Here is a 57,671-nt window from a genome sequence, read left to right as displayed (position 1 = left end):
AGCGCATTTTTGCCAAGATTGGTACAGCAGAGGTAGCAACTGACCCTATGCCACCGAGTGTTGCTGACAATTTTATTATTTTAAAACCGCGCAGCGAATGGCCCGACCCGGACAAAAGCAAGGCGCAAGTTGTGGCAGAACTTGAAGCATTGGTAACACCTATCCCCGGCAACCGCTACGAGTTTTTGCAGCCCATTCAAATGCGTTTTAATGAGTTGCTCGCCGGTGTGCGCGCTGAATTGGCGATCAAAGTATTTGGCGATGATTTTGAACAACTGGTTGCGGTTGGCGAAGCAATTGAAAATGCCATCGTCAGTATTCCCGGTGCGGCAGATGTATCACTCGAACAAGCCACCGGCCTTCCTGTGCTCAGCCTGCAACCGCGATTGGAAACCATGGCGCGTTACGGTGTGACCTTGGAGCAATTACAAGACACCATTGCCACCGCCTTTGGTGGGCAAGTCGCGGCGCAATTTTACGAGGGCGATAGACGCAGCAATATCGTTGTGCGTTTGCCGGAGCAATTGCGCAGCGATATGGACAGCATGGCCAATTTGCCAATCGCCTTGGCGAATCAGGATTATGTGCCACTGGGTGAGTTGGTCGATTTTGAACAGACTATTGGTTACAACCAAATCTACCGTGAAAATGGCAAACGTCGCATCGTGGTAACCGCTAACGTGCGCGGTCAGGATCTGGGTTCGTTTGTCGAACAGGTGCGTAACACTATCGAGGAAGAGGTCGAACTTCCTGCGGGTTACTGGATCGAATACGGTGGCACCTATCAACAATTACAATCCGCATCAAAGCGTTTGTCGTTAGTCGTACCGGTCACACTGGTGTTGATTCTCGCACTGCTAGTAATGGCATTAGGTTCATGGAAAGATGCGCTGATTATTTTTTCCGGCGTGCCACTCGCATTGACTGGAGGATTATTAGCACTGTTACTGCGCGATATTCCTTTCTCGATTTCAGCCGCCGTCGGGTTTATTGCCCTCTCGGGTATTGCGGTATTAAATGGATTGGTAATGGTGTCGTTTATTCGCGACCTGCGCCAGCAAGGCCATGGCTTGGATGATGCCATTATCCAGGGCGCCATCACGCGCTTGCGCCCGGTATTGATGACCGCATTAGTCGCCGGTTTGGGTTTTGTGCCCATGGCATTTAATACTGGCATAGGCTCGGAAGTACAACGGCCATTAGCGACTGTGGTTATTGGCGGGATACTGTCATCAACCTTGTTAACGCTGCTCGTACTGCCAGCTCTTTATCGTTTACTGCATCGGGAGTCATCGTCACCGAACAATAATGCAAACAGCAATCTGCAACCGACCAACTAATCTTTTTTGAAATGTAAGGAATTTATTGTGAAATATTTACTGCTAGTTTGTTTAACCTTTGCCAGTAGTCTTGCATTGGCACACGGTATGTCCGCTGAGGATCAGGCACGGATTTTAAATGCGGGTTATGTGGAATACCTGCGGTTGGGCGCTACCCACATGCTGAGTGGTTACGATCATTTATTGTTTTTGTTCGGGGTGATGTTTTTTCTAACCCGTTTCAAAGACATTCTTGTTTTGATCACGGCATTCACTATTGGTCATTCGATTACTCTGGTGTTTGCGACCCTCGCGGGAATCACCGCCAATTATTATTTGATTGATGCCGTGATCGCACTTACCGTGTGTTACAAGGCGTTTGATAACCTCGATGGTTTTAAAAAATACCTGCAAACCCGCTCGCCCAGTTTGATCTGGATGGTCTTTATCTTTGGGCTAATTCACGGCTTCGGTCTTTCTACCCGTTTGCAACAGTTGCCACTAGGCAACGAAGGGCTAGTGCTCAAAATCCTGTCATTCAACCTCGGCGTTGAGCTTGGGCAAATTGTTGCGCTGAGTATCGTGTTTGTACTGTTGACCATATGGCGTAAAACCGAATCCTTCCAGAAATTCAGTGCAGCCGCTAACGTATTGCTGATGTTTCTGGGTGGCTTGTTACTGTTGATGCAATTACACGGGTACCAACATTCGCAATACCCGGACGACTTTCCACTCAATGCTGACGATCACTCGCATATCCATGAAGATATGGCGAAGTCGGAATCACCACTTTCAGGCTATAAAAAACCTTTGAATCTCGGCGCGGAGCCAGATGCAAGCGAAACACATACACCTGAAATGCACACGCATGACGGCGAAGATTATCACTCACACTAAGCGTTATTTTTAATCACAGAGGAAAACAGCAATGAAAAAATTAGCAGCACTATTATTGGCAAGTGTATTAGGCACAACACAATTGGCCGTTGCACATGATGATCATGAACACTCCTACATCACCGAACCAGCAGCGTTAGTAGTTGCCCAAAAAACACTAACGCAATTAACCGAAAAAGATGCTGGTCTTGGCTTTGGAAAACTGCCTGCCAGCTGGGCTCAAGTTCCGGCTAAAAATGTAAAGCTGCATAAAAATGGCGATGGCTACTACATAGTTGCAGCCACCAATGATGCAGAAGGAAAAACCTTATACGTACTTTTATCGTCTGAAGATGGGGCTGTGTACGATGCCAATTTCACCGGCGAATTTCAAAAACTAAAGTAAGCCTACTGCGCGCCAACTAAATTATCATGCGGAATAAAGTCCGCATGGTAATTTCTTATCCAATACCGCAACGGAAAATAACCATGTCCTGGATACTTACCAAGTACCTGATCACCGCTGCCGTTGTGGTGTTAATTTCCGAAATAGCCAAGCGCAGCGATAAGCTAGGCGGTTTAGTCGCCGCCTTACCGATGGTGACGATTCTCGCACTCATCTGGCTTTATGTTGAAAACCAATCCACAGAAAAAATCGCCAACCACGCCTGGTACACCTTCTGGTATGCAGTACCCACTCTACCCATGTTCCTTGCCTTTCCCTGGCTGTTACCACGCATCGGATTTTGGCCGACACTCGCGGCCTCGATTGCTATCACTGTGGTGTGTTTTACGTTGTTTGCGTTGCTGGTAAAACGGTTTGGGATTGAGCTAGTGTAAGTAGTACTTCCGTAGTAATTGGGGTGAGCGACATCGCGGTATCCGCTAGTTTCGTGAAATGAACAATCAAATTCCAAAATCGAAAAATATTCCTCGCTCTTTTTTAGCTTTCCAATATATGTGTGCTGCAGCCCGTAAGGGCTGTTTTTTTGGTTGTGTTTACCCGTTGATGAATCAGCGCAACAAAAGTAGCGGTATCGTTGCGCGCGCCAAAATACTAGTTGTTGTACTGCCCACCAAAAGCTGGCGAATACGCGAATGACCATAGGCACCCATCGCCAGCAAATGCATATTCTGCTTGGAACAATAATCGAGAATGGTATCTTCAACATCGCCCGGCATTATATTGCTGGCCACCTGAAAACCTGCCGAATGGAGTTGCTTCTCCGCCCAACCCAAGTGTTCGATGACTTCTTCGGTTTTCTGGCTGGCCATCAACAAGTGGCATTCCAAACCTTTCAATAACGGACTGTTGGCGATCATCTCCACGCATTTACGGCTGGTTGCGCTGCCGTCGTAAGCGATAAGAAAACGCTCGGGGTTAACAAATTGCCGGGGCGTTACCAGAATTGGGCGACTCAGGGTGCGCACTACGTTTTCAATATGGCTTCCCACATGTGATGCGGCATTTTCTGAGCTTTCACCTTGGCGCCCCATGATCAGCAGGCGCGTTTTGTCTTCCAGTTCTTTAACGCTTTCCGTTAGATCCCCATGGCGTTGGCAGCAGTGCGGTTTTTCAATACCCGCATCGCGTGCGCGTTGCTTGGCGGCATCGAGCAAGTGCTGTCCATGCTCACGACCCAACTTACCCCGAACCTCATCCAATTCAGCCAAGGCTTCCAGCAGGTGCTCGCGGCTACCTAAGCCAATGTTGCCGGAAAGATCCACCGGTGCCGGGTATTGCTGGTGATCCAGTACATGCAGGAATTTGAGTGTGGCGTCCATCCGCTGACTGGACCAAATGGCATAGTCGCAGACCGCAACAGCAGCTTGGGAATCATCAATACAAGCGATTACATGTGTCATGGTGTTACCCTCGTAATTGGTCGTTATTGTTGTGCAGGATTAGTGACCCATGATGCGGTCGAGCGCATCGGGTTTATCATGGACACCAAAGTTATCGACGATAGTGGCGCTGGCTTCGTTCAAACCAATCACTTCCACCTCAGTGCCTTCCCGACGGAATTTAATCACCACCTTATCCAGCGCGGACACAGCAGTGATGTCCCAAAAATGCGCGTGGGTGAGATCGATCACCACCTTATCCAGGGCTTCTTTGAAATCAAAATAATCGACAAATTTGTCTGCTGAGCGAAAAAAAACCTGACCCAAAACGTTGTAGGTACGTTGTGTTTCATCGTCATTCAGATTGGATTCGACGGCCATGTAATGGCTGACTTTGTTGGCAAAAAATAGCGATGCCAACAGTACCCCGACAAATACGCCGTATGCCAGGTTGTGGGTGGCGACCACGACCACGACAGTGGTGATCATGACTATGTTGGTAGAAAGTGGGTGACTTTTTAGATTGGTAATCGACGACCAACTGAAGGTGCCAATGGATACCATGATCATTACTGCAACCAGTGCCGCCATGGGAATAATGGAAATCAAATCCGAAAGGAATACCACCATGATCAGGAGGAACACACCGGCGCTCAGAGTGGACAGGCGTGTGCGACCACCGGACTTCACGTTAATAATGGACTGGCCAATCATCGCACAACCCGCCATACCGCCTAATAAACCAGAGGCTATATTAGCGACACCTTGACCCTTACATTCGCGGTTTTTATTGCTTTTGGTATCGGTCAGATCGTCCACGATGGTGGCGGTCATCATGGATTCCAGCAGACCTACCACTGCCAAAGGCAATGAGTAAGGCAGGATAATCCACAGGGTTTCCAGATTCAGCGGCACATCAGGCCAGAGGAATATCGGTAGAGTGTCAGGCAACTGACCCATATCACCCACGGTGCGAATATCCAATTTCAGGAACACAGCAATCAGGGTTAACGTAATAATGCACACCAGGGGTGATGGCAGAATTTTGCCTATACGCGGAATGTAGGGAAACAGGTAAATAATACCTAACCCTAGTGCCGTCATGGCATACACGTGCCAGGTTACATCGGTCAGCTCGGGCAGTTGTGCCATAAAAATGAGGATCGCCAGCGCATTGACGAACCCGGTCACCACCGAGCGCGAAACAAAGCCCATCAAGTCTCCGAGGCGCAAATACCCCGCAATAATCTGTATTACGCCCGTCAGTAACGTGGCCGCAAGCAAATACTCCAGGCCGTGGGTTTTCACCAGCGTAATCATCAACAGCGCCATAGCGCCGGTCGCTGCCGAGATCATACCGGGACGACCGCCCACAAACGCAATGACTACTGCGATACAAAACGACGCATAGAGGCCGACTTTAGGATCAACACCCGCAATGATCGAAAACGCAATCGCCTCAGGGATCAGCGCCAGCGCCACCACGATACCGGCGAGCAAATCCCCGCGCAGGTTGGAAAACCAGGTTTGTTTCAATTTTTTCAGCATGGGATACATCCAAATTCCAAATAAAAATACGCACATGCACGAAACCCCAGCGCCAGAAAAATAGGACGCTTGGCGCACTGCACGCTATTAACACAACACAAATTGATGGAAAAACAATAGAAAACGCCTGACACAGGCGATCATGCCTGCTCAAAGCGATGCGGGAGAGGAGTAAACCTTATGGCGGAGTTAAACCGCTACGATCTGAAGTCATGGTTACAAAGAATCTTTTACGGCGAAAAGAATGCGCACCTTACCAGCCTGAAAAAGCAGTGACAACAAAAAATACTACCTCGTCTGAACCGCTGGCCAGTTGTTATTAATCGAAACTTGCCATCATATTCGTTTATCCGTATATTTGGATTTCCATATGTACAGGGTTAAACCATCATGTCCTACAAACTCCCCGTTCTCTTTGTTTGCACCGGCAATTCCGCTCGCTCCCAAATCGCAGAGGCTTTGCTTCGCCATACGGATAGCCAGAACTTTGAAGTGGCCAGTGCCGGGACCAATCCCAAACCGATCAACCCCAAGGCGTTGGAGGTACTGGAAAAAGCCGGGGTTTCGACCGACGGGCTTTACAGTAAATCGCTGGAGACGCTTGCTGACCGACGCTTCGATGTCGTGATTACCCTGTGTGACAAGGCCGCCCAAGAGTGCCAATTGCTGGAAAATCCTGCTGAGATATTGGCCTGGAACTTTGAAGATCCTTCGGCAAGCAGCGATCCCAAAGCCTTCGAACATATCCTGCAAGCGATTCACGAACGCATTAAGTTATTTGTGCTGGTAAAAACCAAACGGAACTAAGTTATGCCCTTGACCCCGGATCAATTCAGTAAATGCCTTGCGGATGAAACCCGTGCGCGCATTGCCCTGCTAGTCGCGGGTGAGAAAGAGCTTTGCGTGTGTGAGCTGACCTGCGCTCTGGATGAAATCCAGCCCAAAATCTCCCGCCATTTGGCGCAACTGCGCACGGGTGGTGTGTTGGCAGATCGCCGTCAGGGCCAATGGGTGTATTACCGCTTACACCCGGATCTCCCCACTTGGGCGGTCAAGACTTTGAAGCTGATGCGCGAGGCGCACAGTGAGTGGCTCGCGCCCAATGTGAGCCGCTTGTGTGGCATGGAAGATCGTCCCCAGCGTTGCTGCTAACCCCGTTCCCAGACCGGTATACCGGAGGCGATCCTATGAAAATTTTATTCCTCTGCACCCACAACAGTTGCCGCAGCATTCTCAGTGAAGCGCTGTTTAACCATATAGCACCCAAAGGCTGGACGGCCTACAGCGCAGGCAGTTTCCCCAGCGGTGAAGTAAATCCACTAACCCTTGAGGCATTGGTTCGCGCCGGGGTATCCACCGCTGGCTTGCGCAGCAAATCATCCGATGAATTCGAACATCTGGAACCGGACATCGTGATTACCGTTTGCGATAAAGCCGCTGGTGAGGCCTGCCCACTGTATCTCGGGCGTGCGGTACGCGCGCATTGGGGGCTGAATGATCCCTCTGAGCTTGCACGAGGTGATACCGCACTTGATGCCGACCAGGTTGCTGCTGCCTTTGACGAGTGCATGGCAATCATTCGGCAGCGGATTAATACGATGTTGGCCTTACCGCTGGAGGTGCTTGCCCTTAATCGGGATCAACTCCAAGCCGCGTTAAATGGCATTGGTGAATTGTAATTTTTCGATGCGACAGTAACCCCCTGACTTTTGCTGTGGTGAATTGACGATGACTGATGTGACCTTACCCAATCTCAATACAGATTTGATGGATATTCCCGAGTCCCTGCCTTTCGGTCAGGAAAAGATGTCCACCCACAAACCGCGCATTTTGTTGCTCTATGGCTCTAATCGCACACGTTCGTTTAGCCGTTTGTTGGTGGAGGAAGCTGAGCGTCTATTGCAACACCTGGGCGCGGAAACGCGAGTATTTAACCCCAGTGGATTACCAATGCCTGATGACGCACCGGATACCCATCCCAAGGTGCAGGAGTTGCGCGAGTTGGTGCTCTGGTCGGAAGGACAGGTCTGGTGCTCACCCGAACGCCACGGTGCAATGAGTGGCGTATTTAAAGCGCAAATTGACTGGATTCCTCTCACAATGGGCGCGGTTCGTCCCACGCAAGGGAAAACCCTGGCCGTCATGCAAGTCTGTGGCGGCTCGCAATCGTTTAACGTGGTGAATCAACTGCGTGTGCTGGGCCGCTGGATGCGCATGTTCACCATTCCCAATCAATCGTCCGTTGCCAAAGCCTTTCAAGAATTCGATGAACAAGATCGCATGAAACCCTCCGCCTATTACGACCGCGTAGTTGATGTCATGGAAGAATTGGTGAAATTTACTTTGCTGTTGCGTGATCGCAGCGATTATTTGGTAGACCGCTATTCCGAGCGTGTTGAATCAGCGGAAGCCTTGAGCAAACGAGTGAATCAATCGGCCATTTAAATCAGCGCCGTTAACACAAGTCAGGAAAATGAGATGGGTTTATTCGAACGTTACTTATCACTCTGGGTTGCTCTTGCCATTGTCGCTGGCGTGGTGCTGGGTAATTATTTTCCCGCCGCCTTTGCGCAGATCGCCGCGCTGGAATTTGCCCATGTGAATTTCGTCGTCGCCATTTTAATTTGGGTAATGATTTACCCGATGATGGTGCAGATTGATTTCAGCGCAATCAAAAATATCGGCCAGCGCCCACAGGGATTGATCTTAACCGTCGTTATCAACTGGTTAATAAAACCCTTCACTATGGCCGCCTTGGGTTGGTTATTTTTTAAAGTACTTTTTGTTGACTGGGTTGATCCACAAACGGCACAAGAATATATCGCGGGCATGATATTGCTCGGCGTTGCACCCTGTACCGCGATGGTATTTGTGTGGAGCCAACTCACCAAGGGCGATCCCAATTACACATTGGTGCAAGTGTCAGTTAATGATGTGATTATGATTTTTGCCTACGCGCCTATCTGTGCATTTTTATTAGGCGTCAGCGATATTCATGTGCCTTGGGAAACGCTGATTATTTCTGTTGTGCTTTATGTTCTCTTGCCGCTAATTGCAGGCGTGCTGACTCGTCGTTGGTTGGAATCCAAATCCGGCATCAACGCCAGCCAGCAATTGCAACAATTCCTTGCCGCCTGTAAACCCTGGTCGGTGATTGGTTTACTCGCCACCGTGGTGCTCTTATTTGCATTTCAAGCGCAGACGATTCTGACCAAACCTCAAGCCATCTTTTTAATTGCTATTCCACTTCTGATTCAGACCTACGGCATTTTTGTGATCAGCTTTGTAGCCGCCAAGGCGATGAAACTGCCATACAACATCGCCGCTCCCGCTTGCATGATCGGTACTTCAAACTTTTTTGAGTTGGCAGTGGCTGTGGCCATTTCACTATTTGGTTTGCACTCGGGTGCAGCGCTGGCCACGGTGGTGGGTGTTCTGGTTGAAGTGCCGGTAATGTTATCTCTGGTCGCGTTTTGTAATCGCACGCAACACTGGTTTGATCGATCCTAAATTTAATTTTTATTGTTATCTATTTTTAAGGAAACCTTATGTCACTAGCTCATCCCTTCACGCCGCTTATGATTAACGATGAAGTGGGACAATTATTGTTTACGCCGTGCCCCGGCACCAAAGAGGTGGGTTTACAGCAGTCGCTGGAGCAGTTAGCCGCTGCGGGTGCAAGCGCGATTCTCACGCTTATGCCCCAAGAGGAAATGCAACGCAATGCGGTGATTGATTTACCCGAACTCTGTGCAAAGTTGGGGTTGGAATGGTTTCACTTACCAATTGAGGATGATCATGCACCTGAACAACTTTTTCAGGATGCATGGAAGAATGCGAGAGAGAAAATTCATGCATTGGTCAATGCCGGAAAAACCATTGCTATTCACTGCAAAGGTGGCTCTGGCCGCACAGGTCTGGTCGCAGCGCAAATTTTATTAGAGCGCGGCATTCCACTTAATGAGGTTATCGCACGTGTTCGCGCGATTCGCCCCAATGCACTACAGGTTCCTGCGCATCAGGAATATATTGCCAAGCTCGCACAACAAATCTCTATTTAATGACGTGAATAAAGGATTGGATTATGAAAAAAATCAAAGTCGGTATTAACGGTTTTGGCCGTATTGGTCGTTTGGCATTGCGCGCATCCTGGCATTGGCCAGAGTTTGAGTTTGTGCAAATCAATGACCCTGCTGCTGATGCGGAAACGTATGCGCATTTGCTGAAATTTGATTCGGTACAGGGTACCTGGCCGGAAGCGGTTAGTGCAGAAAATGGTGCGCTGATTATTAACGGAAAATCGATTCGCATCACCACCAACAAGGCCATTGCCGACACCGACTGGTCGGGTTGTGATCTGGTGATTGAAGCCAGTGGAAAGATGAAAACCGTTGCTGTATTGCAAGCTTATCTTGACCAAGGCGTTAAGCGCGTTGTCGTGAGCGCACCAGTAAAAGAAACCGGCGCACTGAATATTGTGATGGGTGTAAACCAGCATCTGTTTAATCCCGCCGAGCATCGCATCGTCACCGCTGCATCCTGCACCACCAATTGCTTGGCACCAGTTGTGAAAGTGATTCACGAAAAGTTGGGTATCAAACACGGTTCAATTACGACTATTCACAATCTCACCAACACCCAATCCATTTTGGATCAACCGCATAAAGATTTGCGCCGTGCACGCGCATCCGGTTCCAATTTAATTCCGACCACAACCGGATCGGCGACAGCGATTGCCGAAATATTTCCGGAATTGCGCGGCCGTTTGAATGGTCATGCGGTACGAGTTCCCTTGGCTAATGCGTCACTGACGGATTGTGTCTTTGAAGTTGAACGCGCAACCACGGTTGAAGAAGTGAATGGCTTGCTGAAAGCCGCCAGTGAAAACGAACTGCTGAATATTCTGGGCTATGAAGAGCGCCCCCTGGTGTCCACCGATTACTGTGGTGATCCGCGCTCGTCAATTGTGGATGCTTTATCCACCATGGTGATTAACGGCACCCAGGTAAAAATCTATGCCTGGTACGACAACGAGTGGGGTTATTCCAACCGCACGGTTGAATTGGCAAAACTGGTCGGCCTTGCGGACGCAGGAGCATAAACATGGCAACTACCGGGGCTGGCAAGCTGAGCGCAGAGATAAAACAATACTTTGTTGTCACCGGCAATTATTGGGCATTTACCTTAACCGACGGCGCTCTGCGTATGTTGGTGGTGTTGCACTTTCACCAATTGGGTTATAGCCCGCTGCAAATTGCTGCCCTGTTTTTGTTTTATGAAATTTTTGGAGTAGTGACCAATTTAGTGGGCGGTTATCTCGGTGCCCGCATCGGCCTTAACCGCACCATGAATATCGGCCTCGCACTGCAAGTTATCGCACTGTTGATGCTGGCGGTGCCCACGATCATGCTCAGTCCGATTTGGGTCATGGGCGCACAGGCGCTCTCGGGTATCGCCAAAGACCTCAACAAAATGAGTGCAAAAAGCTCGATCAAATTATTGGTACCGGACGATCAACAGGGCAAATTATTTAAATGGGTTGCGCTGCTGACCGGCTCCAAAAACGCGTTGAAAGGTGTTGGCTTTTTTCTCGGTGGCGCATTGTTGGCACTGATGGGATTTACCAATGCCGTGATCGCGATGGCCGCTGTCCTGGGTGTGATTTGGCTGGCAAGTTTACTTCTCCTGAAAAAAGATTTGGGCAAAGCCAAAAACAAACCCAAGTTCAGTGAATTGTTTTCCAAAAGCCGTGCAATCAATATTTTGTCGGCAGCGCGCCTGTTTTTATTCGGCGCGCGCGATGTGTGGTTCGTAGTGGCCTTGCCGGTGTTTTTAAGCAGCCAGCTCGGTTGGGATTTTTGGTGGGTGGGCGGTTTTCTGGCGGCCTGGGTGATTGGGTACGGCATTGTGCAATCTATCGCCCCGCTGATTATCGGCAAGGCACAAGGTAAGGTTCCCGGTGGTGGTCACGCCTTCCTATGGGCACTCATCCTGACGGGTATTCCTGCGGCTATTGCACTGGGCATGAGTTCCACTAGCTTGCCGGTCACTCAGGTATTGATTGGTGGTTTGTTGGTATTCGGAGCCGTGTTTGCGATCAATTCATCGCTGCACAGTTATTTGATTGTGAATTACGCGAAGTCCGATGGCGTTTCACTGGATGTCGGTTTTTACTATATGGCAAATGCCTTGGGGCGGTTGATAGGTACGCTATTGTCTGGCTGGGTTTATCAGGTTGCCGGGCTGGAAGCATGTTTGTGGGTATCGACCGGTTTTATTGCGTTGGCAGCGTTAATTTCATTGGCGTTACCAAAACAGGTTGCACCGACGTAATTTTTCTCTGTGATAAGTCGAAAAAAAAGCCCGACTATTTTTGCAAATAGTCGGGCTTTTTAAATTCCGGATTTACTCTGCTTTTGCAAGCAACTTCAAATACTCTTCTGCGGTTTTCATATCATCGGTCTTGAGGGTTTTTCCCTCAGGGCCTTTACCAATCAACGTAACTTGTTTTGCTGGCTCGCCATGCTCCTGAAATTGTTTCAAGGCTTCAGAATCGGTTTTAAATACCCACACACGGCCATCTTTTTCAAAGGTGACGAAACCTGGTTTATCGTAAGGGCCAGCGAATACAGACATTGAAACAAACGCAGTCAACGCGGCAATTGCTAATGATTTTTTCATGAAATTATCCTCGCAGTGTTTAATTTTACCGGGAACAATTTCAACAGCGGCAGGTTACGGTTTATGACAGCTGTAACATTTCCGTTAAGATTTAGCCAAATAATGCTGGATTTCCTCCGCTGTAGTTCGCGCTGTCCGCCCTACACCAATAAGCGTGGCAGAGGCCAATCCCGTCCACTCGCCGTAACCGACTAACCACAGGCGTGGTTCGTGTACTGAGCGGGTACCCTCCACATCAACTTTGCCTTCAGGATTGATTACGCCCAATGATTGCAGATGGGAAAGTGCGGGGCGAAATCCGGTACACCAGATCATGGCATCCACCGATGTCTCGGAACCATCGCCCCAGATAACACCGGTCGCTGTGAGCTGTTTGAACGGCCGCACGGAATGCAGTACGCCGCGTTCGCGCGCCTCTTTAACGGGCGGCACCATGACCACATCGCCCAAACCACCCACGGGTTGATCAACCTCTCGTCCTTCAAGATGCGCTTTCCAGCGATCCGTAGCGCGCTGAAATAACACGCGCCCATCCACATCATCCGGTAAAAACAGCGGTTCACTGGAAGTAACCCAAGTGCTATCAGCCAGGCGCGACACTTCTGCAAGAATTTGTGCACCGGAATTGCCGCCGCCTACGACCAGCACTTTTTTATCCCGGAAAGGTATTGGGGATTGGTAGTGAGCCGAGTGGAGCTGAAGCCCCTGGAATAAATCGATACCGGGATAAGGTGGTATGAACGGATTTCGCCAGGTACCGGTGGCACTGACCACAACACGCGCATGCCAGGTCTGGTGTTGGCTGACAACTTCCAGATGATCGCCAAGGTTATTCACGGCAGTGACCAACACCGGACGCTGCACCGGAAATTCGTACCGGGATTCATAGTTGGCCAGATACCGGATAACTTGATCGCGGCTTGGGTAAGTTTCCTGCGTGGGTGGCATTTGCCATCCCGATAGCGAACTCCAACTGGACGGAGAGAAGAGACGCAAGCTATCCCAGCCATGCTGCCAGGCGCCACCAGGAGACGCTTCTGCGTCCAGAATAACAAAGGAGTAATCAGTACGGCGCAGATAGTAGGCCACTGAAAGTGCGGCTTGACCGCCGCCGATAATAACTACATCAACCATTGTTTCCATTACAACGAAGATCCTTTATCCAAACTCATCGAGAAGCATTAGCGCTATGCCCGTAATTTCAAGGACAGGATAGCGCTAATTTAACCAAGCCATTCATTTGAATTATTTGATCATATTATTGCGAGTTTTAACCCAACTAATACCGAAGCCTCCCAGTGCGATCAGGCCAACAATTATCTGTGAGATAAATGTCTCCAGTGTTGGATAAAGTCCGAGCCATTCGACACGTGGGATCGTAATGAGCGTCACGCCTATCCACCCTGCCTCTTGCAAAGCTGACACGCCCTTACCAATTAACACTACTGCAAGCACGACCACCAAAATGGATGTAAAAGAGAAGAAGGTTCCCAGAGGTATACGTGCGCTTGTGCGCAGCAATACCCATGCAATTACTATCAATAACAATAAGGCTGTGAAAAAACCGGCCACCAATGCGCCGCTATTCCCATCCGCTGCCAGTGCGGAATAAAACAACACAGTCTCAAACACTTCTCGATACACCGCGATAAACGCCAGCGCGAACAGTGCCCATGCTGAACGTTGCGACACTGCCGCTGACAATTTTCCTTTCAAATAATCTTGCCATCTGCCAGCACTGCTCTTCTGGTGCATCCACAATCCAACGCTAAGCAAAACGACTGCGGCGAGTACTGACCCAATTCCCTCGGTCACTTCACGGCTAGCACCGCTAATGCCTATTAGATAAGTTGCCACCACCCACGTCAGTACGCCAGCAAGCAAGGCACTTATCCACCCTCTATGGACATGGCGTAACACTTCAGGCCTGTCCGTCTTTTTCAAGAATGTAATCATGCCGATCACAATCAACAACGCTTCGATACCTTCGCGTAAGAGAATCGTGAGCGCACCAACAAAGGTTGTCGTGGGGTCAGCCTTGGCTTCTTGCATCAGCCCATCGACTTGCACAAAAAGTTGTTCCAGTTGAACCGCTGCCGCCTCAGCTTGTTCAATAGTTCCTTGTGAGACTGCCGAACGATAGGTGAGCATCGCGGTTTCCACGGCAATCAACAAAGATCCGTTGCGGGTATTTACTATCGGCTCAAGCGGCTCAAATCCATCCAGGTATGCTGACAAGCTCAAACGCGTCGCGAGATTTCGATCTCCTGCGCGTGCAGCGGCCAAACTTTCCGCAAGACGCAATCGGGCTAATGCCAAACCAACCGGTTTATTTGTTTCTACAACACCGGGATGGCTTCGTAAGTAGGCAGTGACGGAGCGAGCGTCACTTTCTTGTATTGTTTCGGCCAATGCCGCTTCGGTGATTGTTGTTAGCAGGTTCATATCAGCCAAGAGGCCCTTTATTTGTTCTTCACTATTCCAAAGATGTTTGCCTAGTTCGCGCATGGATTCATCGTAGGAAAGCGTACCTATATAGAATGCGAGCGCCCATCGATCTTCTTCAGGTAGAGCTTTAAAACTTACCATTGATGTGCCTTCCACGCCTTGGGAAATCACCTGATACAAAGCCATCACGCTTCGCGTGCGTGCACGTTCTGGATCTGTAAATGCAATCGGTTTGGGCTCCAGGTTTTCAGCGAGCGGGCCGTCACCGTTGCCGTTCACACCATGGCATGTAGCACATTGCGCTGCATACAGAGTCTGTCCGCGCGCAAGGTCGGGTACAGTTCGTGGAGCGACTGGAAACGGATAGGCAGTTATCAAGGATGCGTTTGCCTGGTGTGCAAGCCGGGAAACTTCAATGCTTGCCTCTTTACGCAGGACAGCGGCGCGCAACTCGGCAATTTTTTCGGCAATAGTGGGTTTGGATGCATGCTTCGGGAGCGATTGTAATAACGTGCCTGCATTCTCCGTAAAATCCAGCATCTCAGCGTATTCCGCCTCGCTGATGATGACACCATCGGCGACAGCTCCACTGTAATCGACTGCAACATAATCAAGCAGTTGCCATAGCTGCCTTGCATCTCCCGATGCAGCGGTTTGTGCAAGTACAGCGCTTGACATAAGAAACCATACTGCAACAACACTGGTGATCCGTGTAAGGAAATTATTTTGACTATTCACTTTTATTTTTTGCCTCTACGTTTAAGGATCCGATGGCGAATATATCAGCTCGCCGGGATGCCATTCTTTATTTTTAAAACTTCATTCGCTGAATTCGTACTGCGTTCAAAATAGCTAACAACGCCACGCCAACATCCGCAAAAACCGCTTCCCACATCGTGGCTAAACCACCGGCACCTAATATCAAGACGATGGCTTTTACACCGAAGGCGAGTGAAATGTTTTGCCACACAATGCGTTTGGTTTGTTTACCGATGGCGATGGCAGTGGGAATTTTGCCGGGTTTATCATCTTGAATAACAACGTCGGCTGTTTCGATTGTTGCATCGCTGCCAAGACCGCCCATCGCTATACCGACATCGCTCAGGGCAACGACCGGTGCATCATTAACACCATCACCGACGAAAGCAACAGTTTCATTGCGCGCTTTGATTTCTTTTACCTTGTTAACTTTATCTTCTGGTAGCAGATCGCCAAAGGCATTGGTAATACCTAATTTCTGTGCAACAAATTGCACCACAGAACTTTTGTCACCGCTAAGCATAGTAATGTTGATGCCCAGTTTTTTCAGTGTATCGATCGTTAATTGCGCGTCCTCTTTAATGCTGTCGGCGATGGTGATGTAGCCTGCAAATTTATGATCGTAGGCAATAGCGATGACGGTATACACAATGGTGGCGGGATCAATATCGTAGGCGACGGCGTATTTATCGAGCAGCCTGAAATTACCTACCAGTAACGCTTTGCCATTCACGTCGGCTTTCAATCCATGACCCGATATTTCTTCAACATTATTTAATGTAATGCTGCTATCGATATCGCCTACATATTGATGAATAGCGGTCGCTACCGGATGCGTACTTTGGCTTTCGAGCGCATTGACCAATTTCAGGATCTCATCGCGATTGACCTCGGGCTTGAGGTTGACCTCTTGTACTTTAAAAACACCTTCCGTCATGGTGCCGGTTTTATCCATCACCACGTTTTGAATGGTAGAAATCGTGTCTAAAAAATTACTGCCTTTGAATAAAATACCGTTTCGACTGGCGGCGCCTATGCCGCCAAAATAGCCTAGGGGAATGCTAATAACCAATGCGCAGGGACAGGAGATCACCAGGAATATTAACGCACGATATAGCCACTCACTGAATACATAGGTCTCCACAAATACGTATGGCACCACACAAATCGCAACGGCCAACGCAACTACAATCGGTGTGTATATTTTGGCGAATTTTCGGATAAATAATTCGGTAGGCGCTTTTTGCGCAGCAGCGTTTTGTACTAATTCTAAAATTCGGGACAGTTTGCTGTCGGTATAGGCAGTGGTCACTTTTACTTGTGACACTGCATTGAGATTAATCATGCCCGCCAAAACACTATCGCCTTTGGTTTTCGTGTCGGGTTTGCTCTCGCCGGTCAGAGCGGCGGTATTAAATGAGGCGGTCTCGGATAGGAGTTCACCATCCAATCCCAATTTCTCACCTGCTTTGAGTTGGATAATATCGCCAATGCTGACAATCTCTGCCTTCAGGGTCATTGCTTGATTATTTCGCAACACGGTTACTTCGTCGGGGCGTTGATCGAGCAGTGTTTTAATATTGGTTTTTGCTCTTTTCACGGCGAGGGTCTGGAACACTTCACCGACAGAATAAAACAACATCACGGCAACACCTTCCGGATATTCGCCAATGGCAAAGGCGCCGATGGTAGCAATGCTCATCAATAAGAATTCAGAAAACACTTCGCCCTTGGTGATGCTCTCGACCGCTTCTTTCAACACCGGCAGGCCAACCGGCAAATAGGCTGCAACGTACCAGGCAATGCGTACCCAACCAGTAAACCAGGTTTGCGGGAAGTAATTATCCAGAATGAGTGCTGTGAGCAACGCAATGAAACTGACAGCGGCCGGCAAAAACAGTTTGACGTTATTGTCACTGCTAACGGCATGGTCATGGCCATCATCGTCGGTGTGCTGGTCGTGATCGTCAGTTGCGCAGCAAGTATCTTTTACAGGTTTGTTTTTTATCAGCGCATCAGCTTGATAATTTATTTTTTCTTCTTCCGTACAGCACAGCTGCTTTCCCTGTGCATCATAGTTATGTATATGTTTCATAGCGTTCCCTTTTCTTTAAAATGGACATTAAATTTTGGGTATCTGCATATTGATTTTGAATAAAAGCGAGTTCACAGAAATCTCATAAATACATAAGCATTAAAAAACTTCGTTCGGCTTCTTTTTATAGCTCGTTCTGATGATCAATGGCTGTTGATACAGGTCATTGACCACAACTGAAAAATATCCTTTGCGCCGGGTATTCGGTTGGTAGTGCAAGTGACACGGTGAGTAATCAGCGTTCGCAGTTTTTAACAAAACACCTTGCGTATCGAATATCTGAAGCTGCAATTGTCCGCAGGCAATATGCGGCCTTTTTTGTGTTGGCCAAACGCCACTGCTTAATGTCAGCGCGCCGTCGTTGAAGCTGACCTTCGCGTTACTTAATTCAAGGTTGTGCTGACGCAGCGCGTTATCGTCAAACACGACGCCAGATGTATCAGGTGCGGCTGTTTGGCAAGCGTTGAGTAACACAGCAAATAAAACCGCAATGAATATTCGAGGCAGAACGAGTGCTATCCGGACGTGATAAAAAAACGCGGTAAGTGTTTTCATAATTCCAGTCTCCTGGCGAAGGCGCGCCTTTGGTTTTTCGGTGCGCCGGAATAAAACGGTCACCTGCGCTGTGCGGGTGACCGTTCGAGTTAACTCCCGTTATGCTTGTCGCGATAGGCCATACGGTATAAGCCTGGCAACACCAGAAGGGTCAGTATTGTAGATGAAAGAATTCCTCCTATAACGACCGTTGCAAGCGGACGCTGAACCTCGGCACCGGTGCCGGTATTGAGGGCCATCGGGAGAAATCCCAATGCTGCCACCAATGCCACCATCAGAATGGGCCTCAGGCGCAACATCGCTCCTTCACGGATAGCGGCCTCAAGCGGCAAGCCTTCTTTCAGGCTATCGCGAAACGCCGACACCATCATCACCCCGGTTAATACCGCGACACCCGAGAGGGTGATAAAACCAACTCCGGCTGTAATGGATAACGGGATGTCTCGCAACCACAGGAAGATAACGCCGCCCGTCAATGCCAGGGGCACACCACTGAATACCAGCAGGGCGTCTTTGGCGGATCCGAAGGTCATCATCAGGAGCGCAAAAATCATCAGCAACGTTAATGGCACGAGCAAGGTCAGGCGTTTGGATGCCGACTGCAATTGCTCAAAGGTCCCACCATAATCCAGCCAATAGCCCGGTGGCAGTTTCACCTGTTGCTCAATCTTCTCCTGCACTTCCGCTACAAATCCCCCAAGATCGCGGCCGCTCACATTAGCAGTGACAACCAGCCGGCGTTTGCCATTTTCACGGCTGATTTGGTTAGCGCCAGGTGCGAGATTGAGTTTGGCTACTTCCCCCAAAGGGACATACCCGCCATCTGGTAAAGGGATCGGAAGGTAAGATAAGGCGGTAAGGTCATTGCGCTGCTTTTCTGGCAATCTTACGACGATGGCAAAACGCTGGTCGCCTTCAAAGATTTGACCAGCTTCTTCGCCACCGGTCGCCGCTGCCACCGTATCCTGCAAATCCGCCATATTGATGCCATAACGCAGTAACAGGTCTCGATCAGCATCGATGGACAGCATGGGTAGCCCCTCTGCTTGCTCCATATTCACATCGTCCGCGCCATCGATACCATTGAGCACTGCGGTAATTTTGTTCCCGGCAGCACGAAGCTGTTCCAGATCGTCGCCATACACTTTCACGCCCAGATCAGACCGCACACCGGAAATTAATTCGTTCACCCGCATCTGGATAGGTTGGCTCACTTCGTAGCCATTACCCGGCACCTTCTCCAGTGTCTCTTCGATAGCTTCGAGAATATCTTCTTTGGTTATGTCGGGATCCGGCCAGTCCTTCCGGTCTTTCAACATAACGTAACCATCTGAAATATTGGGCCCCATTGGATCACTTGCTACTTCGGCTGTACCCACACGAGAGAAGACCGTTTTAATCTCGGGCATCGCCATCAGGGCCTTTTCAACCTGGAATTGCATATCAAGGGATTGGGTAAGGCTCGTGCCTGGAATACGTATGGCCTGCACCGCGATATCGCCTTCGTCCAAATTTGGGGTGAATTCGGTCCCCATTCGCGAGGCTAAAAAGCCCGACCCAATGACAAATACGATGGCACCTACGAGGATCGGCACGCGGCGCTTAAGCGCAAAATCGAGGGTCGGGACGTAGGCCGCTTTGGATTTGGCAATAATCCTATTTTCTTTTTCTTCAATCCTGCCCGTCATACACAGTGCAAGTGCGGCTGGTACGAACGTCAGGGATAGAATTAGCGCGGCCAGCAACGCCATGATCACCGTAAACGCCATGGGTATGAACATTTTCCCCTCTACGCCTGTGAGCGCGAGGATAGGAATGTTCACCAGAATAACCACCAGCACACTGATTAAACTGGGCGTAAATACTTCACGGGTTGCGCGAAACACAGTCTCCAACCGTTCTTCCAGGTTGAGGAGACGGTTCACCGCATGCTGTCGTTGTGCGAGTCGCAATAAGCAGTTTTCGACAATGATCACAGCGCCGTCAACGATCAAACCAAAATCCAGTGCCCCTAAGCTCATGAGGTTCGCGCTGACTTTGGTTTGCACCATGCCGGTCATTAACATCAACATCGACAGGGGGATGACCAAGGCCGTTAGCAGCGCAGCGCGAACATTCCCAAGCATCACCAGCAACACAACGACCACCAGGATCGCGCCTTCCAGAAGATTTTTCTGCACCGTAGAAATGGTCTTTTCGACGAGTGAGGTACGGTCATATACCGCATCAGCCGTAACACCTTTGGGTAAGGTGCGGTTGATTTCCTCAAGCTTGGCGGCAACAGCGTGCGACACCGTCCGGCTGTTTTCACCCACCAACATCACCGCAGTACCCAGCACCGTTTCTTCGCCATCGCGGGTAGCTGCCCCCGTGCGCAGTTCCTTACCAAGCCCTATGGTTGCAACATCGCCAATGGTGATGGGTGTACCGTCCCGTCGGACAACGATGACTTTTTTGATGGCCGCCATATCAGAGAGCTGCCCAGGCGCGCGGATCAGGTACTGCTCACCGTTTTTCTCGATGTAGCCCGCCCCGATATTGGTATTGTTTTTCTCCAGCGCCTCAACCAGGTCATCGAACACAATGCCGTAAGCCAACATCAGCCCCGGATCTGGCGTGACATGAATTTGCTTCTCAAATCCACCAATCGTGTTCACTTCTGTGACGCCAGGAACCAGACGCAATTGAGGTCGTATTATCCAATCCTGCAAGGTGCGCAACGCCATCGCATCGTACGGTTCCCCATTCGGCTGACGCGAGTTGGGATCGGCGTGCACCGAATAATGGAAGATTTCCCCGAGGCCAGTCGCCACCGGTCCCATTTCAGGCTCGATGCCATCCGGCAGCTGACTTTTGGCTTGCTGCAAACGCTCATTGAGAATATTGCGCGCAAAGTAAATGTCGGTCCCATCCTCAAATACCACTGTTACCTGAGACAAGGCATAGCGTGATAAGGACCGGGTGCTTTCGACATGTGGCAGGCCTGCAATCGCGACCTCAACCAGATAGGTAATACGTTGCTCAACTTCAAGCGGGGAATAGCCCGGCGCCTGGGTATTGATCTGGACTTGCACATTCGTAATATCTGGAACTGCATCAATCGGCAGGCGGTTGTAATTCCAGATGCCAGCTGCGGCAAAGGCACCGACTAAAAAGATTACAAGCCATCGACGCGCGATGGAAAATTGGATCAAGGCATCAACCATGGCAGTGTCCCCACAATCGACAACAAGATGTCCGACGGAAGCTGCAACGTCGTTTAGTGTTCATCTTCGCTCTCCTTGCGCAGATCCGCCTTGAGGATGAAACTGTTTTTGGTGGCATATACATCACCCACCGCTAATCCGGAAACGATCTCGGTATGGACACTGTCGGTGCGTCCGGTCTGGACCGGTCGCGGCCCAAATTCCTTCGCTTGTTGGACAAACACCACGGTTTCCCCATCAAGTGTCTGCAATGCTTCATTGCGCACCGCGACAGCGGCTCCCGCCTCTGCAAGCGTTACTTCAGCACTGACAAAATGACCGGCGAACCACTGACCATCTGCGTTATCAAGAGATACTCGCACTGTTGTCGATTGATTTAACGGATTAGCGTGAGCGCCGACGTAGATCACTGATCCTTCCCCGGAGATGCCACGCTGCGGTTGCGTTACCCGGACCGATTGGCCCGATTTAACCTGGGCGATATCGCGGGGAAATAAAGCCAGGTCCACCCACACAGTGGAAGAGTCGGTGATGGTGAAAAGGGGTGCATCAGACGTTTGTTGGCCCACAGCGCCCTGACGCTCCGTGATAACACCACCAATCGTTGCGGTCACCGAATACAGCTTGAGGCTTTCGTTGCTTTCAATGGTTGCCAGGACATCACCAGCGGCGACCCGATCACCTTGCTTGCGAGCCAATTGGCGTATAACGCCGGGGAAACGTGCGTTTACCTGCTGCACGCCTTCAGCACTTGGCGAAATAACGCCGTAGAGCGGCAGCGTTTCCCTGATAGCAACTGGACCCGCTTCAGCGAGTTCGATACCGGCGTTGCGCAACTGCTCGCTCGACAACGTGAGTTTGCCTTCTTCGCCGTGCTCCTCTTCGCCATGTTCCTCTTCACCGTGCTCGTGCTTATCACCGTCTGCATGTTCTTTCTCATCTTCACCATGTTCATGAGCATCTTCATCATGCTCATGCTTGGCAGGTTTGGCTGTCTTCTGGGTTGTCTTGGTGTCAGGCGCAGCGTGTTTGTCATCATCGGCCGCATTGGCCAAGTAGATGTCGGTTACAAACATGGCGACCAGTACGGCGAGGATAAATCCGACAGCGAGCGCAGGATTCAGCTTCTTTTGCTTACGTGTTTTCATTGAGTAACCTCATTGTTTTTATCATTCAGGGCGACGCCGGTGAGCCGTTCCAATTCGATACGGGTTTGCTGCACGCGTTCGGCCGCATCAATAACGGCCAGTTGCGCATCGAGTAATTCGCTTTGGGCGAGGGTCAGTTCAAGGTAGCTGTAACGGCCCAGTTCAAAACCGTCCGCCGTACCCTTGAGTGCGCGACGCAACACCGGAATCACTTCATTGCGCAAAATGCCGAGTTCACTACTAGCCTGTTGTTGCTCATCCACAAGACCGGCTAACTCAGCCTCCAGACGGACGCGGGCACTATCGTGAGCTTGTTGGGCTCCTGCCTGTTGGGCCGTCGCAGTAGCAACTGCCCCCGAGGCGCGCTGTCCCGAGCCAAGCGGTACACTCAAACCAACCACTGCTGCGGAATCGCCGCTGTCCTCAAACCTGCGTACCCCGGCGCTCCATTCAATATCACCACGGCGATTTGAACGGGCTTCGCGCAACTGCGCGCTAAGCACATCGATCTCGCTCGCGAGCAATAAAAGATCCGGGTTATTCGCTAATCGGGATTGGAGCTCAGACAAAGGCAAAGATGGAGATGATGCGTACAAATCGCCTTGTACCGTTTGGAAGTCCGGCGTGGAATCTGCCCAATACGCGGATAACAACAGGCGTTCGCGTCGTACAGCCTGTTCGGCCTGCCGTAACGCGATGTTCGTACGGGCGAGACCAGCTTGCGCGCGTAATACTTCAGTCTCGGCTAATCGACCTGCCTGAACCTGTCGCCGCATGGATGTGAGCATGTCTCGCGCAATGCGGTCCGCTTCAATATGTAACGCAAGCTGTTCCTGCGCCGCTACCAGGGCAAGAAATTGACGTGTTACTCCCGACAATACGTCGAGTGTCAGAACCCGTTGCTCGGTTTGCAATTGTTGTTGGCGGGCGGTAACAAGGCCTAACCGCACATCGCGTTTAGCGCCCAGTTCAATCACGGACGACACCGCGATGGTGAGTTCTGCCGCATCGATCCCGCTCGATTCGCCAGAACCTGCGACGTTTTCAAGCTCAGCGCCGACACGATATTCCGGTCGTAGCCCAGCGGTTTGTTGCTCTCCCGCTAACGCGTCAGTTTTGAAACGGTAGGCAGATAATTGCGGATTGTGTTCGACTGTCGCGCGAATGGCATCGTCCAGTCGGAGTGGTGTCGTTGGCGTTGCCAGTCCGGCCGGGACATGGCATAGCACTGCAATCGCTGAACCCGCGATCACTTTTTCAAAAAAATGCATGGTAACTACTCCAGCCAATATCATGGATCCGACGGCGATATGGTCAGATCCTTGGAGCCCGTTATCAGGGCGACAAAAGTGGGTTAGGCTGGAATGGCAGGCGGAGCACGGAGTAGAGGCAGCACACCGACAATGTGCCGTGTGCGTAGGGAGGGAATGGATTGAATCGTAAAGGTTGTTCCGCGTTCCCGCAGAACAATAATCACTGCCAAAAAGACAGGTAGGAAAAGATCAAGTTTAAAGGTTTTGACAAGTATCGATTGGGGCTGCTCGATATCGATATCTTGATGGGCTTCCCCGTCCTCATGAACGGCGTGTCCTTCCAACATATCAACGTGCAAGGATATTGGAGGTTCCTTGCCATCGAAACAAAAATGCCCATGCACACCGCTCCAGCTCATAACGAGCCAGAGGAGCAACGATATAAAAGCATATGATCGATAACGTAACACGGGTTTCACAGCATTGGCATCCTGGTCATGCGGAAGGAACACTTCCGCCCTCACAACAAAAGCTTAACAGTAAATCATTCACCCCGGTCACTCTGACGGGTATTTTGCGAAGACTGGCACGGCTTATCGCAGCAGGGTGCAGGCGGTGGCGCCTCGTGCTCCCGTAACTCGCGTTTCGCATCCGTGAGAATCATCCAGACTCCGCGCAGGATGAGCATGACGATCAAACTACCAATGATAATGTCCGGCCACCGGGAGCTAACCCATGCTACAAGTGCTCCGCTTAAGATTACACCCAGGTTTGCCAGAACGTCGTTGGTAGAAAAGATCCAACTGGCCCGCATATTCACATCGCCATGTCGGTGTTTCTGGATCAACAATAGGCACGTGATATTCGCGGCTAGAGCCAGCAAACCCATGCCTATCATGAGTTGGGAAGCGGGTTCACTACCAAAGGCGACACGCCGGATAATGTCGATCAGGATGAGCACGGCCAGCAACAATTGAAAATAGCCACTGACCAGCGCGGCTCTCGCTTTGGCAGTTATGGCTCGGCCCACCGCATACAGACCGATGCCATAGACAATCGCATCGGCCAACATATCAAGAGAATCGGCAATCAAGCCGGTGGACTGGGCAAACCAGCCAACCCCCAGTTCCAATGCAAACATGGCGGCGTTAATTCCCAACAACCAATACAAGACGGTCTTTTGCTCACCGTCCTTCAATTCCACTTCACAGCCGCAATCACTCATAACCATGTCCTCGTCTGTGTTAAATTCGATAGCTGGACTATAAACTCTATAGCTACTAGAGAGTCAAGCGAGGTATTCACATGAAAATTGGTACCCTGGCAAAACAGACGGGCGTGCCTGTCCAAACGATCCGATTTTATGAGCAGGAAGGATTGGTCTCAGTTCCGCAACGAACGGAAGGTAACTATCGACTGTACGATACGGATTCATTGCGGCAGTTGGGATTTATCAAACAGTGCCGGAATCTGGGACTCACGCTCGGTGAAATACGTGAATTAATAAGGTATCAGGCAACGCCTGAGAAAGCGTGTGAAGAGATCAACCATATCGTCGATACGCATGTACAGGAAGTCGATGCGCGCATTGCCGAACTCACCGCGTTACGGGCACAGCTCGTGGGTCTGCGTACCCAATGCAATGACAATCGGGCCGTTAAAGACTGCGGGATTTTACAGGCGCTCACCAAGGTGGAATAACGCTCGTATCGTTGAAGGATGACGAACAGCGGGCGCCAAGGTGTCATTGGCACCACCAATGATGCAGAAGTAAACCTTGTACGTGTTTTTATCATCTGAAGATGGCGCTGTGTACGATGCTAATTTCACCTACAAATTTAAAAACTTGGAATAAGGCGTCGTGCACTGACAAATTGCCATGTCTAATAAAACCAGCATCGCAATTCATTCTTAATATAGCCTTGTCGCTCTCATCTAAGGCGATTGCGCAATACCAGCGATAATTGGACAATCCGTGCGCTCATTACCGTGACAATTAGCGACCAGTCCCTAGATAACATCCAGCGAAGGCGCCAGCGCCAGTTTTGTCGAATACGACCGTGCGGCTAGTTCCAGCGCTTCGGAATCTTTAATCAAAATACCGTGCTGCGCCGCCACATCCGTATCCGCAATGCTGAGACGTCTCGTCCATTTCCTATACCTATGGTTTTCCAGCGTTAATGACAGCGTTACCTTTCAAATCCCTTTTGCGGGTGCGCAATAACCGATAAGCCACCGGCAGCACAAACAGCGACAGCAATGGTGCCGTAAGCATCCCGCCCACCATCGGTGCGGCAATCCGGCTCATGATTTCCGACCCCGTACCACTGCCTAAAAATATCGGCATCAAGCCCGCAACAATTACTGTCACCGTCATCATCTTGGGGCGTATTCGCAACACGGCACCTTCCTGAATGGCATCGAGTAAATCCTCTTGCGTTGTTGTGCCTGCTTCAATACGCCGCTGCCATGCCTGTTTCAGGTAGAGCAACATAATCACCCCGAATTCGGCGGACACTCCGGCCAGTGCAATAAACCCGACGGCTGTTGCAACCGAGAGCTCGTAATCCATTAAATATAAAAGCCAAATGCCTCCGGTTAACGCAAAAGGTAAGGTGCCCATGATTAACAGGGCTTCATCCAGGCGGGAAAATGTCAGGAATAACAGCACCAGAACAATAACGAGCGTTGCCGGGACTATCCATCGCAGGCGGGCATTGGCGCGTTCCATAAATTCAAACTGGCCGGCGTAGCTAATGCTGGTGCCCGGTAGTAAAGTCACCTCTTGGTTAATGGTTTGTTGCAGATCCCTCACCGTCGAACCCAAGTCGCGGTCGCGCACATCAATGTAAACCACACTGGTGGGACGGGCATTTTCGCTCTTGAGCATACTGGGGCCATCGGTAACTTTGATGGTGGCAATCGTACCCAATGTGATTTGGCTGCCGAGTGGCGTAATGATGGGTAGGTTTTGCAGCTTGCCAATGCTGTCACGCCAATCGCGCGGATAGCGCAGGTTGATAGGGAAACGTGCACGTCCATCTACGACTTCACCAATATTGTCGCCGCCAATTAGACTGCTTACTACGGACTGCGCCTGAGTGATGCTCAGACCATAACGTGCGAGTGCAGCGCGGTCGAACTGGATATCAAGATAGCGCCCACCACCCAAGCGCTCGGCAACTGCCGAGGAGATACCGGGGACGGTTTTGGCAACTTGCGCAACCTGTTGGGCGACATGGTCTATATCGGCCAGGTTCTGGCCTGCAACCTTGACGCCGATGGGGCTTTTGATCCCGGTGGCCAGCATATCGATGCGGTTGCGGATGGGCGGAATCCAGATATTGGATAGCCCCGGTATTTTGACCCGTGCATCCAGTTCAGCCATGAGTTTTTCGGGAGTCATGCCGAGGCGCCACTGATCACGGGGCTTAAACTGGATGGTAGTTTCAAACATCTCCAGCGGGGCCGGATCAGTAGCGCTGTCACTGCGGCCAGCCTTGCCAAACACGCGCTCCACTTCCGGGACAGTTTTAATCAGCCGATCTGTTTGTTGCAGCAAGCGGCTGGCCTGTTGGGCACTTAACCCCGGCAAGGCACTGGGCATGTACAGTAAATCCCCTTCGTCCAGCGGCGGCAGGAATTCACTGCCCAGCTGGCTCAGTGGCCAGGCGGTGCTCAGTAATACCGCCAATGCAAAACCCAGTGTCGTTTTCGGGTGACGCAAAACTCCGGTCAACAGTGGACGATAACTCCGGATCAGCCAGCGATTGATGGGGTTTTGATGTTCCGCCGGAATCCGGCCACGAATCCAGTAGCCCATCAGCACCGGAATTAGCGTCACCGACAGGCCAGCTGCTGCTGCCATCGCATAGGTTTTGGTAAAAGCGAGTGGGCCAAAGAGCCGACCTTCCTGTGCTTCCAGCGTAAATACCGGAATAAACGAGAGAGTGACAATGAGCAGCGAGAAAAACAGCGCTGGCCCAACCTCGGCGGCCGCTTGGGTCAATACCTGCCAGCGTTTCTCACCGATAAGTTCTTGCTCGGGATGTTGCTGCTGCCATCGCTCCACATGTTTGTGGGCGTTTTCAATCATCACGATGGCCGCATCCACCATCGCCCCGATAGCAATCGCAATACCGCCGAGCGACATGATGTTGGCGTTAATCCCTTGATGACGCATAACAACAAAGGCGATCAATACACCAAGTGGTAAGGCGACAATCGCTACCACCGCAGAGCGCCAATGCCAGAGGAATAAGGCGCAGACCAGTGCCACCACTAAAAACTCTTCCAGAAGCTTGTGGGTCAGGTTGGCGACAGCACGGTCGATCAGCAAACTGCGGTCATAGGTGGTGGTGATCTCAACCCCGGAGGGTAAGCTGCTTTGGAGTTGCGCCAATTTTTCCTTAACTGCTGCGATAGTGGCGCGGGCATTTCCGCCCGAGCGCATCACCACAATACCGCCAGTCACTTCGCCTTCACCGTCCAGTTCCGCAATGCCCCGGCGCATTTCCGGCCCGAGCTGGATGTGGGCAACATCGGCCAGGGTAACGGGAATGTTATCGACTAACTTCAGTGGTATGGATTTGAAATCATCGAGCGTGTGCAGATAACCACTGGCACGGATCATTAGTTCGGCTTCACCCAGCTCAAGAACACCACCTCCGGTTTCCTGGTTGGCCTGTTTTACAGCGGTAGTCACCGCTTCATGGGACAGGTTATGGGCTGCCAGGCGGATTGGATCGAGCACTACTTGGTATTGCTTGACCATACCGCCGATAGCGGCGACTTCGGCCACATCCGGCAATGGTGCCAACTCAAAACGCAGGAACCAGTCCTGCAGTGCTCGCAGTTGGGCAATATCGTGCTGACCCGTCTTATCGACCAAGGCGTATTGGAATATCCAGCCCACGCCGGTGGCATCCGGCCCTAATGCCGGTTTGGCGCTGGCCGGTAGCTGCGCCTGCATTTGGCTCAAGGACTCCAACACGCGGGAGCGTGCCCAGTACAGATCGGTACCATCCTCAAACAAGACATACACAAAGCTATCGCCGTACATCGAATAACCGCGCACGGTTTTAGCGCCGGGTACCGAGAGCATTTTGCTGGCCAGCGGGTAAGTCACCTGATTTTCCACCAGCTCGGGCGCTTGCCCTGGGAAACTGGTGCGGATAATGACTTGCACATCTGAGAGGTCGGGTAAGGCGTCAATCGGTGTGGTTTTGACGGCCCAAATGCCCCAGCCAGTGAGCAGCAGTGAGGCCAACAGCACCAATACGCGGTGCGCAACAGACCAATGAATCAAACGGCTAATCATGGTCATATCCTCCCGCTGTTTTTGGTGCTATCCCCAAAAAGGAGGCTTCGGAATCGAGCAGGAACTGGCCGCTGACTACTACCTCCTGATCCTCCTCCAAACCTTCGCGGATGAGGGTCTGGTTACCTATCTCGCGGCCGGTGACAACCTCCACCGGGCGAAACTTGCTACCGGCTTCAGCCAGCATCACCAACACCCGTTTGCCCGTGCGGATGACTGCTTCTGTGGGCACAAACAATCCGGTTTCTTTAGTGGATGATTGCAGCAGCACACGTCCACTGGTGCCGGGTTTCAGGCGCGCTTCGGGGTTGTCCAACAGGATACGGGCAGTCAGGGTGCGGGAGCTGTCATTGAGTGAGGGCAACAGGTATTCCAGTGTGCCGGTCAAAGCTGGCTCAGCGGGATTGGCGGAATGGAAAATAGCCTTGTCACCTGGATGCAAGCCAGTTGCTCGCGCTTCAGGAATGGCAGCATCCAGCCACAGGCTATCCAGGTTGTTAATTTTTGCCAGAGTAGCGCCGCTGACCAGCGCCATACCGGTTTTAACATCCAGCATATCCAACACACCCGAGATGGGCGAAGTGATAGTTACACGGGTCTCCGGTTGGCGGGTTTTTTCCACCTTGGCAATCAGGGCATCGGGCATCCCGAGTAATTGCAGGCGTGCGCGCAATGTCGCTAACAAATGCGGGTTCTGTCCAACCGGCTGGGAGAGCAGTTCATTTTGGGCATCCAGCCATTCGGGTATCTGAAATTCGGCAAGCGGCTGACCGGCGCTGACATGATCGCCCACCGCTAGCGGCCAGGCTTTTTCCACAAAACCCGCCGCGCGCAATTGCAATATCGCCTGGTTGCGCTGGTTAAATTGCAGTTGCCCGACCACTTCCAGCTCGTGGGCTATTGGCAGGCGTTGCACTCTGGTTTTGCGCATTCCCAGGTTTTGTACCAAACCCGCGGCAACCGTTAATGCGGGAGCAGCTTCATCCGCTGCCGCGTATTTGGGTACCAATTCCATATCCATGAAGGGTGATGGACCCGGTTTATCAAAATGCTGGTCGGGGACCATAGGGTCATACCAGTAGAGCACCTTAGGTTCCTGTTTGGCCGCATCAGCAGCATCCTTTTGCGGCGGTGGTATAGGGGTGGATTTATGCAGGTGCTGCCAACCAACACCTAGCGCAATGCCGAGTAGCAACGTGCCTAGCCCAACGGCTGCAAGCAGACGTACAGAGAGATTATTCATTTAGGTGATTCCCGAGAGACGATAAAAAACGTCTCGCCTAAACACCCGGCATCTTTACCGGTTTAAGCGAGGTGTAATCGTATTAACTCAGGAGGCGTTCGGAGGTCGCCAGATACCGGCGGGATTGAAGACAGCAATATTCAGCGGACGAGTTTTAGTGTGTGCAGTCAAATTTGAAAGAGAGAAAAACGACGCGGGTGTATAGAGATATACCTGCACGGGTGTTTTACAGAGATGACAGGATTTGGCGGTTTCACAGGGATTTATTGCATCATCGTCATCTGCATCGGGGCAGCAAGGCATAGCTTCACTATCACCCGATTCATCCATCACCATGGTCATTTCTTCAGGGCACGGTGAGGCAGACAGCAGAATTTCTGCCGCGACTTGCAGGGGCATCACGAAACTCAGCAGTAAGACGAATAGCAATGAACAGTGGCGCATGGTTTAAGCATAGCTCAATGCAGGCGATAGAAAAATACGTCACCCAAGATTAAGGTGTGTAAGTTCTTAAAATTCACTCACCCGAGTCTATTGATCGTTGATAGAGATTTTTTCCCGTTTCAACCTCAGGGCATTTCCAATCACCGATGCAGAGCTGAGGCTCATTGCCAGTGCGGCAATCATTGGCGACAACAACCAGCCCGTCCAGGGAAAAAGTATTCCGGCAGCAATCGGAATTCCCAAACCATTGTACAAGAATGCAAACATCAGGTTCTGTTTCATATTGGTCACGGTCGCCTCCGATAAAAAGCGCGCGACCGCAATACCGCGTAGATCACCTTTCACCAAAGTAACTTGTGCGCTGTTCATCGCTACGTCAGTACCCGTGCCCATGGCAATACCCACATCGGCTTTGGCCAAGGCGGGTGCATCATTGATTCCATCGCCCGCCATGGCAACAACCTTGCCCTCGGCTTGCAAGCGTTCAACCAAACGCAATTTATCCTCTGGTTTCACTTCACCGTAGACTTCATCGATACCCAGGCGCGCCGCCACGGCTTTGGCTGTTGTAAGGCCATCACCCGTCGCCATAATAATGCGCAAACCAGCGGCTTTTAGCGTTGCCAAGGCTTCCGGTGTACTGGCCTTGACGGGGTCAGACACCGCAAGCAGACCCGCGAGCTGCCCATCCACTGCCAGGTACATAACACTGGCACCTTCACTGCGTAAGGTTTCGGCTTCGGGCACCAGCGGTGCGACAACTACACCCTGTTGCTCCATCAGCACCGTGTTTCCCAGCGCCAGCTTGCGCCCTGAAACTGTTCCGTACACACCGATGCCGGAACCTGACTCAAATTGTTCAACTTTTTCCAATGAGAGATTGCGCTCGCGCGCCGCCCGGACAATGGCATCGGCCAGCGGATGTTCGCTTCCTTGATCAAGGCTTGCGGCAAGGCGCAACACATCGTCTTCACTAAATCCCTGCGTAGGTACCGCACGATCAAATGCAGGCCGCCCTTCAGTCAAGGTTCCCGTTTTATCGATAATGAGTGTATCTATCTTGCGGAAGTTTTCGATGGCGGCTGCGTCCCGAAACAGTACACCTTGGGTGGCACCACGCCCGGTGGCCACCATGATCGACATAGGTGTAGCCAGCCCTAGTGCGCAAGGGCAAGCAATAATCAGTACGGCTACCGCGTTAATTAATCCGAATACCCAACGCGGTTCAGGGCCGAACAGACCCCAGGCAAAAAAGGTCAGCACGGCAATCGCGACCACCGCAACGACAAAATAACCGGCGACCGAATCCGCCATGCGTTGCATCGGCGCTTTGGAGCGCTGCGCTTGCGCCACCATCTGAACAATCTGCGCCAACATGGTAGCCGACCCTACGCGCTCAGATTCAATGGTGAGTGCACCATTGGTATTCAGTGTTGCGCCAATCACTTTATCACCCGTGCGTTTCATCACTGGCAGCGGCTCGCCGGTCAGCATGGATTCATCCACAGCGCTGCTGCCTTCCACAACGACACCATCCACGGGTACTTTTTCGCCGGGGCGAACACGCAACTTGTCACCGACATGGACATGCGTGAGTGGCACATCCTCTTCAGTGTTATCGTCGCGAATGCGTCGTGCTGTTTTTGGTGCTAACCCCAGCAAGGATTTGATCGCCGCTGAGGTCTGCGAACGCGCCTTTAATTCCAATAGTTGTCCTAGCAGCGTCAATGAAATAATGACGGCTGCCGCCTCGAAATAAACGGAGACCCGTCCCATCGATACGAAGGATTCGGGGAATACGTTGGGGGCCAATGTTGCTACAAGGCTGTAAACAAATGCAGCGCCTGTACCCAAGCTAATCAACGTCCACATGTTGGGGCTGCGATTGATGATTGACTGCCAGCCGCGCACAAAAAAAGGCGCTCCAGCCCACAAAATGATAGGCAATGTCAGAATCAATTCGATCCAGGTTTGAGTAGATACATCAAACAAATGAAGTTGATGACCGACCATGGCAAGAACAGTGACAATGACAGTCAGCGGCAATGTCCACCAAAACCGGCGAGTGAAATCACGCAACTCCGGATTTTCGTCTTCATCGAGTTCGGGCAACAATGGCTCTAAAGTCATACCGCATTTAGGGCAATTACCCGGTTGCTCCTGACGTATTTCAGGATGCATTGGGCAGGTGTAGATAGCGCCAGTGATCGCTTCAGAAGCGGGTTGCACCGCATTCTTCGCCTGCTGAGGTTGCGGCGTAGCAACTTGCGAATGTGCATGACTCCCGCTGTGCTGTTCCGATGTTTTAGTTATGTATTTTTCTGCCGTGGCGATGAACGTCGTTTGGCAACGTCCACTGCAAAAGTAGTACATGTGTCCCTCGTGCTCACACCGATGCGATGATTGTTCAGTAACAGACATTCCACAAACAGGATCTTTGAGAACTTCTGAATCCGGTTTATTTGATTGATGCGAATGAGCGTGGTTATGTTCCATGGGTTCCCTCGTGATGCGGTGCATTATCAAGTTGCCTGCTAAGAAAGCGCCTTCCAACTCAGTGTTGGGTTCGGCGATCATTCATAAATTTTATGTGAATTAACATTCGTAACCGCTATCGTGAAAACTATTGGATCGGTATGGCTGTGCTTTGTCGCGCGCGGTTTTGCCACAACTTTACCAACTCCAATATCAACAAGGGGATAGTGCTAATTACGAGTAGCAAGACGCAATCCTCTAGCGATAAGAATGTGGTTTTCAAAAACAATCCCAAGGTGGCGTTGTGGTGCGCCCACACCTGTAAACCAATCACCAGAAATACCACAACCGCCAAGATTAGATTGGTGCGCAAAGGAATTCGCCACAGTGCCTTGGTTTCACTGCGGGCACCAAAGGCACGCAACAATTCTGCAAAAACGAGCGTGGTAAAGGCTTTGGTGCGTGCCAGTTCTTCACTGCCAGTTTGTAAGCTATAAAAGTAAACCGCAAAGGCGACTCCCGCAGTCAGCAGCCCCGTCAAAAACATCGTCCCGAGAAAATTATTCGCCGCAATATGTTCATCGCGCGGGCGTGGACGTTGCTTCATAACATCCGGGTCAATGGCGTCTGTAGCGAGACACAGTGCCGGTAGACCATCGGTAACCAGGTTAATCCAGAGTAGATGTATAGGTAAGAGTGGTGCTGGTAAACCCATAATAACGCACAGAGTCATTAATAAAAGTTCACCGGTATTACCGGCTAATAGATACTGCAAAGTTTTGCGAATATTGCTGTAAATGCCACGCCCTTCTTCAACTGCCGCCACTATGGTGGCGAAGTTATCGTCAGTGATGACCATATCCGCAGCTTGTTTGGTGACTTCGGTACCGGAGCGCCCCATCGCGATGCCGATATCGGCACCTTCAATGGCGGGCGCGTCGTTTACGCCGTCGCCAGTCATGGCAACCACCGCGCCATTCGCTTTCCATGCGCGAACTATGCGTAGCTTGTGCGCAGCAGTGACGCGCGCATAAACGGCGATGGTTGAGGCGCGCCGCGCTAACTCATCTTCACTTATACCATCTAACTCGGGTCCTGCGACCACAACGTCAGTATCTGTCGCAATGCCAAGATCGCGGGCTATAGCGAGCGCCGTGTGCGGATGATCGCCCGTGATCATGACCACGCGGATACCCGCCGATACACATTTGGCCACGGCGACTTTTGCCTCGGCACGCGGTGGGTCGACCATGCCGCTCAAGCCGACAAACACCAAATCCTGTTCTATCGCGGCTGCACTTAAATCGGCGGGCAACTGCTGCCCTAAGTCGCGATAAGCTGAACCGAGTACACGCAAGGCTTGTTGCCCCAGGACAGTATTTTGCTCCTGGATGCGCGCGCGGTCGGCGTCCGTCAGTGGCAGCACTCCTCTGGCGGTATAAAACCGAGTGCAGGCTTGCAGGAGCACATCGGGCGCGCCATTGACCATCGCGCGCAAATTACCGTCTTCCAAGCGGCGAATAACGCAGCTGCGCTTGCGATCCGAATCAAAGGGAATTTCATGTTGTTTGGGAAGGCGCTGCTCAAAGCTGGATGGTTCACGACCGGCTTGTTCGCTAAACACTTTATGAGCCGCCGCCAGTAACGCACCTTCTGTGGGGTCGCCAATCACTTGCCAGTGGCCATCTTCCTCCACTAAATGCGCGTTATTACAGCCGATTAATAGCGTCGCAAGCTCCTGCAAGGCGGCAGTGTCGGGAACATTTACCGGGTTGTTGTTAAGCAAAATCTCACCCTTAGGTGCATAACCTTCGCCGGTTACCGTAAAGCTTTGCTCCGCTACACATAAAGCACGCACTGTCATTTGGCCGACCGTTAGCGTGCCGGTTTTATCAGTACAAATGACGGAGGTAGAACCCAGGATTTCTACTGCCGGTAGTTTGCGGATGAGCGCACTGCGGCGCGACATGCGCATAACACCCAGCGCCAGCGCCACTGTCACGATGGTCGGCAAACCTTCGGGAACAGCTGCAACCGCGAGACTGACAGCAGACATCACCAGTTCCAGTGGCGGGCTGCCACGCCACCAGCCGAGCATAAATAAGAGCGTGACTATCGCCAGCGAAAACCACACCAATATGCGCCCAAACGAATCCAGCTTTTGTTGTAAAGGCGTACCTTCGCTGCTGCTGGCATCTTCAATTAAGCGCGCAATTTGGCCCAACTCGGTGTTCATCGCCGTAGCGACTACAAGCGCAGTGGCAGCGCCGTTGGCCACGCTGGTACCGGCGAAGACCATGTTGTCGCGGTCACCGAGCGGGGCATCTGCTGCCAGGAGAGTATTAGATTGTTTCTCAACCGATTCTGATTCGCCGGTTAACGCCGATTCGGTAATTTTTAGGGAAGCCGCTTGCAGCAACCGCGCATCCGCTGCTACCAGATCACCGGCTTCCAGCATGAGAATATCGCCCACGACAATATCGGCTGCCGGAATGATAATTACCTGACCATCGCGCTTTACTTTCGCTTGCGGTGCGGTCATGTTTTTCAGCGCCGCAATAGATTTTTCGGCTTTGTATTCCTGATAAAACCCGATAACCGCATTGAGCACCACGATCGCGACAATGACCACAAAATCGATCATGTCCCCCAACACTCCCGAAATCACCGCCGCGCCTAACAAAACCCAGATCATGACGCTTTTAAATTGTGCGGCAATAATCTTAAGCACACTCGTGGGTGCACCTTCCTGCAAAGTATTGGCGCCTTCGGAGTTTAAGTATGCGGCGGCCTCTACCGCTGAGAGCCCGTTTTCCGTACTGCTCAATTGCTTGAACAGATTGGCGACTTCTACTTGCCACGGCGCAACCACTGAGCGCAACACTTTCGTAGTTTGGGATGGTGGCGGTGACGTAGGTGCAGATTCAGGCATATATTTATCTACGGTCTTTTTTAAGCTCATGGTGTGAGCACTGGCACTGGTTGCGCATTATTTTCAGCAACAGGCAAGTTGTGACCATAGACACGGCGATAAACACACGGAATCACCAATAGTGTTAGGAAAATAAGTGAAAGCAATCCACCGAACATGGGTGATGCCAGCGTTTTCATAACATCTGCACCTAAACCTGTGGCAAGCATGACCGGCATGAGTCCAAATACATTCATGGCAACGGCCATTAACACCGAGCGCAAACTGTTTTTAGCACCTTCCACGATGGCGAGCTGGCCATCGCTTGCTGTAAGAAGCCGACCTTCCGTTTGCCAGCGCCGCCAGGACTGATCCAGAAATACCATCATGATTGACGTGGTAGACACCGCTACCCCAATCAACGCAATAGCTCCCGCCCACACAGCCACACTGGTGTTGTAGTTTAAAAACCACATTAAGATGATGCCGCCGCTTAAAGATAGAGGCACTGCGAGCATCACAATGAGCGCCTTTGAGGTGGACTGCATGCTGAAATACAAAAATGCAAATACCAGAGCGAGTGTTACGGGCAAGACGATAGCCATGCGCTTTTGCATGCGTGCGAGATACTCGTATTGGCCAGTCCAGGTGATGAAATACCCGGGCGGGATATGTACGGCGTCGGCGATGGCTGCTTTAGCATCGGTAACGTAACCACCGGCGTCGCGATTGAGCAGATCAATGTAAACATAACCCGCAAGTGAGCCGTTTTCATCCAGCACCATGGGTGGCCCGGTGCGGGTAATCAGCTTGCCCAGTTGGCTCAAAGGTACCTGCGCTCCAGCGGGTGTTGCCACCAGAATGTGTTCGATTTTTTCCACACTATCGCGCAGTTCGCGTGGGTAGCGTACGTTGATGGAATAGCGCTCGCGTCCCTCAACAGTTTCGGCGATATCCATCCCGCCAATTGCTGTTTCAATAACCATTTGCACATCGCCCAGTACGAGCCCGTACCGTGCCAGCGCCGCTTTATCGGCCTCAAAATCAAGGTAATTTCCACCGTTAATGCGTTCAGCATAGGCGCTGCGAGTGCCCGGTAGCTTGGCTAAGGTCTGCTCGATTTGCTGGCCAATATGCTCAATGGTGTTGAGGTCTGGCCCAAAAATTTTAATGCCCACGGGTGTGCGAATTCCGGTGGACAACATATCAATGCGGCCGCGCACGGGTTTCGTCCAGGCACGGTTTAAACCCGGTACCGCAACCGCCGCATCAAGCTCCTGAACTAAGGCTTCAGGGGTTAGCCCCGCCCGCCACTCTTTTTGAGGCTTTAAGCGGATGGTGTATTCAAACATCGACAACGGGGCGGGGTCAGTCGCGGTTTCAAAGCGCCCAGCCTTGCCAAATGAGCTAACCACTTCGGGGATAGCTTTAATCGCAAGGTTTTGGCGGGTGAGAATATCCTGCGCCGCCGTTACCGAAATACCAGGCACGGTGATGGGCATGTAGAGCAAATCGCCCTCCCATAAGGGCGGCATAAACTCTGAACCCAAGCGTAAAAATAACGCAGCAGACACCGCCATTAATAAAGCGGTGCTCGCAAACACGGTTTTAGTGTGGGCAACAGCCCAGCTCACCACTGGGGTGTAGATCGCTTGTAGCCAGCGGTTTAGCGGATTGTCGCTGGCTTTACGGATTCTCCCCTTAACAAAAAGCGCAATTAAAATAGGCACCAGAGTGATAGTGACTAAGGCCGCCGCGAGCATTGCAAAGGTTTTTGTGTAGGCGAGCGGATGGAACAGCTTGCCTTCTTGCGCCTGCAAGGCAAAAATCGGTAGAAACGAAATGCTGATAATCAGCAACGCGGAAAATATAGCGGGCCCAAGCTCGCGACACGCTTCTAACGCGAGTTCCTGCCGCGTTTTTTTGCCATCGGAATTGGCAATTTTGGTGTGGGTGTTTTCAATAAACACCACCACGCCATCCACAATATCGCCAACAGCCAGAATAATGCCGCCAAGCGACATAATATTGAGGCTGATATCAAAGTAATACATCGGGATAAGCGATAACAGCAGCGACAATGGAAGCGTAATAACTACCACCAAAATACTGCGGATATGAAATAGAAAAAACAGAATAACAATGCAGACCAGTATGATTTCTTCAATCAAATTCACTTTCAGGGTTTGAACCGCCTGGCCGATTAAATCGGAGCGGTCATACACTAATTGCAATTCCAACCCGGGTGGGAAAGCCCCCTTAACCGTGGCAATTTTTTCTTTAACGGCGGCAATCACCCGCGAAACATCTTCTCCCTGACGCATAACCACGACGCCACCAACCGTATCGCCCTGACCATTCAAATCGGAAATGCCACGGCGAATATTGGGCCCGAGTGTTACGCGCGCTACATCGGTCAGCAGTATAGGTGTGGCATCTGCACTGACACCGAGCGCAATGTTTTCCAGGTCGCGCGGATCTTTAACGTAGCCCAAGCCACGGATGTAATATTCTCGCTCAGAAATTTCTAACGTCCGACCGCCAACATCATTGTTACTTTTTCTAATTGCGCTAATCACACGCTCTAGCGAAAGGTTTAGCGCGGCGAGTTTATTGGGGTCAACCTCGACTTGATACTGCTTATCAAACCCGCCCACGCTCGCCACTTCGGCCACACCGGGGACAGCACTTAACCAATATTTAAGATACCAATCCTGAAAGGTTTTAATTTGCGCGAGATTATATTTACCCTCGGGATCAACCAACGCATATTGCAATACCCAACCAACCCCTGAAGCATCGGGGCCGATACTTGGCGTCACGCCTTCGGGCATTTGCCCGCTGATTTTTGAAAGATATTCCAACACGCGGGCACGCGCCCAATAGTTATCGGTACCATCTTCAAAAATGACGTAGACAAATGACATTCCAAACATGGAAAAGCCACGCGCAACTTTCACTTTGGGTGCGGAAAGCAAGGTGCTCACCAAGGGATAGGTGATTTGTGCTTCTACTAAGTCAGGGCTGCGCCCCATCCATTCTGAAAAAATAATGACTTGTGTTTCCGATAAGTCGGGAATGGCATCAACCTTAATATTTATTAAGCAGTAAGCACCCCAACCACCGAGTAGCAAGGCGGCAACAATGGTCGCTTTACTGTGGTTCCAGCACCAGGTAATGATCGCTGAGATCATAGCTGCTACTCCTTACCAGACGTGCTGTTGTTACTGGGCTTTTTACTGGTGTCACTAGCGTTGTCGCCATGACCACCGTGGCCGCCTGCTGCGGGCGTACCTTTACGCAATGCTGCTTGCAAACGGCTTTCAGCATCAATCAGAAAACTGGCGCTGACAACAACGGCTTCACCTTCGTTTAAGCCTGCGAGAATCGTCAGTTGATCGCCCACTCGCTGGCCAATTTTTACTTCACGCGGAATAAATTGGATATCACCGGTTTTTACAAACACAATCTTGCGCTGGCCGGTATCGAGCACGGCTTCATCGGGCACCACTAGCTGCTCGGTTAATTGTTTTTCAATGTCGGCATTGGCAAACATACCCGGCCGCAAAAATTGATCGGCGTTAGCAATTTCCACGCGCGCTTTAGCCGTGCGGGTTTGAATATCTATCTCCGGGTAAACGTAACTAATAACGCCCGTGTAGTGTTTACTAAGGTCATAAGGCAAGCTCACTGCTACTTTGTCGCCAATCTTTATCAAGGCGACATCCGCCTCATAGAGTGTTAGTAGTAGCCATACCTGGGCGATGTCAGCGAGATAGTAAAGCTCAGTGTCAGGCGTTACATAGGTGCCCAGAATCGCCGCTTTGCGGATGACTACGCCGGTTACGGGTGCATAAAATGTCAGTGCTTTTTTTGCTGTTTTTGCCGAGCGTAATCGCTGCAGTTCCACCTCGGCCACACCCCATAAGCGCAAGCGAGTCAGGGCGGCCTCTGCAACCTCAGTGGCTCCCGAGCCTTGCCGCCGCGCCGCTAAATATTCCTCTTGCGTACTGACCAAATCAGGGCTGTATAAATCAAACAAGGGCGCACCTTTGGTGACCGCTTTACCCACGTAATCGATGTGAATTTTTTCAATCCACCCACTGATGCGCGTATGTACATGCGCTTCCCGTGTTTGATCCGTGGTAATGCTGCCGACGGTGCGTATTTTATGAAACAATTTTTCGCGCGTAACAATTTGCGTTTGTACGCCCGCGGCTTTTTGTTGCTGATCTGAAACCGTAATCTCGGCGCGGTCATCAATAACACTTTTATCACTAGAGGCATTTCCGTGCTGCGTTTCACCGGAAGCATGGGCTTTCTGCTTATCATTAGAAGACAATGCTTTAGAGGATGATATTTCAGCAGACATCGCAAGCTGTGTTAGCAATGCAGTGGCAGCAAGCAAGGTGATATATAACCGGGATATTCTCATTACATTCCACCCATGCCGGAATTTCCGCCTTGATCAGTTGTAGAAGATTTTTTACCGGCAGGTTTGGGCTGGCTCATGCCACCGCCCATATTGACGGTGTCGGAAGCGGGCATGGCATCGCCCATATTGCCCGCACCAAAAACGGTGGGGCGTGATGGCGCCAACTTGAGAATGGGTGGCGAGGACAGCAATTCATTTAAACGGGTTTTTGCCAGTTCAACATCAATCCGCGCTGCAACTAATTCCAATTGTTGGATCGCCTGAATTTTTTCTATCGCAACATACTGCGACAAATTCATACGCCGGGACTGATAGGCAGATCGTGCATCGGCCAGTGCTAACTGTGTGTTAGGCAGCACATCGGTTTCGTACAACCTCACCAAGTCACGCGCAGAAATTAACGCTTGGTTTGCGTTCACCGATTCGCTAATCAGTTTATTGCGTAAATACACTTTATCCGATTCAACTGCTTGTTGCTCATAACGTGCGGCTGTTACCAAATGCGATTGCTTGTGTCCAAAATAAAGCGGTACGGTCATGCCGACCATGACACCCCAGTTGGATTTTTCAGTGTCCATCTCACCCATATTGCGCGGCTCCATTGCCATTATTTGCAGCACAAAATCCGGGTAATAGGAAAGCTTTGCTAATTTATATTCATGCGCAGATTGTTGTGTTTGCGCATCAAGTACGGCGAGTTCTGGTTGATCGTTAAACTCGGTTTCAGTGAAAGCTGGCTCAGTTGTGTGCGTAAAGTCAACAACACTTATTGGTAAGTCAGCTTCAGGCGGATGACCGCGCAATTCGTTAAGCGATGTACGTAACCAAAATTGTTCACGTTTAAGTTTTTGTTGTTCAATGGCAAGCGTAGCTAATTCCATTTTGGCTAACAGCCAATCGTGGTGTTCTGTGCCTCCCGCTTCATAACGTGCTTTGGCGCTTTGCATTGCAGAACGCACAGCAGTTTGCAGTTGTAAATTGAGGTTGATCGCTTGGGCGTTAAAAAAAGTACGATAAAAAAATTGTGTGGCGATTACTTTCAACTCACGACGTTGCGTTGCGGTTTCTTGCTCAGCAGTTTCCGCTTTGAGTGCGGCAATCTTTTCACGTGTGCCCCGTTTTCCGGGGAATGGTAAAGATTGGCTAATCTGATAACGATAGGCTTGCGGACTTTGCTCTCCGTAAGGAATCTCATCCATGCCAAATGCCACAAAAGGATCATCCAGCGCGCCTGCTGGTTTGATGCGGTGCTGTAGTGCTTTGTTGTATTGCTGTGCGGCAGACAAACCGGGATTGGAAGTATCAACTTGAGTCAGAAACTCTTCTAAAGTGAGGGAGCCTTGTTCGGCAAACACAGGCATCGCCACAAAGAGCGATAAAAATACTAGTGAAACTGAAAATGGAGATAATTTATTCATAAGTCCTCCATTTTTATTAATCCAATAGCTGTAATTAACGGTTTATTCAATTAACTAGCGCGTGCAGTGCAAGCCACGCGCGACAACAGGCTGCTAAGGTTTTTTCATGGCGATAGCTTCATGCTCTGCCGCCAGTGCTTCATATTCTTTGATATTAGACTCTGCGTTACTGATTAACTTATCACAGTGTTTGCGCATGCCAGCCATTGCGTCCTGGTTTTTGACATACCCCACTTCATAAGCCTTGCGCATTTTGGTATGCATGGCTAAATCTTTTTTGGCTTCAGTAATCTTGTCCTTGTAGTAACTTGCAATAGCATGATGTTGCTCAGGCTTATCAGCTATTTCTGAAATTAGCTTCTCAATGGGGGTTGAATGGGTGTCAGCCGCTATTGCAAATGCTGGCAAGAGTAATGCGGTGCTTAATATGAATGCAGAAAATACGGATGATTTTTTCATAAAGTTTTCCTTGGTAAGGTTAATGGTTGGATAATTACACGTGCTGTCTATCGTATACTTCTATGTGATACTTTTTTAAGCGATCTATGATTCCAAATAAAAAAATTGCTCTATTCATTTGCAAAGGAAAACCCTTCGATTAAATGACATATCTCATGTCCATTCGGCTCTTGGTTTGGCTTGTTTTTCCAGTCTTTCATTGCTTTTTTCATATGCTTTCGCAGTGCGCTCTGTTGGTTAAAACTTTGCTCTGTTTCTTGTAGCCTTTTTTCAAGAATTTGACGTACCAGAGGGCACGCCATCTTGCCCTTACTGGCTTCGCGAATGATTTCTTTAATATCATTCAGGGTGAAGCCTAGTTTCCGCGCACTCAGAATAAACTGCAGCCGCCTACGTTCTTCTTCACGATATTCTTTGTAATTATTGGCCGGGTTACGTTTTGGTTTGATCAATCCTATAAGCGTGTAATACCGGATAGTATCAGCGGAAATTGCCAATTCACGCGCCAGTTGAGCCACCCGCATACTTACTCCACATAATTTCTTCGACGTTTTTAATTTACTCCTTTCAACACTCTCGATCTTGATCAGGATCAAACCCAAGAGTTAAACCTAGGTTTAGATAGTGAATTCATTACATCCTAAATCTGTGTGCGGCTCACAGGTCAAGTGAACTTTTTATATTTGTCGTCAGATCGCGTATTTTTTTAATATTGCTAATAAGACTCTAGGGACGCCAAATGAATATTGAATTTGAATAGCAGTAGCTACCTTTACCTGTGGACGGTCTGTTCGCTATACAACATAGCAAGAGGAAGTAAGTTGGGCGGGCGGGTAAGCAGGGCCAAAGCTACTCGCGAAGCAAGTTCTTAAAGGAGGGAGTAAATTCGAAGCCGCGTAGGCGGCGCTAGAGAATCGAGGTATGTGTTTTTACATATCACTCATTCGTCCTGTTTGTCGGGATAGTCGCATAGCCTCATGCTCTTCCATCGCCAGTAGTGAACCAAGCAATGCCTTCGCCTCAGGAATGTCAGCCCTTTCTTCAATATCGCGATAAAGCTCAATAATTTGCTGGTGGTAATCAAAGACCTCTTGGCAGATATCGTCAAAACCAAGTTCCGCGTAGGGTGCATCGCAAGTCCGATGTGATTGGATAGGCTGGTGTGACAAGTAGTCGTAAATGTACGTTTTCATTACCTTGGACTCCGCCTGCGCTTCGAAGGCACTTACCATTTTTTCCATTTTGCCTTCATGCTCAGCCAGGTAATCAAGTAGTAATCGAGCACGCTCTTCTTCGTTTTTTGATGCGCAATGCGCAAGACATTTTGACAAATGCCCATGCAACTGACGGGTCCAGTCGATTAAGTCTGAGAAAGTTTTAATTTCCATGCCATGCACCTTATATGTTTACTTGACTATCTGGCTCATTTTCGAAGCTAAGAACATTCAGTGGATTATTTTTTTCCGTCTTCCATGCTGCGGTCGGTATCCCGATCTGGGCGCTTGTCTTCACCATGATTGTGCCCCCCGTGACCCTTGTGCATAAATAGATGCATCAACGGGCACAGCAAAATGATGAGATAAGGCAAATATGGCAGGGTGTGATTACCATGTTCTACTAACAAAAAATAGAGGGCGGCGCCAATCAGAGTGAGAGTCGCAAGCCCGTGTAGGCCAGACCAGTATCTAGGTGCATTTGCCATAACGATTTTTCCTATATCGACTCTGCGTTAAAAGTTTGAGAAGCTGGACTCAAGTGATGCACTAAACATTTTGGTACGGTAACTAGACTAGTCCGATTGTTTACGTGATTAGTTGATACAGATCAATCGTTCATGCGATGACAATCCATATCTGCCAATGGAGTGAAGACAAATACTTATCTTGCATTAGCGAACTATTTGTAAGGCAATCTCTGTACGTTGACCCACATAGACACCCCAACTTTCTGGCTAATTTTTTAAATATATCTAGTGGTGAGTACTTTCACCTTCCCCTCGGGTAGTCAATATCTGATATTGCTCCGGTGTTAATGATGGAAGCTTCTGAATAAATGCCACCATTGCCCAAATACGTTGGTCATCGTGTGTTGGCCCCCAAGCGGGCATACCGCTGGCTTTTATTCCATGTTTAATGATCCAGAATTGCCGGCGCGCGCTGTTGGTTTTGTTATCAAGCGGCAGCGATAAATTTGGCGGACTTGGATAAAGCCCAATACTCATATCACTTTGCGTGCGCCCCGGCTTTAAATGACACTGGGCACACATATCGTTGTAATCCGGCCCACCACTGAGGAGTAGTTGGGAATCGTTTAAATCAGGAACGTCAATTTCCGCAGCGGCGCGCGCAATGGATCGCTCACGCAAGGTTTCCAGCAGCCAATAAGTTGCTTTATTGTGTGGCACATCGGCGCCTATCGGGTATAGCCCTGCATTGACATAAGCATATGCTACGGCCAGTGCGGCAACACTAAGCAGGATGATCCATTTAATGGTTTTCATGTATCGTTCTCCAGATTAACAACGGATGTACAGCAAACACTGTCATCCGTGTCCAATAGCGATTTGTGGGTTGCCCACTCAGCTTAGTAAGCAACCCGCGCATTACCCATCAATGGGCACTGTGCCCTTCATGGCTTTCACTGGAGGTCGATTTGCTCTTATCCATTCCTTCCATGTCTCCGTGATTCATGCCTTCCATCTTCTCGTGATCCATTCCTTCCATGCCTTTGTGCGGATCGCTAACAGCAGATTTTGCACTGCATTTTTTCATCAGGGCCTGCATCACCGGATCATTCATATCCATCTTGGAGTGATCCATTTTTTTCATCGCATCACAATCGGGCGCTTCTGCCGTTTTGGCATGCTCTGCGGGATCATGAGCGAAGCTCGGAGCCACCATCAATGCACTAGACAAGATCAAGGCAGAGTTAAGAAGAAAAGTTTTCATTGTATGTTCCTCGGTAATTAAAGTTGTTTGACACTGTGTATTAAAACCATGCGCGAACACCGGCGACCCACTGGGTATCGCTGGTGGGCTCGCCATGATCACGGACAAAATCGGCGGTGTTGCCGAAGCTCTTCGTCCAATTCACACCGATGTAGGGCGCAAATTCGCGGCGAATTTCGTAACGCAACCGAAGGCCTGCCTGGCCATCAGATAAGCCTGAACCCGTCAGCCGGTGCATATCGTTTTGGCCATAAAAGTTCACCGAAACTTCCGGTGATAAAACTACTTTCTGGGTGAGCATCCATTCATACTCTGCTGATAAACGCGCGGCTGTATCCCCGGAATCCCCGATAAACAGTGCTGCATCTATTTCAAAGAAATACGGCGCCAACCCCTGGATACCAATCACACCCCATTCACGTTCAGGTGTTGGTTTCAGGTCTTGCCGTACACCAACTTGAACATCCCAGAAGGGTGCAATGGCACGGCTGTAAAGCGCTTGGATTTCGGCTTCCTCGGTTTCACCGTCCACTCGCTCTACATCGGTTTTGATCCAGAGTTTATGCAGGTCTTTACCGATCCAGCCCTGGGCTTCCAGTACATAGGGTTCAGCCTCGTCACTATCGCGCCACTCGAATTGGTCAATCATCACACGCGACAGCAATGGGTCATCCCCCTCGTGGGCAATCACGGGCATGCTGGATAACGCGGTTGCCCAGAGAGTCAGGGTCAGTTTTTTTGATAGGTTTTTCATAGCGTTCTCCTAAACGACCCTGACTTCACGCATCATGCCGGGCATGTGGTAAAGCAAATGACAGTGATATGCCCAACGGCCCTTGGCATCGGCAGTTACGAGGTAACTGATGCGCGAACCGGGTTGGACAAGGATGGTGTGTTTACGTGGGATATAGTGGGGATCACCGGTTTCCAATTCGCTCCACATTCCGTGCAAATGAATGGGATGCGTCATCATGGTGTCATTGACCAGAATGATGCGCACGCGCTCGCCAAAGCTCAGTTCCAGCGGCTTGGCATCGGCAAAATTGAGGCCGTTGATCGACCACATATAACGGCGCATGTTGCCGGTCAGGTGCAGCTCAATTTCCCGTGAGGGCTCACGTTTGTCGTAGGTGGGATGCAGGCCCCGGATGTCCGCGTAGGTCAATACACGGCGACCGTACAGTTTTTGGTGATCACGCAGTCCAATCCCCGGATCGGCCAAGCCGCTTTGAGGTGCGTCTGAACGCATATCCACGTGTGGGCCAAATTCCGTATCAACATGGCTTATCTTGGTGAGCGGATCAAAATTGCTGCCAAAACCAGCTTTGGCCAGACGCGATTTGCCGGTGTGCTGGCTGTGATCCATCTTCGACATATCGTGCCCGCTGTGATCCATCGCGCCCATGTCATGGCCGGAGTGATCCATACCTTCCATTGCGGGCTTGGAGTGCTGGCTATGGTCCATCTTCATGGCTGACATATCGTGCCCGCTATGGTCCATCGCGCCCATGTCATGACCGGAGTGATCCATACCTTCCATGGCGGGCTTCGAATGCTGGCTGTGATCCATCTTCATGGCCGACATATCGTGGCCGCTGTGATCCATCGCTCCCATGTTATGGCCGGAGTGAGCCATACCGCCCATGTCGTGTCCACTGTGATCCATACCAGACATATCCATCCCCATGTCGCGATGACCTAACCTGGGAGCCGGGTCCATCGCCGGTATCTCGGCCCGCAAGGCAATATCCGTGGTCAGGGTGCCACGGGCATAACCGGTACGGTCATTACTTTGGGCAAAGATGGTGTAGGCGCTATCAGCAGCGGGTTCCACGATGACATCGTAGGTTTCCGCTACCCCGATACGAAATTCATCGACCACGACCGGCTGGATATTCTGGCCGTCAGCAGCGACTACCGTCATTTTTAATCCCGGAATCCGCACATCGAAAATGCTCATCGCCGCGCCGTTGATAAAGCGCAGGCGTACTTTCTCGCCGGGTTTGCAGAGTCCCAACCAGCCTTGATCCGGTGTAACGCCGTTCATCAAGTAGGTGTAGGTATAACCGGTCACGTCCGATATATCAGTTTCGCTCATGCGCATCTGGCCCCACATGGCGCGCTCGTTCCAGGTAGCTGCGAACCCTTTGGTTTTGAGGTCACGCACCAGATCGCCAACCGTCCGCTCTCGGAAGTTGTAGTAGTGGCTCATCTTTTTCAGGGTGCCATAGACCTTTTCCGGTGCAGTGTCCGTCCAGTCAGACAGCAGCACGACCATATCCCGGTCATAAGTCACAGGATCGGGCTCTTTCGGCTCAATGACGATGGCGCCCATTAGGCCGGTTTGCTCCTGGAATCCAGAATGGCTGTGATACCAATAAGTGCCGCTTTGCTGTACATCAAACTCGTAGATAAAGGTCTCGCCGGGCTTTATGCCATCAAAGCTCATGCCCGGCACGCCATCCATTTCCGAGGGCAAAATGATGCCGTGCCAATGGATGGAGCTGTCGTGATCGAGTGTATTGGTTACCCGCAAAGTCACGCGTTCACCTTCTTTCCAGCGCAAGATGGGAGCGGGCAAGCTTTGGTTAACGGTTGTGGCGATCCGTTGTTTGCCGGTGAAGTTGACCTTCTGGAAGCCAATCGATAGATCGAACTGTTTTCCAGCCAAGGTCTGGGGGTCATTGTTTTGCAATGGTGTAGCGGCAAATAGCTGACCCGATAACGGTAACGCACCCAGTGCTACCAATGAGGAGGCACCGAGTACAAAGCGACGACGTGACTGGTCTGGTGGCAACATGTCCGGTACTACCGGATAGCGATCCGTTGCGCTGCTCAGCTCCGTTGGTATGTGTATCCCCGCTGTGCGGGTGTCGGGAATTTTCATGTCCATTCTCCTTAGAATGTTTGCGTCAAACTGGTGATGCGGATGTACACCTCGCTGCTGCCATCGCTTTTCAGCAAGAGCACATCGTAGGGTGTGAAGCGGTCGCCCATTTCCATGCCGGGGCTCCCCACCGGCATGCCGGGAACGGCCAAGCCTATGGCTCCTTCAGGCTTTTCGGCGAGGAAACGGGTAATGACCGGAGCTGGAATATGGCCCTCAAATACATACCCGTCAGGTGATATAGCGGTATGGCAGGACTGGTATTGGGGGCTAATCCGGTAGCGGTTTTTGATCGCGTTCAGATCATCGGGATGATGGATATTGGATTTCAGCCCATGGGATTGCAGGTGGGAAATCCATTCTTCACAACAACCGCACGTCGGGCTTTTATATACCTCTAACTGCGCGGGTTTAGCAGCAGTGGCTGTTGATGGGGTGGATGAGGCGTGTGATGTGTGGCTTATCAATAAAAACGTGATCGCCAGGCTACCGATAGCGCCTATAAAACGCTGGAAAACCATAAAAGCTCCAAAACAACGCGAAGGTTGTTAAACATCTACGGAGGGAGCTAATGTCACTCCCGCGAATACAATTGGATGATCTATACGCCAAATTTCAGGCGTAACTGTCCTGTATCAGCGGAAAATGGGGGGACGATAGAGGGATGAAATGGGCGAGCTGGGGATGTACTGGTGATACCCATTGGTATTCACTGAAGTGTCAGATTGGATTGCAAAAGCCACGCTATAGCTCAATGCCGGTGCCGAACAACTGCTGGAAGAGCAATGCCCCATGGTTTTGCAACAATCGTGAGTGGCTTTCATATCCATGGCCTTATTCTGGACATCCATTTTGCTCATATCGTGATGCATACCCATCATCGAATGATCCATGGATTCCATCTTATGACTGGTTGGCGCAACGTCCATAAACTGGCATGGCATAGCCACAACCGCCAACGATTGACCTAAAAAGACCAAGGTAAGCAGTGCGATTAACCAGATAAGGTGACGTCGTTTAATGACCATAAAAATGGATATCGTTTGAATACGGTTAAAAGCATAGTGCAATAGGGAGCATGGAGTCCAGCGGTATGACGGGGCGTGGTCGTGCAATCACAATATTTGCATTTTTGATTACCAACACTAAACAGCTCATTGTGCTGACATCATTTGAATCGGATGCGCATTTAACTCCACCGTGATATGCACGAGCTCTTCATGAATACTTAATTGTTGTTTGAAGTAATCTGGTTGGACATCACCGGTGGTAGCAAGAGAGAGGATACAGGCATATTTACCCTTGGCCACCCGCCACACGTGTAAATCAGTAATGTCAGCTTTGACAGGGCTTGCTGCAATCACTTCCCGAATTTCAGCCACTACCGGCGCGCCCATTTCCGCATCAAGCAACACACGCCCTGTATCCCGTAACAAACCATAGGCCCACACTGACACTAACACGGCACCCACAATGCCCATGAGCGGATCAAGCCAATCGGCCCCCCACAGTTTGCCACCCGTCAGCGCTACAATTGTCAGCACCGATGTAGCCGCATCAGCCAAAACATGCAAATAAGCCGAGCGCAAATTTAAGTCATGATGATGTTCGTGATCACCTGGCGAATGATGATGATCATGGTGGTCGTGATGATGGGCATGGTTATCTTTTAGCAACCATGCACAGATAAGGTTAACCAATAGGCCGACACCGGCAATCGCTATAGCGTGATCATAGTGAATAGGGGTTGGTGAAATCAGGCGCTCAACAGACTGGTACAGCATGAGGCCCGCCACACCCAACAGGAATATCGCACTGGTGTAACCACATAACACTTCGATTTTCCAGGTACCAAAGGAAAAGCGTGCATCCTGGGCGAGACGCCGAGCGGCTGCATAAGCAAACACCGATAGCCCCAGCGCCAAAGCATGGGAACTCATGTGCCAGCCATCCGCCAGCAACGCCATCGAGTTGTATACCCAGCCGCCGCTAATCTCGGCAACCATCATCACAATCGTCAGCAACAACGCCCAACGAATGTTTCGCTCCGCCAAGGGATTGCCATCATCAAAGGCATGCGAATGACGGAGGGTATCTATATCAACGGCGTGGGATTGCATTTAAAGTATCCTTTGGTCAGATTTAATATACTCCCCCCTAGTACATATGCATTCCCCTAAAGGTGTTCTATGGCTCATACCACTAAATCCAAAAATAAATTGCTTGGCCGCGTACGGCGCATCAAGGGCCAAGCAGAAGCATTGGAACTGGCGCTGACGCAAGAAACCGAGTGCGCAGCAATTCTTCAGCAAATATCAGCCATTCGCGGGGCGGTTAATGGGCTAATGACTGAGGTATTGGAGGGGCACCTCCGCGAACACCTGGGTTCAGATGATGCTTCCCCGCAGCAGCGGCAGGAAAATTTGGAGCAAGTGATATCGGTACTGCGAACTTATTTAAAGTAAGTACTTCTGGCGAGGTGGTGGATTACAGCGGTAATTGGCCATCTGTACCATTTTTATTGATCTTCCTGCCGCGTATGCAAACGCACGAGGCGCGCAGTTTGAATTTAAGTAATAGAGTGATGTTTTATTAATCCACCTACTCATTATGCACAGGTTTACGATGCGCCCCAAATTGGTAATTTTTGATTTGTATGGAACTCTCATCCAGTTTGGAGTGAAACATCATCCATTTCGCAAAGTGTTGCAGTGGGCGCGACAACAAGGCCGCTCACCCCGGCCGGGTGATGCCCGATTCTTGATGACGCGCCCGGAAGATCCGGCCGAGCTATTCTCAGCGATGGGGATTGTTCCACCGACACAGATGATCACACAGCTTGAGATTGACATTAAGCAAGAACTTGCCAGCTTGGCATTATTTGAGGACGTGATTCCCACAATACGCCAGTTATCGGATTGGCATATTCCCATAGCTGTATGCTCCAACCTCGCAAAACCCTATGGTGCAGTGCTCGAACAGTTGTTGCCTGATGTTCCACTCCTCAAATGCTTGAGCTATGACGTTGGTTATATAAAGCCTGAGCGAGAAATTTACCAATGGGTTGTAGATAGAGCGAAAGTGGATCCGGCTCAGTGTCTCTTCGTGGGCGACACCTTGTTGGCCGACTATGAAGGTCCAACTCAATTTGGTTTTCGCGCAAAGCATTTGATAAGAGGAACAAAATGCTCCACCGAAACGATTGGCTCTCTTGCTGACATTTTGGCGCTCAAGGAGATCGCATGTTAGCCCCCATTTATAAAGGAAGAAGTGCTGAGGAAATATTGAATGACCGCATCTATTTTGACTCAGTGGGCTATTTTTATAGAGCGATGTCCTGGATTGATTATTACCATCGACATAGAACATTTACTGCAATGATTTATGCATGCACCGATGCAAGGCTCGGGATTGAACATTTACTGTTTGAGGAATTGGTATTACTCGCAGATCCGGCGTTGCCCGACAACTTTTATAAAAAGTGCACAAGAGAAACGAACAAATTTCTCAAATTGATTAAGACGCTAAACCCTGATCATGAAAAGCTCAACCTTTTTTCAAAAGCACTGATTGAACTGGAGCCCGATGCGCCGCCGCTCATTTTTTGGGATCTATCCGAAATGTCAAAATATTGGGGGAAGTATTCGCACTACTTGCATTGGTTTGGCTCGCAAGACCGAACTACAGGCGAGCAGTCCTGGGTTGAGGAGGCTGCGAAGGAGATATCAGGAATTACCGAAAAGATTTGGATGAAAATGGCGTCTGGAAACAGAGGCGTTATGCCGGTGTCGGGGATGACACCTGAAACACAGGCGATTTGGGAAGACTTTAAAAATGCAAAAATCAATTACAGCGATATTAAACCCCGGTTGCAATATTAATTGCGGGTCTTGGTGAAACGGAAATCTTGGATAACAGGGTAAAAGGCAAAAAATGGATCAATTGGCTTTCAAGTTTCCAGACTACACCATACTCATTCTTGACCAACTAAGGCAAGCTGATTGGTTCGCCCATTGCCTGCAAGTGGACACCGAAGATGATATCTATAACCCGGCGCTGTATCTGTATCATAATCACATAAACGGCATCGCCTATCATTTAATTTTCGATCTAAATATTTATCAGTATGTACTGAGCGCCTATAAAAAGACTGATAAGAAGCAGATCCACAGGGACGCAATTGCGTTAATGGTGTTTTGTAAGTTCACCGATATCCTGGTGGATCCAACTTTCGCCATCTATGAAAAAATTAATTATCAAAATGATTTTTCTGATGAAATTCTTGAGGATTTGATCCTTTTCAGGCAGCTCGATAATGCCGACATGGACCAGCTTGCCCAGTTCGCCCTTGGGCATACAGATCTAATCGCGTTACCGGGTCCGCCAGAAACCGATAAGGGGCAACTTCGACACGAATTGACTAAATACCATCGTTTAAAAAAATGGGACACGCTGTACCTGATAGTGTTAAAAATTACCTGCCTTTGCCATTGCGATTCTGCGCCAACACATCAAAAAGTGCAGAAACTGCTTGATTGGTGTCATCAGTATTTTCTATTTAGCCTGGCTGCCACGAGCTTTGCGATAAGCCTGTTTGCTGCCTCATCGAGTTTGATGAAATATAAACCTGCCGCACCTCAACAGGATCGGAAAAAAGCATTAATGAATATGACGTGGGATTTATTTTACGTCGATAAGTTTTTTGAAAAATGGGTCGCAAAAGATGGCGCTGTGGAATCCATCTACGCCACCAATGATGGACCGCTTAAAGAAGTTCTGTACAGAGCAATCTCCTTGCAACTACAGCCTGATGCCTCGCAGTTTGCAGATGACTTACCAGACAAACTGATAAAGGTCATAGCGGCGATTTCAGAACGAATGGTTGATGAAAAAGGACGTAACCTGCGAAAGGGTATGGACTTCAAAACTTATCGAGACGCATTAATTTCGGAGCTTGAAATAGTATTGCACGTCCGATGATGCCGTTCTAAAAGTGGCGGCCAAACTTAGGGTAGAAGACGATACTCATCGAGATTGATTGCTTCTACGGGGTGTCCATATGATAATTGGTTCGCGGGGCGACTGACCAGATGAGATTGAGCGCCCCCCTGCATTGAAAATTGACCCACCCTGGATGGTTTATTTTACGGGATTTAATTCAAGAGGAACTGGATCTTGTAGATGAAGCTCACATGGGAAAAAATAATTGGGATTCGATGTTTATTGCCGGATTGTTGCATCAAGACGTATTAGTCTGGTTATCTGATAGATTTAATCAACAAGGACGCATGGAGGATGCTCCTTTATGTCCGCAGTAAAACTCAGGCGTACTTATACATAATTCGCACGTTTCATATTGGCAAACGTGGAGTATTCAGCCTGAAAGTTGTAGCTTTGATTACACAATATTAATTTCGAAATTAGAAAATTGTTTAAAACTGACCCGGTGGTCGATGTTTGGAGAGAAATCGAAGGTAACACTTCCAGTCTTCATGGCCGTAACTAGCTGAACTATAGAGAATCCCTGGTGCTGGATTCCAGCTCTAGATATGGGCTTCTTGGGCACTCCAATGCGAGCCTTGAGGCTCAAATCGCGAATAAATTTTTCACAGTGATTTTTGTCGATTACCCAGTCCCGATTAAGGCGGTTTGGCTTTTGAATTGCGGTTAGTATTTGGCTATCCAATAATTGCCTGAGCTGATGTCTTGTAATTTCCAGTTCATGGCACGCCTCGTTCATAGTCCAGTTTGACCCAAGTTCGGTGGCCAACGCATCTGCTTCATCAAGCAAGTAATGAGCTTTCCCTTTAAAAATTACCCTTGATAAGCGGTTCATAATTACATAACTATCAATACGTTCCGGTCGGCAGCCGATGACAACAGCTGCTTTTTTTTTGGAAATGATATTGCGCGAGGCGATTGACGACGTGATCCTAGTGACGCGCTGACTATCCAGTACCCCGGGCCAATACGTAGCCACGTAACGATCAAATTCTTCCTTGATAACTGCAATGCCTTGGTTGAGTCGCCTTCTATGTAGCTGCTCGTAAAGATCTCTATAATGTTTATTGATTCCAGCGATGCCCCTTTTACTCATCGGATTATCAATGAATTGAGAAAGTAAAGAATAAAATGCATCTGGCCAATTCCTTAACAAATTCCATATGGCTGTGTAATGTTGAGCGAGTTCAATATTTTCCATCCTGTTGGGATTAAAATTATCCCCTACCAGTCTCGCTGAATAATGTGCAAGAAAATTTATCAACGTCAATGACTCCCGGAATGTTAAACCTCGAACTATCTTTGGAATCTCCACTGTATGGACGGTATTCGATAATAGGCTATTAACGTAAGCATTGAATTGAAAAACAGATGAGCCGAATTTTTGGTGAGGCGCTAGAATAGGCTCATGGTTAGTATCGAAACTATCAAGCCTTGGGCGATACCAACTCAATCGTTTTCCCGTATCTTCTTGCACATCTACCAATAATTTCTGGTGTTTATTACAAGCGACAACCGGTAAAAACGACCAATAATATTTGCAATAACCCAGTTCCTGTAGACAGTCTGGACACAATTTTGGGTGTTTGACCAATATATAGGGGGAATCTATCACGCGTCTAAAACTCCGATACACTTCAGCGGTTGGTGCAAAGGAAACTTTTAAGTCTAACTGCAAAAAATGCGACGACAAATCAAATTCGCCCGTTAAAATCTGATGTACCGGGACCCTAGCGTTTTTCCACTTAAGCCCAGCGAAATCCAGGAGTTTCCCTATGTGGCTAAAACCATTGTGTTGAGAAATACGGATAAGATAACTAACCTGACATTCATCAGAGAAAGGCGCGGGCCTGAATAAAAGTTTACCCATCTGTCCCTCCCTAATCATCTTCATTCATCTATTGATCGGCTGTCTATCAAAAAGGCAATCACCCGTCATTTCAATAAATTTTTCGTAGTCAACTCGTTGCTGATCGATATGCCCCGGTAGCTCTGTAGTTCCAATTACAATCCGTCCATTTCGCGATATTGATTCCAATTGAGAATCGGACAAAATTCTCGACTCTAGAATAAATTTGCAGAGGATCCTGTCTGACACCCTGCTAAGATTCACCCTTCGAAACGCATTCTTTTGAGAAATTTCATCTGCAAAAGTAAGCTCATCTTTTATAAAAAAATGTTGGTTAATTCCGTAAAGATATGAGTAAAAAACAGGATTAATAAAATAGGCTTCTGATAATACCCAGCTTTTTACATCAGGATAATACATCAAGTACGATCTTTGAATACAGACTAAAACAGCCGTCTTAATGAATAACGAAAACTCAGTCTTACATCCAATGAGCTTTTCCGTCATTTTCTCTAGACGATTAGAAATTGCTAAGCCTGCAATGGATTCAAGAGTGACGAAATCAAATATATCCATACTAACAAACGAGAATGAAAACCTTTCATTTAGAAATCTAATCACCCTTCTCCACAAAGTTATTTCTAGCTCAATAATGTAATTTTCACGTTGCAAATTTTCAAAATTAAATGTTTTTAAAGGATTATTTCTAAGAATTGCAGATACGTATGTACAACTTATGGATCTTCGGTCCAATGTAGCGACATATTCCGTCGTACCTGTCAACGTTGGACTGTTGTAGAGAATATTGTCGACAACTACAAGTCTTACATTATGCTTGTGGCAGATTTTATACTCTTGATATCGCCAATAAAATTTTCTATATGGATTTTCACCCCAACAACCCACGCATACTTTGTTAGGCTGACTGACTCTGTAAGCATCCAGATTCAACTCTGAATAAACAAGGGATCGTCGTATTATGAACTCCAAAGCGATTCTACATTTATACCAACGAATATAGAATGGATATCTAGCTTCGAACTCTTTGCTGTCTGGATCCGGATTTTTTTCCTGGCAATCATCGGGATGCAGATTGTTGTATATTTTTGATAAGAAGCGCATGAAATCCGCGCTGTCTTTAAAGCCGTTCCAACAGGATAATCGCGCAAGGTAATCGGGAAAGCACTCATCCGGAAATTTATCCGCTCTGTATAGTAGCTTCACCTGCACACCCTGATCGATTTCGAGCAGATCTAATTTCTCACCAAAGTTCTGCATCTGTAAAACTCTAATAATAAAAATAGGTTCGGGTCTCACGAACATATTCTAATTGAGGAATACTGAAAAAAATCAACCTGCATTTACCATCGGTTTCCACTTTTTTGCATCTGATGCTCACTCAGCCTGTCAGACAAAATACTTTATTTTCCTTTGATACACCGTAAGTCACAAATTGTGCATCAATAATTGCGTTTTTATTTGCGCGATACCCGAAGTGCCAATCAGAATTAACCACCAGCTCATTTAGAACAAGCTTATCAATACTTACTAAAAATGAATTAAATTCATCGTCGACTCCATAGCTGCGGAGGACATTTGCAAATAATTCGATGTCAACCTTTCTGTCCTCCATCTCTGACATCATAAATGCCTCGCTTATGAGCTCTGCCGTGAGAGACAGATTTCCATTGGTCGCGGCGAAGCATCTCAATGCCATTGCGGTACCTGAAATATCAAGGTCGGACGAAAGACCATAAGCATTAGCCAACAGCTTCAATAGCCTTCTATAGTCGTCCCGGTCTTTTTTGTTGCTTACTCGGTAAGGCGGGAATACGCGTCGATACGCTATGCGGCGCTTCAACTGACGATTAGAGTCAACAAGGTATTTGCTCCATGGCATACCCATGAAAACTATAGGAATTTCCGTGTCTTTAATAAGATCTTTGAACAAATCGGCTATTCCTACTACTACTTGTGCGCTACGACGCTCAATGATTACTTGAATCTCATCGAGAATGAACAGTTCTACACACGTGGTCCGAATCAAGTTAATCAACCGATCGTAGAGCTCAACTTTATTTTTCGCACCACGCCCCATCTGAGGATCACCCAGACCTATCAAAAGGGATTTTAAAAATTCCTCTACATTAGATACTGATCTCAACTCGAAATGTAAAACAGGTATATAAGTTCTTTCCAACTGCTCAATGATAGGATTCATTTTCACATAGTGCTTTGCCAGTTCGCTCTTGCCGCTGCCGGACTCGCCGGTTAACAGTAAGCATGACGCAACTCCGTAACGTTTTTTTTTGAGCCTAAGGGTATCGAATAAGTCAAGCACTTCCGTGTGAAATGGACTCTTGATAAAGGGGCGTTCACTCGGGGGACTGTTCATTATTCTACGCTCCACCCGTCAAAGCTAAGTTCATCGTCCAACAAGTCGACACTCACTTTTGCAACTCGTCTGGAGTTATCGACGACTAACTTAAGATCGTTAACTCCTACCTTTTGTGATCTAGCAGCTTTAGATGCTGTAACTTGCGTTTTC

General features: G+C 49.6%; 51 protein-coding genes (1 of these 51 running past the window's edge). 17 read left to right on the top strand and 34 right to left on the bottom strand.

Annotation, left to right across the window (positions count from 1 at the left end; genetic code table 11):
- From J2X05_RS08905 to J2X05_RS08890, 4 genes are all read left to right on the top strand, one after another.
- A protein-coding gene (locus J2X05_RS08905) for an efflux RND transporter permease subunit (RefSeq protein WP_310071498.1) crosses the window boundary here: on the top strand, window positions 1-1,340 show its 3' portion. It extends 1,804 nt beyond the left edge of the window; 1,340 of the gene's 3,144 nt are visible here — the last part of the coding sequence; its start codon lies beyond the left edge, outside the window; it ends in the stop codon at window positions 1,338-1,340.
- Window positions 1,341-1,367: 27 nt separating this feature from the next.
- The gene (locus J2X05_RS08900; RefSeq protein ID WP_310071495.1) at window positions 1,368-2,216 is read left to right on the top strand and encodes a HupE/UreJ family protein; all 849 of its coding nucleotides are present in this window, start codon (window positions 1,368-1,370) and stop codon (window positions 2,214-2,216) included.
- Between the two features lie 31 nt (window positions 2,217-2,247).
- The gene (locus J2X05_RS08895) at window positions 2,248-2,601 is read left to right on the top strand and encodes a DUF6488 family protein (RefSeq protein ID WP_310071493.1); all 354 of its coding nucleotides are present in this window, start codon (window positions 2,248-2,250) and stop codon (window positions 2,599-2,601) included.
- A gap of 83 nt (window positions 2,602-2,684) precedes the next feature.
- Window positions 2,685-3,035 carry a DUF3147 family protein gene (locus J2X05_RS08890; RefSeq protein ID WP_310071491.1) on the top strand — a complete coding sequence of 117 codons (351 nt, stop codon included), beginning with the start codon at window positions 2,685-2,687 and terminating at the stop codon, window positions 3,033-3,035.
- Window positions 3,036-3,209: 174 nt separating this feature from the next.
- On the opposite strand, the gene J2X05_RS08885 is transcribed toward J2X05_RS08890, so the two are convergent.
- Window positions 3,210-4,061 (bottom strand): universal stress protein, encoded by an 852-nt coding sequence (locus J2X05_RS08885; RefSeq protein ID WP_310071489.1) that lies wholly within the window; start codon window positions 4,059-4,061, stop codon window positions 3,210-3,212.
- A 39-nt stretch (window positions 4,062-4,100) separates the two neighbouring features.
- A complete protein-coding gene (locus J2X05_RS08880) occupies window positions 4,101-5,588 on the bottom strand; it encodes a SulP family inorganic anion transporter (protein WP_310071487.1) in 1,488 nt (495 codons plus the stop codon).
- A gap of 390 nt (window positions 5,589-5,978) precedes the next feature.
- Between J2X05_RS08880 and J2X05_RS08875 the strand changes: the two genes are divergently transcribed.
- The 8 genes from J2X05_RS08875 to arsJ are packed head-to-tail and all read left to right on the top strand — an operon-like array spanning window position 5,979 to window position 11,921.
- The gene (locus tag J2X05_RS08875; protein ID WP_310071484.1) at window positions 5,979-6,395 is read left to right on the top strand and encodes an arsenate reductase ArsC; all 417 of its coding nucleotides are present in this window, start codon (window positions 5,979-5,981) and stop codon (window positions 6,393-6,395) included.
- 3 nt (window positions 6,396-6,398) lie between these two features.
- Complete coding sequence (locus J2X05_RS08870; RefSeq protein ID WP_310071481.1) at window positions 6,399-6,740, top strand: metalloregulator ArsR/SmtB family transcription factor; 342 nt, start codon at window positions 6,399-6,401, stop codon at window positions 6,738-6,740.
- 35 nt (window positions 6,741-6,775) lie between these two features.
- Window positions 6,776-7,267 (top strand): arsenate reductase ArsC, encoded by a 492-nt coding sequence (locus J2X05_RS08865; protein WP_310071478.1) that lies wholly within the window; start codon window positions 6,776-6,778, stop codon window positions 7,265-7,267.
- Between the two features lie 49 nt (window positions 7,268-7,316).
- Entirely contained in the window at window positions 7,317-8,033 is a 717-nt protein-coding gene (arsH, locus tag J2X05_RS08860) for an arsenical resistance protein ArsH (protein WP_374725264.1), read from the top strand.
- 33 nt (window positions 8,034-8,066) lie between these two features.
- Window positions 8,067-9,098, top strand: coding sequence for an ACR3 family arsenite efflux transporter (gene arsB, locus J2X05_RS08855; RefSeq protein ID WP_310071473.1), 1,032 nt, complete (start codon window positions 8,067-8,069; stop codon window positions 9,096-9,098).
- Window positions 9,099-9,136: 38 nt separating this feature from the next.
- A complete protein-coding gene (locus J2X05_RS08850; RefSeq protein WP_310071471.1) occupies window positions 9,137-9,649 on the top strand; it encodes a cyclin-dependent kinase inhibitor 3 family protein in 513 nt (170 codons plus the stop codon).
- 23 nt (window positions 9,650-9,672) lie between these two features.
- Window positions 9,673-10,689, top strand: a complete 1,017-nt coding sequence (locus tag J2X05_RS08845) for an ArsJ-associated glyceraldehyde-3-phosphate dehydrogenase (protein ID WP_310071469.1) — start codon at window positions 9,673-9,675, stop codon at window positions 10,687-10,689.
- 2 nt (window positions 10,690-10,691) lie between these two features.
- Complete coding sequence (arsJ, locus tag J2X05_RS08840; protein WP_310071467.1) at window positions 10,692-11,921, top strand: organoarsenical effux MFS transporter ArsJ; 1,230 nt, start codon at window positions 10,692-10,694, stop codon at window positions 11,919-11,921.
- Window positions 11,922-11,993: 72 nt separating this feature from the next.
- Here the strand turns inward: arsJ and J2X05_RS08835 are convergent, their stop codons facing one another.
- The 10 genes from J2X05_RS08835 to J2X05_RS08790 all read right to left on the bottom strand — a co-directional run bounded on the left by J2X05_RS08835 (window position 11,994) and on the right by J2X05_RS08790 (window position 24,958).
- Window positions 11,994-12,269: a hypothetical protein gene (locus J2X05_RS08835; RefSeq protein WP_261948121.1), complete on the bottom strand. Its 276-nt coding sequence runs from the start codon at window positions 12,267-12,269 to the stop codon at window positions 11,994-11,996.
- An 84-nt stretch (window positions 12,270-12,353) separates the two neighbouring features.
- Window positions 12,354-13,412: an ArsO family NAD(P)H-dependent flavin-containing monooxygenase gene (locus tag J2X05_RS08830; protein ID WP_310071460.1), complete on the bottom strand. Its 1,059-nt coding sequence runs from the start codon at window positions 13,410-13,412 to the stop codon at window positions 12,354-12,356.
- A 102-nt stretch (window positions 13,413-13,514) separates the two neighbouring features.
- Window positions 13,515-15,395 carry a cytochrome c/FTR1 family iron permease gene (locus J2X05_RS08825; RefSeq protein WP_310071457.1) on the bottom strand — a complete coding sequence of 627 codons (1,881 nt, stop codon included), beginning with the start codon at window positions 15,393-15,395 and terminating at the stop codon, window positions 13,515-13,517.
- A gap of 133 nt (window positions 15,396-15,528) precedes the next feature.
- The gene (locus tag J2X05_RS08820) at window positions 15,529-17,571 is read right to left on the bottom strand and encodes a heavy metal translocating P-type ATPase (RefSeq protein ID WP_310071453.1); all 2,043 of its coding nucleotides are present in this window, start codon (window positions 17,569-17,571) and stop codon (window positions 15,529-15,531) included.
- A gap of 99 nt (window positions 17,572-17,670) precedes the next feature.
- Complete coding sequence (locus tag J2X05_RS08815) at window positions 17,671-18,126, bottom strand: hypothetical protein (protein ID WP_310071450.1); 456 nt, start codon at window positions 18,124-18,126, stop codon at window positions 17,671-17,673.
- An 89-nt stretch (window positions 18,127-18,215) separates the two neighbouring features.
- Window positions 18,216-21,332 carry an efflux RND transporter permease subunit gene (locus tag J2X05_RS08810; RefSeq protein WP_310071449.1) on the bottom strand — a complete coding sequence of 1,039 codons (3,117 nt, stop codon included), beginning with the start codon at window positions 21,330-21,332 and terminating at the stop codon, window positions 18,216-18,218.
- 53 nt (window positions 21,333-21,385) lie between these two features.
- The gene (locus tag J2X05_RS08805; protein ID WP_310071446.1) at window positions 21,386-22,480 is read right to left on the bottom strand and encodes an efflux RND transporter periplasmic adaptor subunit; all 1,095 of its coding nucleotides are present in this window, start codon (window positions 22,478-22,480) and stop codon (window positions 21,386-21,388) included.
- A complete protein-coding gene (locus tag J2X05_RS08800) occupies window positions 22,477-23,256 on the bottom strand; it encodes a TolC family protein (protein ID WP_510183813.1) in 780 nt (259 codons plus the stop codon). Before J2X05_RS08800 ends, J2X05_RS08805 begins: the two co-directional genes overlap by 4 nt.
- A 578-nt stretch (window positions 23,257-23,834) precedes the next feature.
- Window positions 23,835-24,152: a hypothetical protein gene (locus tag J2X05_RS08795; protein ID WP_310071440.1), complete on the bottom strand. Its 318-nt coding sequence runs from the start codon at window positions 24,150-24,152 to the stop codon at window positions 23,835-23,837.
- A 125-nt stretch (window positions 24,153-24,277) separates the two neighbouring features.
- On the bottom strand, window positions 24,278-24,958 hold the full coding sequence (locus tag J2X05_RS08790) for a cation efflux transmembrane domain-containing protein (RefSeq protein ID WP_310071437.1): 681 nt from the start codon (window positions 24,956-24,958) through the stop codon (window positions 24,278-24,280).
- Between the two features lie 80 nt (window positions 24,959-25,038).
- Here J2X05_RS08790 and cadR point away from each other — a divergent pair, with 80 nt between their 5' ends.
- Window positions 25,039-25,434, top strand: coding sequence for a Cd(II)/Pb(II)-responsive transcriptional regulator (cadR, locus tag J2X05_RS08785; protein WP_310071435.1), 396 nt, complete (start codon window positions 25,039-25,041; stop codon window positions 25,432-25,434).
- A 460-nt stretch (window positions 25,435-25,894) separates the two neighbouring features.
- On the opposite strand, the gene J2X05_RS08780 is transcribed toward cadR, so the two are convergent.
- The 19 genes from J2X05_RS08780 to dmeF form a co-directional block, all read right to left on the bottom strand.
- Complete coding sequence (locus tag J2X05_RS08780) at window positions 25,895-29,053, bottom strand: efflux RND transporter permease subunit (protein WP_310071433.1); 3,159 nt, start codon at window positions 29,051-29,053, stop codon at window positions 25,895-25,897.
- A complete protein-coding gene (locus tag J2X05_RS08775; protein ID WP_310071432.1) occupies window positions 29,046-30,296 on the bottom strand; it encodes an efflux RND transporter periplasmic adaptor subunit in 1,251 nt (416 codons plus the stop codon). The genes J2X05_RS08780 and J2X05_RS08775 overlap by 8 nt, the downstream gene beginning before the upstream one ends.
- 87 nt (window positions 30,297-30,383) lie before the next feature.
- Window positions 30,384-30,695: a hypothetical protein gene (locus tag J2X05_RS08770; protein ID WP_310071429.1), complete on the bottom strand. Its 312-nt coding sequence runs from the start codon at window positions 30,693-30,695 to the stop codon at window positions 30,384-30,386.
- Window positions 30,696-30,827: 132 nt separating this feature from the next.
- The gene (locus J2X05_RS08765) at window positions 30,828-33,161 is read right to left on the bottom strand and encodes a heavy metal translocating P-type ATPase (protein ID WP_310071426.1); all 2,334 of its coding nucleotides are present in this window, start codon (window positions 33,159-33,161) and stop codon (window positions 30,828-30,830) included.
- Between the two features lie 202 nt (window positions 33,162-33,363).
- Window positions 33,364-36,177, bottom strand: a complete 2,814-nt coding sequence (locus J2X05_RS08760) for a cation-translocating P-type ATPase (protein WP_310071424.1) — start codon at window positions 36,175-36,177, stop codon at window positions 33,364-33,366.
- The gene (locus J2X05_RS08755; RefSeq protein ID WP_310071421.1) at window positions 36,174-39,320 is read right to left on the bottom strand and encodes an efflux RND transporter permease subunit; all 3,147 of its coding nucleotides are present in this window, start codon (window positions 39,318-39,320) and stop codon (window positions 36,174-36,176) included. Before J2X05_RS08755 ends, J2X05_RS08760 begins: the two co-directional genes overlap by 4 nt.
- A 5-nt stretch (window positions 39,321-39,325) precedes the next feature.
- Window positions 39,326-40,561 carry an efflux RND transporter periplasmic adaptor subunit gene (locus tag J2X05_RS08750; protein ID WP_310071420.1) on the bottom strand — a complete coding sequence of 412 codons (1,236 nt, stop codon included), beginning with the start codon at window positions 40,559-40,561 and terminating at the stop codon, window positions 39,326-39,328.
- A complete protein-coding gene (locus tag J2X05_RS08745) occupies window positions 40,561-41,979 on the bottom strand; it encodes a TolC family protein (RefSeq protein WP_310071416.1) in 1,419 nt (472 codons plus the stop codon). Before J2X05_RS08745 ends, J2X05_RS08750 begins: the two co-directional genes overlap by 1 nt.
- Window positions 41,980-42,072: 93 nt before the next feature.
- Window positions 42,073-42,438, bottom strand: a complete 366-nt coding sequence (locus J2X05_RS08740) for a hypothetical protein (RefSeq protein ID WP_310071411.1) — start codon at window positions 42,436-42,438, stop codon at window positions 42,073-42,075.
- Between the two features lie 110 nt (window positions 42,439-42,548).
- A complete protein-coding gene (locus J2X05_RS08735) occupies window positions 42,549-42,962 on the bottom strand; it encodes a MerR family transcriptional regulator (RefSeq protein WP_310071409.1) in 414 nt (137 codons plus the stop codon).
- A gap of 405 nt (window positions 42,963-43,367) precedes the next feature.
- Window positions 43,368-43,826 (bottom strand): ATPase, encoded by a 459-nt coding sequence (locus J2X05_RS08730; RefSeq protein WP_310071406.1) that lies wholly within the window; start codon window positions 43,824-43,826, stop codon window positions 43,368-43,370.
- 65 nt (window positions 43,827-43,891) lie between these two features.
- Complete coding sequence (locus J2X05_RS08725) at window positions 43,892-44,140, bottom strand: DUF2933 domain-containing protein (protein ID WP_310071404.1); 249 nt, start codon at window positions 44,138-44,140, stop codon at window positions 43,892-43,894.
- A gap of 267 nt (window positions 44,141-44,407) precedes the next feature.
- Window positions 44,408-44,938: a c-type cytochrome gene (locus J2X05_RS08720; protein ID WP_310071401.1), complete on the bottom strand. Its 531-nt coding sequence runs from the start codon at window positions 44,936-44,938 to the stop codon at window positions 44,408-44,410.
- 109 nt (window positions 44,939-45,047) lie between these two features.
- Window positions 45,048-45,338 carry a hypothetical protein gene (locus J2X05_RS08715; RefSeq protein WP_310072523.1) on the bottom strand — a complete coding sequence of 97 codons (291 nt, stop codon included), beginning with the start codon at window positions 45,336-45,338 and terminating at the stop codon, window positions 45,048-45,050.
- A gap of 88 nt (window positions 45,339-45,426) precedes the next feature.
- On the bottom strand, window positions 45,427-46,140 hold the full coding sequence (locus J2X05_RS08710) for a copper resistance protein B (protein ID WP_310071398.1): 714 nt from the start codon (window positions 46,138-46,140) through the stop codon (window positions 45,427-45,429).
- A 9-nt stretch (window positions 46,141-46,149) separates the two neighbouring features.
- Window positions 46,150-48,273 carry a copper resistance system multicopper oxidase gene (locus J2X05_RS08705; RefSeq protein ID WP_310071395.1) on the bottom strand — a complete coding sequence of 708 codons (2,124 nt, stop codon included), beginning with the start codon at window positions 48,271-48,273 and terminating at the stop codon, window positions 46,150-46,152.
- Between the two features lie 11 nt (window positions 48,274-48,284).
- Entirely contained in the window at window positions 48,285-48,794 is a 510-nt protein-coding gene (locus tag J2X05_RS08700) for a DUF411 domain-containing protein (protein WP_310071393.1), read from the bottom strand.
- Window positions 48,795-48,908: 114 nt separating this feature from the next.
- Window positions 48,909-49,301: a hypothetical protein gene (locus J2X05_RS08695; protein ID WP_310071390.1), complete on the bottom strand. Its 393-nt coding sequence runs from the start codon at window positions 49,299-49,301 to the stop codon at window positions 48,909-48,911.
- Between the two features lie 126 nt (window positions 49,302-49,427).
- Window positions 49,428-50,393 carry a CDF family Co(II)/Ni(II) efflux transporter DmeF gene (gene dmeF, locus J2X05_RS08690; RefSeq protein ID WP_310071387.1) on the bottom strand — a complete coding sequence of 322 codons (966 nt, stop codon included), beginning with the start codon at window positions 50,391-50,393 and terminating at the stop codon, window positions 49,428-49,430.
- 69 nt (window positions 50,394-50,462) lie between these two features.
- Between dmeF and J2X05_RS08685 the strand changes: the two genes are divergently transcribed.
- The 4 genes from J2X05_RS08685 (at window position 50,463) to J2X05_RS08670 (ending at window position 53,253) form a co-directional block, all read left to right on the top strand.
- Entirely contained in the window at window positions 50,463-50,738 is a 276-nt protein-coding gene (locus J2X05_RS08685) for a metal/formaldehyde-sensitive transcriptional repressor (RefSeq protein WP_310071384.1), read from the top strand.
- Between the two features lie 160 nt (window positions 50,739-50,898).
- Complete coding sequence (locus J2X05_RS08680; RefSeq protein WP_310071382.1) at window positions 50,899-51,522, top strand: HAD family hydrolase; 624 nt, start codon at window positions 50,899-50,901, stop codon at window positions 51,520-51,522.
- The gene (locus J2X05_RS08675; RefSeq protein WP_310071379.1) at window positions 51,516-52,154 is read left to right on the top strand and encodes a hypothetical protein; all 639 of its coding nucleotides are present in this window, start codon (window positions 51,516-51,518) and stop codon (window positions 52,152-52,154) included. The genes J2X05_RS08680 and J2X05_RS08675 overlap by 7 nt, the downstream gene beginning before the upstream one ends.
- Before the next feature lie 52 nt (window positions 52,155-52,206).
- Complete coding sequence (locus tag J2X05_RS08670; RefSeq protein WP_310071377.1) at window positions 52,207-53,253, top strand: hypothetical protein; 1,047 nt, start codon at window positions 52,207-52,209, stop codon at window positions 53,251-53,253.
- A gap of 418 nt (window positions 53,254-53,671) precedes the next feature.
- Here J2X05_RS08670 and J2X05_RS08665 read toward each other — a convergent pair whose 3' ends face one another.
- The 3 genes from J2X05_RS08665 to J2X05_RS08655 all read right to left on the bottom strand — a co-directional run bounded on the left by J2X05_RS08665 (window position 53,672) and on the right by J2X05_RS08655 (window position 57,518).
- The gene (locus tag J2X05_RS08665) at window positions 53,672-55,144 is read right to left on the bottom strand and encodes a TniQ family protein (RefSeq protein WP_310071373.1); all 1,473 of its coding nucleotides are present in this window, start codon (window positions 55,142-55,144) and stop codon (window positions 53,672-53,674) included.
- 24 nt (window positions 55,145-55,168) lie between these two features.
- Window positions 55,169-56,401 carry a TniQ family protein gene (locus tag J2X05_RS08660; RefSeq protein WP_310071370.1) on the bottom strand — a complete coding sequence of 411 codons (1,233 nt, stop codon included), beginning with the start codon at window positions 56,399-56,401 and terminating at the stop codon, window positions 55,169-55,171.
- 121 nt (window positions 56,402-56,522) lie between these two features.
- Window positions 56,523-57,518 carry a TniB family NTP-binding protein gene (locus J2X05_RS08655; RefSeq protein WP_310071367.1) on the bottom strand — a complete coding sequence of 332 codons (996 nt, stop codon included), beginning with the start codon at window positions 57,516-57,518 and terminating at the stop codon, window positions 56,523-56,525.
- Between the last annotated feature and the right edge of the window lie 153 nt (window positions 57,519-57,671).

Origin of the sequence: Cellvibrio fibrivorans (assembly GCF_031457055.1) — a bacterium.
In the GTDB taxonomy this organism is placed as follows: domain Bacteria; phylum Pseudomonadota; class Gammaproteobacteria; order Pseudomonadales; family Cellvibrionaceae; genus Cellvibrio; species Cellvibrio fibrivorans.
The sequence above is the reverse complement of the archived record's forward strand: the minus strand, read 5'-3'. Positions and strand labels throughout refer to the sequence as shown.

Coding starts and splice junctions, on each gene's coding strand:
- J2X05_RS08795 (WP_310071440.1), bottom strand. CDS start 24,152: ATGAGCTGGAGCGGTGTGCATGGGCATTTTTGTTTCGATGGCAAGGAA.
- J2X05_RS08780 (WP_310071433.1), bottom strand. CDS start 29,053: ATGATTAGCCGTTTGATTCATTGGTCTGTTGCGCACCGCGTATTGGTG.
- cadR (WP_310071435.1), top strand. CDS start 25,039: ATGAAAATTGGTACCCTGGCAAAACAGACGGGCGTGCCTGTCCAAACG.
- J2X05_RS08845 (WP_310071469.1), top strand. CDS start 9,673: ATGAAAAAAATCAAAGTCGGTATTAACGGTTTTGGCCGTATTGGTCGT.
- J2X05_RS08875 (WP_310071484.1), top strand. CDS start 5,979: ATGTCCTACAAACTCCCCGTTCTCTTTGTTTGCACCGGCAATTCCGCT.
- J2X05_RS08890 (WP_310071491.1), top strand. CDS start 2,685: ATGTCCTGGATACTTACCAAGTACCTGATCACCGCTGCCGTTGTGGTG.
- J2X05_RS08760 (WP_310071424.1), bottom strand. CDS start 36,177: ATGAGCTTAAAAAAGACCGTAGATAAATATATGCCTGAATCTGCACCT.
- J2X05_RS08735 (WP_310071409.1), bottom strand. CDS start 42,962: ATGCGGGTGGCTCAACTGGCGCGTGAATTGGCAATTTCCGCTGATACT.
- J2X05_RS08745 (WP_310071416.1), bottom strand. CDS start 41,979: ATGAATAAATTATCTCCATTTTCAGTTTCACTAGTATTTTTATCGCTC.
- J2X05_RS08765 (WP_310071426.1), bottom strand. CDS start 33,161: ATGTCTGTTACTGAACAATCATCGCATCGGTGTGAGCACGAGGGACAC.
- J2X05_RS08880 (WP_310071487.1), bottom strand. CDS start 5,588: ATGCTGAAAAAATTGAAACAAACCTGGTTTTCCAACCTGCGCGGGGAT.
- J2X05_RS08675 (WP_310071379.1), top strand. CDS start 51,516: ATGTTAGCCCCCATTTATAAAGGAAGAAGTGCTGAGGAAATATTGAAT.
- J2X05_RS08850 (WP_310071471.1), top strand. CDS start 9,137: ATGTCACTAGCTCATCCCTTCACGCCGCTTATGATTAACGATGAAGTG.
- J2X05_RS08740 (WP_310071411.1), bottom strand. CDS start 42,438: ATGAAAAAATCATCCGTATTTTCTGCATTCATATTAAGCACCGCATTA.
- J2X05_RS08800 (WP_510183813.1), bottom strand. CDS start 23,256: ATGCGGCGACAGGTTCAGGCAGGTCGATTAGCCGAGACTGAAGTATTA.
- J2X05_RS08695 (WP_310071390.1), bottom strand. CDS start 49,301: ATGGTCATTAAACGACGTCACCTTATCTGGTTAATCGCACTGCTTACC.
- J2X05_RS08720 (WP_310071401.1), bottom strand. CDS start 44,938: ATGAAAACCATTAAATGGATCATCCTGCTTAGTGTTGCCGCACTGGCC.
- J2X05_RS08885 (WP_310071489.1), bottom strand. CDS start 4,061: ATGACACATGTAATCGCTTGTATTGATGATTCCCAAGCTGCTGTTGCG.
- J2X05_RS08710 (WP_310071398.1), bottom strand. CDS start 46,140: ATGAAAAACCTATCAAAAAAACTGACCCTGACTCTCTGGGCAACCGCG.
- J2X05_RS08830 (WP_310071460.1), bottom strand. CDS start 13,412: ATGGAAACAATGGTTGATGTAGTTATTATCGGCGGCGGTCAAGCCGCA.
- J2X05_RS08815 (WP_310071450.1), bottom strand. CDS start 18,126: ATGAAAACACTTACCGCGTTTTTTTATCACGTCCGGATAGCACTCGTT.
- J2X05_RS08775 (WP_310071432.1), bottom strand. CDS start 30,296: ATGAATAATCTCTCTGTACGTCTGCTTGCAGCCGTTGGGCTAGGCACG.
- J2X05_RS08670 (WP_310071377.1), top strand. CDS start 52,207: ATGGATCAATTGGCTTTCAAGTTTCCAGACTACACCATACTCATTCTT.
- J2X05_RS08665 (WP_310071373.1), bottom strand. CDS start 55,144: ATGGGTAAACTTTTATTCAGGCCCGCGCCTTTCTCTGATGAATGTCAG.
- J2X05_RS08725 (WP_310071404.1), bottom strand. CDS start 44,140: ATGGCAAATGCACCTAGATACTGGTCTGGCCTACACGGGCTTGCGACT.
- J2X05_RS08660 (WP_310071370.1), bottom strand. CDS start 56,401: ATGCAGAACTTTGGTGAGAAATTAGATCTGCTCGAAATCGATCAGGGT.
- J2X05_RS08825 (WP_310071457.1), bottom strand. CDS start 15,395: ATGTCAAGCGCTGTACTTGCACAAACCGCTGCATCGGGAGATGCAAGG.
- J2X05_RS08895 (WP_310071493.1), top strand. CDS start 2,248: ATGAAAAAATTAGCAGCACTATTATTGGCAAGTGTATTAGGCACAACA.
- arsB (WP_310071473.1), top strand. CDS start 8,067: ATGGGTTTATTCGAACGTTACTTATCACTCTGGGTTGCTCTTGCCATT.
- arsJ (WP_310071467.1), top strand. CDS start 10,692: ATGGCAACTACCGGGGCTGGCAAGCTGAGCGCAGAGATAAAACAATAC.
- arsH (WP_374725264.1), top strand. CDS start 7,317: ATGACTGATGTGACCTTACCCAATCTCAATACAGATTTGATGGATATT.
- J2X05_RS08655 (WP_310071367.1), bottom strand. CDS start 57,518: ATGAACAGTCCCCCGAGTGAACGCCCCTTTATCAAGAGTCCATTTCAC.
- J2X05_RS08680 (WP_310071382.1), top strand. CDS start 50,899: ATGCGCCCCAAATTGGTAATTTTTGATTTGTATGGAACTCTCATCCAG.
- J2X05_RS08820 (WP_310071453.1), bottom strand. CDS start 17,571: ATGAAACATATACATAACTATGATGCACAGGGAAAGCAGCTGTGCTGT.
- J2X05_RS08730 (WP_310071406.1), bottom strand. CDS start 43,826: ATGGAAATTAAAACTTTCTCAGACTTAATCGACTGGACCCGTCAGTTG.
- J2X05_RS08750 (WP_310071420.1), bottom strand. CDS start 40,561: ATGAGAATATCCCGGTTATATATCACCTTGCTTGCTGCCACTGCATTG.
- J2X05_RS08685 (WP_310071384.1), top strand. CDS start 50,463: ATGGCTCATACCACTAAATCCAAAAATAAATTGCTTGGCCGCGTACGG.
- J2X05_RS08790 (WP_310071437.1), bottom strand. CDS start 24,958: ATGAGTGATTGCGGCTGTGAAGTGGAATTGAAGGACGGTGAGCAAAAG.
- J2X05_RS08810 (WP_310071449.1), bottom strand. CDS start 21,332: ATGGTTGATGCCTTGATCCAATTTTCCATCGCGCGTCGATGGCTTGTA.
- J2X05_RS08870 (WP_310071481.1), top strand. CDS start 6,399: ATGCCCTTGACCCCGGATCAATTCAGTAAATGCCTTGCGGATGAAACC.
- J2X05_RS08770 (WP_310071429.1), bottom strand. CDS start 30,695: ATGCCCCTGCAAGTCGCGGCAGAAATTCTGCTGTCTGCCTCACCGTGC.
- J2X05_RS08755 (WP_310071421.1), bottom strand. CDS start 39,320: ATGATCTCAGCGATCATTACCTGGTGCTGGAACCACAGTAAAGCGACC.
- J2X05_RS08715 (WP_310072523.1), bottom strand. CDS start 45,338: ATGGTGGCTCCGAGCTTCGCTCATGATCCCGCAGAGCATGCCAAAACG.
- J2X05_RS08865 (WP_310071478.1), top strand. CDS start 6,776: ATGAAAATTTTATTCCTCTGCACCCACAACAGTTGCCGCAGCATTCTC.
- J2X05_RS08805 (WP_310071446.1), bottom strand. CDS start 22,480: ATGAAAACACGTAAGCAAAAGAAGCTGAATCCTGCGCTCGCTGTCGGA.
- J2X05_RS08705 (WP_310071395.1), bottom strand. CDS start 48,273: ATGAAAATTCCCGACACCCGCACAGCGGGGATACACATACCAACGGAG.
- J2X05_RS08835 (WP_261948121.1), bottom strand. CDS start 12,269: ATGAAAAAATCATTAGCAATTGCCGCGTTGACTGCGTTTGTTTCAATG.
- J2X05_RS08700 (WP_310071393.1), bottom strand. CDS start 48,794: ATGGTTTTCCAGCGTTTTATAGGCGCTATCGGTAGCCTGGCGATCACG.
- dmeF (WP_310071387.1), bottom strand. CDS start 50,393: ATGCAATCCCACGCCGTTGATATAGATACCCTCCGTCATTCGCATGCC.